Genomic DNA, 57,671 nt, shown 5'->3' with positions numbered 1-57,671 from the left:
GGCCGCGCACCGGCCAGCGCATCTTGCCGATGCCCGTTGCGTCCGGCGCCACCGCATCGTCGTCCTCGGCCTGCTGGATGACTTTCGCGTCCTTCTTTGGCGGCGTGTAGGAGGCGAGCGTCTGCGTCGGCGTGGCCTTGGCAGGCGGCTGGGTGGTGGCCGTCGTCACCGGATCGACCTTTGCCGGCTTCGCGCCGGCGACGACAGCGGTTCCGCCTGCCGGCACTTTCAGGGTCTGGCCGATCTTGAGCAGTCCATCCTGCATGCCGTTCGCCTGCTTCAACGCGACGACGCCGACGCCGGTCTTTCTGGCGATGGCCGACAGCGTATCGCCTTGCTGAACCGTGTAGGTGCCGCCGGCACCGGCTGGCTTGGCCGTCGCCGAAGCCACTTTGGGCGCGGTCTTTCCATCCTTCGGCTGGCTCGCCGCAGCCGAGGCGTCCACCTGCGCGGCAGACTTGCCTTCCCTGAGCTTCGGTTGCTGCGGCAGCACGGCCACCTTCTCCGGCGCGTCGGCCGGCTGGTCGTGCCTGGTGCCGTTCGCGGGCTTGGCGTCGGCGACTTTCGGCGCGGCTCCGTTGCTCGAGTAAGCATAGGCCGGGATGACGAGCTTCTGGCCGGTCTTCAGCCCTTTGGTTGCGCTCAGCCCGTTGACTTTCATGATGGCATCCGCCGGCACGCCGTAGCGCCGCGACAGGCCGGAAATGGTCTCGCCATCCTTGACGATGATCTCGGTTGCATGCGGTGCGCCGGCGGCCGTCGCCATGCGCGGCGCGTCGGGCTCGGCGTTCTTGAACGGCCTTGCCGCCGGAGCAACGGTGCCGGTTGCCGTCCTGTCGACATGAGGAGCGGCAGGCGCCAGGGCCGGCGCGGCAGCGGTACGCACCGGGCGGGCGGCAGGGGCCAGGGCGGGAGCCGGCGGCGGCAGTTGCTGTGCCGTAACCGGTTCGAGGCTTGAGCGGCTGACCGACTGGGTGTGGCTGCCGTCGATCGGGGCGGCCGCAACATCGCCCGGATAAGGCTGGGCAGCATCCTGCTTGTCGATGATGGCGCGCTGGTTGTTGGTCGAGGCGGTGAACACGTCGTCGACGCTGTTGAACCGCGCCACTTGGGAACTACACCCCGTCGCAGCGCCTGCGATCATGAGGACGGCGCAGCCACGCGCCAGATTGCGTCCGTTTGCCTTCAAAACACTGAATTGCATCGCACTAACCCGCACAGACCCGGTACAACTGAGTGTGATTAAAGCGCGTTAATGTTACCGGTCGGTTAAACCTGTAGAATCAGACGCAAATTTTCTTAAAATATTCGAGGATCGAGCGCCGGGTGTGTCGAGATTCAGGTCAGGCGGAGCCGAAAATGGTGGGTTCCGAGAACCGGAGCGGAGCGTACTTTTGGGTACGTGAGCACCGGCCTACCCCGGCCATAGCTTTAACTGCCGCGACCTCTTATGAATGCTTCGGCCGGCGAAGGCCGGAAGCGGAGGAAGCCGCCATTTTGCAGGCCGGCCTCACCTGAATATCGACACAGTCTAGATCACCGCGGCGACACCGTGCAGGATCGGCTGCAGGCGCACCAGGCCGATATCCTCGCGTTCGAAGCGGCTGCCGACCTTGGTCAGCTTGGCCAGCACCTGCTCGCCTTCGTCGGGTCCGATCGGCGCGATGACGATGCCGCCGCTCGACAATTGGTCGAGCAGGAAGCGCGGTAGGCTGTCGAAGGCCGCCCAGGCGACGATGCGGTCGAACGGCGCTTCGTTGGCCAGCCCGTTGGAACCGTCCGCCTGGCGCACGATGACATTGCCGATGGCGAGCGCCTCGAGCCGCTGCCGGGCCTGTTCGGCCAGCGTCTTGTAACGGTCGATAGTGACGATCCGCGCGGCAAGCCGCGACATCACCGCCGCCGTGTAGCCGGATCCGGTGCCGATCTCGAGCACCCGGTTGCCCGGCTCGATGGCAAGTGCCGCGATCACCGCCGCCTGCAGGTCGGCGCCTTCGATGGCCTCGCCGCATTCGATCGGCAGCATACGGTCCGACCAGGCTATCGAGTGGAAATGCGGAGACAGAAAGCCGCGCCGCGGCGTCGCCTCGAAGGCGGCGATAAGCGCCTTCGGCACCGTCCCCCTGCCGCGCAGGCGAAGCAGGAAGGCAGCGAAACCTTCGCGCTCGTCGACCGTTGCAGCGTGGTTCAAGTTCATGCGAGCGCCTTGGCCAGTTGATCGCGGATTTCATGCGCGGTGAGATCGAGCTGCAGCGGCGTCACCGACACCAGCCGATTGCGCAAGGCATGGAGGTCGGTGCCTTGCTTGCCCTCGACTGGCTCGCGGCCGAAGCGCAGCCAGTAGTAAGGCAGGCCGCGCCCGTCGCGCCGCTCGTCGACCCACAGGCTGTGGACCAGCTTGCCCTGCGAAGTGACTACAGTTCCGGCGATCTCTTCCGGCGCACAGTTCGGAAAATTGACATTGAGCAGCACGTCATCCCGCAACGGCACGGCGACGAGCTTTGCGAGCAGGGCCGGCGCCAGCGCTTCGGTGGTCTCGTAAGGAACGACGCGGTCCTCGCCGACATAGGAATAGGCCTGGCTGATGGCGATCGATCGCACGCCGAGCAGCGCGCCTTCCATGGCGCCGGCGACCGTGCCCGAATAGGTGACGTCGTCGGCGATGTTGGCGCCGGAATTGACGCCTGACAGGATCAGGTCAGGGGCTTCGGGCAGGATCTTCTTCACGCCCATGATGACACAGTCGGTCGGCGTTCCGCGCACCGCAAAGTGCTTTTCGCCGATTTTCCTGAGCCGCAGCGGCTCCGAGATCGACAGCGAATGCGCATAGCCGGACTGATCCTGTTCCGGTGCCACCACCCAGACGTCGTCCGACAGCGTACGCGCGATGCGTTCGAGTGATGCAAGGCCCTCGGCATGGATGCCGTCGTCGTTGGTCAGAAGGATGCGCATTATTTCGATTCGATCTTTTCCAGACCGCCCATGTAAGGCCGAAGCGCTTCAGGAATGGTTACGCTGCCGTCCTCGTTCTGATAATTTTCGATGACGGCAATGAGCGCACGGCCGACGGCGGTGCCGGAGCCGTTCAGCGTGTGGACGAAGCGGTTGCCCTTGCCGTCCTTGTCCTTGTAGCGGGCGTCCATGCGCCGCGCCTGGAAATCGCCGCATACCGAGCACGACGAGATCTCGCGATAGGCGTTCTGGCCGGGCAGCCAGACCTCGATATCGTAGGTCTTGCGCGCGCCAAAGCCCATATCGCCTGTGCACAGCGTCATGGTGCGGAACGGCAGGCCGAGCCGTTTCAGCACCTCCTCGGCGCAGGCGGTCATCCGCTCGTGCTCGGCAACCGAAGTCTCCTGGTCGGTGATCGAGACCAGCTCGACCTTGTAGAACTGGTGCTGGCGCAGCATGCCGCGCGTATCGCGCCCGGCCGAGCCCGCCTCGGAGCGGAAGCACGGCGTCAGCGCCGTATAGCGCAGCGGCAGTTTTTCGTGCGGCGTGATCTCGTCGCGAACGAGATTGGTGAGCGGCACTTCGGCGGTTGGGATTAGGCCAAGCCTGCCGTCCCCGTGCCGAACGAAGAATAAATCCTCCTCGAATTTCGGCAGTTGCCCGGTCCCGAAAAGCACCTCGTCGCGCACCATCAACGGCGGCTGGATCTCTCCATAGCCGTGCTCGGTGGTGTGCAGATCCAGCATGAACTGGCCGAGCGCGCGTTCCATCCGCGCTAGGCCGCTTTTGAGCACGGTGAAGCGCGAGCCGGAAAGCCGTGCTGCCCGCTCGAAATCCATCATGCCGAGCGCTTCGCCGATCGCGAAATGCTCCTTCACCCAGTTCGGCCGCGTCGGCACCTTGCCGACGACGCGTTTGACGACGTTGTCGTGCTCGTCCTTGCCGACCGGCACGTCGTCGAACGGCACGTTTGGCAGCACTGCCAACGCATCGTTCAGCGCCTTGTCGAGCTCGCGCTCGCGCGCCTCGCCATTCTGGATGAAGGCCTTGATCTCGCCGACCTCGGCCTTCAGCCTTTCGGCAAGAGCTGCATCGCCCGAGCGCATGGCATTGCCGATCTCCTTCGATGCGGCGTTGCGGCGTTCCTGCCTGGTCTGCAGCTCGGTCAGATGCTCGCGCCGCGCCTCATCCGCGGCGATCAGGTCGTCGACCGTGGACTGCGCATCCCCGGCCGACCACGAGCGCTTCTGGAGCGCCTCGACAAGGGCCTTCGGGTTGTCGCGAATCCATTTGATGTCAAGCATGGTCTGTTCGTCCTCGGCACGGCGGTTTCGGGGCAAGGAAATGCCCAAAACAAAGACCAGAGGGCGTAAACCGCATCCCTGATCGATGCAAGATGTCAAGCCGAGTTCCTTCGCGCCCCCCTCTGTCCTGCCGACATTGATGTCGGCAGCACTCGCAACATTTGGTCGAAAGGAATCTGAACCAAAAAAACCCGCCTCAGTGGGCGGGTCGTCGGCGCCGAATCAGCACCATACCCAAATTAATAGCATAGCTGCCGGCACAAAGCAAGAACAAAGTTGCTATGGCCGGCAAAAAATGCTGCCCGTTTCAACCGAACCTACGTCGAAGACGCGTCCGCCGGCTTTTCGGCCACCTCTTCGGTGGCGTCCTGCTTTTCGCGGGCCACACGGTCGCGCTCCTTGCTGCGTTCGATCAGCCGGGCCGACCAGATCGAGACCTCGTAGAGCAGGATCGTCGGAATGGCGAGGCCGATCTGGCTCATCGGGTCGGGCGGCGTCAGCACCGCCGCCACCACAAAGGCGATGACGATCGCCCATTTGCGCTTCTCGGCCAGGGCCGTTGACGACAGCATGCCGACCCGCGTCATCAGGCTTGTCACCACCGGCAGCTGGAACACCAGGCCGAAGGAGAAGATCAGCGTCATGATCAGACTGAGATATTCGGACACTTTCGGCAGCAGCGAAATCTGCACCTGGTCGTTGGTGCCGGTCTGCTGCATGGCGAGGAAGAACCACATCACCATCGGCGTGAAGAAGAAATAGACCAGCGATGCGCCCATCAGGAACAGGATCGGCGAGGCGATCAGGAACGGCAGGAAGGCGTTGCGCTCGTTTTTGTAGAGGCCGGGCGCGATGAATTTGTAGATCTGCGTGGCGATCAGCGGAAAGGCGATGACCATGCCGCCGAACATGGCGAGCTTGACCTGGGTAAAGAAGAACTCCTGTGGCGCCGTATAGATCAGCTCGACCTTGTGCGGGTCGAGCCCGGCCCACTGGGTCGCCCATCTGAACGGAATGACCAGAAGGTTGAACAGCCGCTTGGCGAAAAAGAAGCAGACCAGGAAGGCAACAAAAAAACCGCCGATCGACCAGATCAGCCGCCGGCGCAACTCGATCAGGTGCTCCATCAGCGGAGCCGACGATTTCTCGATTTCGTCCTTATCCTTATCCGAAGTGCTCACTTTGCGGCTCCCGCCGTTTTCCTGGCGGCCGGCTTCTTCGTTGCTGACGCCGGCTTCTTCGCTGCTGACGACTGCGCTTTTTGCTCAGCTTTTGCGGCAGCCTTTGGCGCAGCAGTCTTTGCCGGCTTGGCCGGGACGGCGGCCGCGGCTTTCGCGGGCGCTGGCTTCTTCTTTGCCGCAGGTGCTTTTTTCGGCACGGCCGCTGCAGCCGTTTGCGCCTGCACTGCCGGCGCTACGACGGACTCGTCCGTCATCGCCGGAAAGATCGGCGTGGCCGGCGTCGGCTCCGGCGGGCTGACGCCCGGCATCGTCGTTGCGCCGTTCTTAAGCGGCTCGGCCGCCTGCTCCGTCGAAGCGGCGGCATCGACGGCCGGCTTGGGTTTCATCACTGCGTCGACGCCGGAACGGACGTCGGCGGCGGCCTGCTCGAATGGATTGAGCTGCTTCCTGATCTCGGCGGCCGGATTGAGGCTTCTCAGCGAATCGACCGACTTCTTGACGTCGTCGAGCTCGGCTTCCTTCAACGCATCGTTGAACTGCCGCTGGAAATCGGACGCCATGGCGCGCAGCTTCGCCGTCGTGCGGCCGAAGGTGCGCAGCATGTTGGGCAAATCCTTGGGCCCGACGACCACGATCATGACGATCGCGATCACCAGCATCTCGGTCCAGCCGACTTCGAACATGGCTATACGTTCCGACTAAAGTTTGGGCTCAGCTTTTGCTGGCCTTTTCCTTCGGTACCGAAACGGTTTCGTCGGCACGGTGTTCAACGGTACGCTTGTCCTCGGCAGTCTCGTCGTCCGCCATGCCCTTCTTGAAGCTCTTGATGCCCTTGGCCATGTCGCCCATCAACTCGGGGATCTTGCCGCGGCCGAACACCAGCAGCACGATCACCAGAACGATCATCCAGTGCCAAATCGAAAATGAACCCATAGCAAATCTCTCTCGAACGGTTTCCCAGACGCTGATCTATGCGCTTTCGGGTTCGGATTCAAACAGAACTGCGACAGAGTTCATGAATGAGTCGCCGAAGTCACGCACTTTCGGAACGGCGGCCCGCTACCAATCGGCGCAGTTCCATCCTGCCTGTGGCTTTAAGATGGCGCTCGGCTCAATCTTCCGTGACGCGCGGCGTCAAAAGGCCGAGTTCTTCGAGGTCGATGTCGGTCAGCGGATCCTCGTCGTCGGTGAGCGCATCGGCGTCGGCCGGCGGCAGCGGCACCGAGAAATTCGACGGCATGCGGCCGGACAGCAGCCCGGCACCCTTCAATTCCTCCATGCCGGGGAGATCACGTATCTCCTCCAGTGCGAAATGGTCGAGGAAAATGTCGGTCGTGCCATAAGTGACGGGACGGCCGGGCGTGCGGCGCCGGCCGCGCATCCTCACCCATTCGGTCTCCATCAGCGTGTCGAGCGTCCCCTTTGACGTCTCGACACCGCGGATGTCCTCGATCTCGGCGCGCGTTACCGGCTGGTGGTAGGCGATGATCGCCAGCACTTCGAGGGCGGCGCGGGACAGCTTGCGCTGCTGCACCGTGTCACGGCTCATCAGGAAGGCGAGGTCGCCGGCGGTGCGAAACGCCCAGGCATCGCCGACGCGCACCAGATTGACGCCGCGCCGCGCATAGATCTGCTGCAGTTCGGCCATTGCCGCGGCAATGTTGATGCCGTCGGGCAGTCGCGAAGTGAGCTGTTTTTCGCTGACCGGCTCGGCGCTGGCGAATACGATCGCCTCGGCCATCCGTACGGCCTCCGCCATATGCAGCCGCTCGCCAGGATTCCGCGACAAATTCTGCCCCTGATTTTGTGCCGGGTTTTCGGCGACCGCGCCTTGCTCGGCGTCGTCGTCGACCTTGAACGGAATGACCGAAGCGTTGGCGCGTTCGTTCATGGTGTTACCTCGACTATCTTGATGGCCTGGGCGCGGCCGCGCAGATAAAGCGGCGCGAACACCTGGTCCTGCCGCATTTCCATCTTGCCTTCGCGCACCAGTTCCAGCGTCGCCGCAAACGAGCTGGCAACCGCGGTGCGCCGCTCTTCCGGGCCGGCCAGATATTCGACCAGGAAACTGTCGAGCGCCGTCCAGTCGCGCAGCGACCCGATCAGCCTGGTCAGCACGTCGCGCGCATCCTTGAGCGACCACACGCCGCGCCTGGCGATCGTCACATTGGTGATCGCCTGCTTCTGGCGCTGCTGGGCATAGGCGGTCAACAGGTCGTAGAGCGAGGCCGAATAGGCATTGCGCTTCTCGACGATAACCATTTCCGGCATGCCGCGTGCAAACACGTCGCGTCCGAGCCGGTTGCGGTTGACCAGCCGTGCCGCCGCGTCGCGCATCGCCTCCAGCCGCTTCAGCCGGAACTGCAGCACCGCCGCCAGTTCCTCGCCGCTTTCGCCTTCGTCGCCGGGCTGCTTGGGGATCAGGAGCTTCGACTTGAGAAACGCCAGCCACGCCGCCATCACCAGATAGTCGGCGGCAAGCTCCAGTCTCAGCGCCCTCACCTTCTCGACGAAGGCCAGATACTGTTCGGCCAGCGCCAGGATCGAGATGCGCGACAGGTCGACCTTCTGATTGCGGGCAAGATGCAGCAGAAGATCGAGAGGACCTTCGAAGCCGGCCACATCGACGACCAACGCCGGATCGCCGGTCAGCCGGGAATCGTCGTTCTCGGCCCACAAGCGGTCCATCGGTGCGGCCTTGCCGGCCTTCAGGTCCAATGTTTCCGCCACTTCGCTTCCTTTGATGCTAGGCCACCGCGTCGAAATAACTGGCAAATTCGGTCCGAATCTCGGTCTCGTCCGCCACGTCACGGTTCCTGATATAGGTCAGCGCCCGCTCCGCGCGTTCAAACGACTTGCCTTCCAGCCCGGTCGTGCGCGATGCAATGCCGGCCATCTCCTCGAACACGCCGTTGCAGTGAAGGACCAGATCGCAGCCCGCCGCAAGGATAGCGGCCGCCTTTGACGGGAAATCCCCAGAAAGTGCCTTCATCGAGGTGTCGTCGCTCATCAACAGCCCGTCGAAGCCGATTTCGTCGCGGATGATCTTTTCGATGACCTTGCCGGATGTGGTGGCCGGGTTCTTCGGGTCGATCGCGCTATAGACGACATGCGCCGTCATCGCCATCGGCAAATGGTTGAGCTCCCTGAACGGGGCAAAATCATGCCGCTGCAAGTCGCCGATCGAGGCGTCGACGGTCGGCAGTTCGAAATGCGTATCGGCGAAGGCCCTTCCATGACCGGGAATATGCTTCATCACCGGCAGCACGCCGCCCGCCATCAGGCCTTCCGCCGCGGCGCGACCCAATTCGATGACGGCGCGCGGCTCCTTTCCATAGGCGCGCGCGCCGATGACGTCGCTGGCGCCCTCGATCGGCACGTCGAGCACCGGCAGGCAATCCGCCGTGATTCCGTAGCGCAGCAGGTCGAAGGCATGCAGCCGCGCCATCAGCCATGCGGCACGGGTGCCGGCGTCATGGTCGTCGCGCCACAAGGCGCCGAGTGCACCGGCAGCCGGATAGTTCGGCGCCAGCGGCGGCCGCAGGCGCTGCACCCGGCCGCCCTCCTGGTCGATGAACACCGGCGCATCCGCACGCCCGACGCAGTCGCGCATCGCGGCGACCAGATCGCGGATCTGCTCGGTCTCGCCGATATTGCGCGCAAACAGGATGAAGCCCCACGGGCATTCGTTGCGATAGAAACGGATCTCGTCGCGGGTCAGTGATTTCCCGGCGCAGCCGAGGATCATGGATTTTGATTCGGTCATGCGGAACAGTTTAGAGCTTCGCGCCGACAAAGGGAATCGCCCGCAATTGCCTTCAGAGGTTTCCGTTCACGCAAAAAAGCCGGCGCGGACGCCGGCTTTTCGAGAGGTTTTGGTGCCTAGTGGGACACGAAGCAATTGCCGCCGGCAGCCTTGTAGCTGGTGCACAGTTTGATCGCCTCGTTGCGAGACTGCGCCGGAACGCGGACGCGGTAGAAGGTGCCCTTGCCGGCGATCTCGGCCTTGACGATGTTGGCGGTGCGGCCGGAAAGCACGCTGCCGTAGCGGCGCTGCAGATCCTGGTAAGTCGCCTGGGCGCTTTCGACTGTCGGCTGCGAAGCGATCTGTATCGACCACGAACCAGCCCCGGCCGCGGCCGGATCGATGGAAGCGACCTGATCGGGCTTGACCTCGCCAACCACATCGACCGGCTGGTCGGACGGGCGCTGCGGCGCCACCGGAACCGTGGCCGGGGTGCTGGCGGACTGCTTGCTGGCTGACGCCTGGGCCTTGGCTTCAGCCTTTGTGTCGGGCTTGGGCGCCGGCTGCAGCTTGGAGGTTTCGGCCTGATCGCCGCTCGCCTGGTCGCCACTCGGCTGGTCATCAATCTTCGGATCGCTTGTTATTTGGTCGATCAGGGGCACGGTGCCGGTCTGCGCGGCGGCGTCGGCCTGGGCCGACGGAGCCACGTGCTGCGGCGCCGGATCGGCCGGCTCGGCAGCAGCCATCTGCGGGGCGGCAGGCGCCGGATCCTCGCGCGCCACCAGCGAGCCGTCAGGTTTCACGACCATCGTCCGTACCTTGCGCGGCGCAACGGCGACGATCTCGGGGGTTGCACCCTTCTCGGCCTCCTGCAGAACCTGCGCGATGCGATCCTCGGACTTGGGCGCCGGTGCGGCGGCGGTTTCGGCAGCGCCAGCCGCACTGGCGCCAAGCGTGCTGGAGTCAGACGCGCTGGTGCCGGGCGCATTGGTGCCAGACCCGCCGGTGTCGGACGCCGCGGTGCCGGGCGCGTCGATATCGTCCGCGGCATCGGGGTCATTGGGCGAAAGATCGACGACGCGGCTCTCCGGTTCGTTGGCCTTCAGGTCCACAGGCTCTTCGGTGTTGGTGACCAGCTTCTGCTGAACCGGCTCGGCGGGCTTGGTGCCCTTGACCACAGCGTCATAAACCTTGTTGTCCTGGTTCGGCACGACGGTGCCGCCTGGATTTTCCGGCTTGATCTTGATCGGCCTGTTGTCGGCCTTGACGATAACCGGCGCATCGCCGCCGCTCTTGCCGCCGAGGGTCAACGCAAAGGCGCCAAGGCCTCCGGCGATCGCCACGGCGCCGACCACCGCACCTATCAGCAGCCCACGCCGGCGCGGCTGCCTTTCGGCCCCGCGTTCGGCAAGGCCCGGAACCGACATCTCCTCGTCCAGTTCGGGATCGTAGTCGAGCTCATCGAAGGTGAAATCGTCGGCCTGCGAAACCGGCTGGCCACCGGGCAATGGGCCCAGATCGAAACCGTCCGCTGCATCGGCATAGGAAGCGGCTGCCGCGCTGACGGGCGCTTCCGCAGGCTTGGCGCCATAGGCGCGCGTCTCGCTACGATCTTGCTTATACCCAGACACGAAGCCGGCATCGTATTCATCGTCATAGCCAGCACTGCGCACCGGGGCAGGCGCTATATCCGTTGCATTCATTTCGGTGAGAAGGCTGGCAAAATCGGCATCGAGATCGTCGTAGGCGGGCGCCACCGGCTCGTCATCGTCGAAGTTGAGCTCCGGAATGTCGAGATCGTCCGCCAGCGCCACGACGCGCTCGGGTACGTCGACCGTCTCGACATCGGGCATCTCGTCATAGGCGGAAGGCTGTTGATGCGAGGTTGGTGCAGCTTCCACGTAGGCGGGCCGATCTTCATAGGATGACCTATCTTCACGGGATGCCTGGCCTTCATAGGACGGCCTCTCTTCGACCGGTGCGGCCCGATAGGACGGCGTTGCAGCCGGCTGCGGCGGTGGTGCCGGACGCGCCGAAGCCACCGGCTGGCTTGCAAAAGCGGGTTGAGGCTGTGCGACCGGTGTCACGCGGCTCCACGAGCGGGCCGGCTCGGGCGGTGTGGCGCGTGTCGTCAGCCAGTTCAGCGCATCGAGCGGGTCTTCCTCGGCAGCAGCTGCCGCACTCTTGTCGGCCGAGTCGTGATCCAGGCCGATATTCCTGGCGAAGTCGGCATCGAGCGCATCGCTGTCGAGATCATCCGCGGGTCCGGCAGCGGCTTCAACACCGAAATCCTCGCCTTCAAGCTCATCGAGGAGGACACTGCCGAGATCGGCGTCATCGGCGGCACTGGACTGCTGCGGCTCAGCGGGCTCGTGCTCGTCGAGTTCCCAATCCAGCTCGTCGACAGCATGCACCGGCTCGTTGGCGACGTCTTTGACCGCCGCCATTGGCTGTTCAGCGGCCACTGCTGGCTTCTGAATTACCGGCGCGATAGGCTGCTGAACAGCCATCACGGGCTTCTGGGCAGTCTGCGGGCTTGTCTGAGGTTCGTTGACCACTTGTGCCGGCCGTGTGCTCATCGCACCGAGCAGCGCGTTCAGTTCGTCTTCCAGGCTGCGTTCCTCAGCCACTGGGGCCGTCGGGACGACAGCGGCCGGCGCCGCTGGTTCGGCCGCAACCTGCGCCACGGGCTCTTCGGCTTCCTCGGCAGGCGCATCGTCGAAGCTCAGATCGAAATCGTCGTCGAACGCCGCTTCAGCGGCCGTGCCGGAAAGCCGGGCGGCCTCTGGCTCTTCGATCGACTGCTCTTCGATAAACTCTGGTTCTTCGATTTCGGCAGGCCCGTCCGAGCGAACGTCGAAGTCCATCTCGACATCGGCCATGGCATCATCGAAATGGCCGGCAAGATCCTCATCGGCCGAAACCGCATCAACCGGCGATGCCGGGGCGGCGACGTTTTCCGCCGGCTCATGCTCGTCGAACATCAGCTCGTCTTCGAGCGAGCTTGCAACGGCATCGTCGAACTCGTCATCGAACGCAGGCGCGGCCCCATGCGCGGCGGTTTCAACGGCGACGGTCTGCTCCATCGGCTCATGCTCTTCGAGCATCAGCTCGTCTTCGAGCGAACTTGCCACGGCGCTGTCGAACTCATCGTCGAAGGCGGGCTCGTCGACCGGCTCGATCGCCTCGGCTGCGGCCCTGGGTTCATCCTCGCCGGTCACCGCGATCTTGGCCGTCACATCGTCGTGCCGAAAATCCTGGTCGAGCGAGGCGGCAAGTTCGTCGTCACTCGAAAGGTCGTCCTCGAACGGCGACACGTCTTCGAGCGAGCCGGCGATGCCGTTATCGAACTCGTCGTCGAGCTCCGGCTCGACGGAGGGAGCGAACGCCCTTTCGGGGGCGGAGGCAATTTCGTCGGCGGCAACAGGAGCGGCCGCAACAGGAGCAGCATCATCCGCCGCACTGTCGTCGAACGCGAAATCCTGTTCGAACGAGGCAGCAAGCGCGTCCTCCATTTCGTCGGCGGCGGCCGGTTCGGGTGTCGGCTCGCGAAGCTTGGCAGGGGAAGCATTGTCATTGGCGTCGGCGCCGAATTCGCCCATCAACTCCTTCTCGAGATCGATCTCGAAATCGCCCTCGTCCACCGACGGTTCGGCGGCAGCGGTTTTCGGCTGTGCCGGCGTTTGCGGTTTGACCGGCTGGCGCGGGTCGAACCCCATGATCCTGGTCAGTTCCGCGAACGGATCATCGTTGGCGATGTCGTTGTGGTCGGCTGCTCTCAGCTGGGTTCTGTCTGCCATTATTGTTCCCGAACTCGCACTCATTCGGACGCCATGGACGTCGCGTAGGGTTGGCCCTTACCAGCGCAATGTGGGCAAAAGGTGACAGGTTTTTTACTCAAACCTAACGCATTTCGGTGGGCGCATTGGCTCCGATCAGCGTCAGGCCGGACGTCAAAACGTCCGAAACAGCCTGCACCAGCCCTAGTCTGGCATGCGTCAATTGTCGGTCGTTAACCTTAACAAAACGTAAGTCGGGATTATCGGTGCCCCGGTTCCAGTGTCCGTGGAAGCTGGAAGCGAGTTCGTAGAGGTAGAATGCCAGCCGGTGGGGCTCGAGCGCGAGCGCCGCGGCTTCGATCAGCCGAGGATATTCGGCGAGCTTCCTGATCAGGCCGATCTCCCCCTCATCGGCCAGCAAAGCCACTTGGGCGGCCAGCTGGCTGCGGTCGAACATGGCCTCGCCCAATTGCTCGCTCGCCTGCCGGAACACCGAATGGCAGCGCGCCGAGGCGTACTGCACGTAGAACACCGGATTGTCCTTCGACTGCTCGGTCACCTTGGCGAAGTCGAAGTCGAGCGGCGCGTCGTTCTTGCGGTAGAGCATCATGAAGCGAACTGCATCTCGTCCAACTTCTTCGATGACCTCCCGAAGAGTGACGAAATTCCCAGTTCGCTTTCCCATCCGCACCGGCTCGCCGGCGCGAAACAGCCTCACCAGCTGGCAAAGCAGCACGGTAAGCTTGACCTCGTCGCCGGCAATCGCCCGGGCAAGCGCTTCCAGCCGTTTCACGTAGCCGCCGTGATCGGCGCCAAGCACATAGATCAGGTTGACGAAGCCGCGATCGACCTTGTCCTTGAGGTAGGCGACATCGGCGGCGAAATAGGTGAAGGTGCCGTCCGACTTGACCAGCGCCCGGTCCATGTCGTCGCCGACCGCGGTCGAGCGAAACAGCGTCTGCTCGCGGTCCTCCCAGTCCTCCGGCTTCTCGCCCTTGGGCGGCGGCAGCTTGCCCTTGTAGATATGGCCCTTCAGCGTCAGGTCGCTGATCGCCGAGCGAATCTTCTTGGCATTGTTGGCATGCAATGTGCGCTCTGAGAAAAAGACGTCGTGATGCACGTTGAGCAGCGCCAGATCCTCACGGATCATCGCCATCATCGCATCGATCGTCCTGTCCTTGACGATGGCAAGCGCCTCTTCGTCCGGCATCTGCAGCAGGGAGCGGCCGAATTCGCTGGCCAGCGCCTGACCAACGGGGATCAGATAGTCGCCTGGATAAAGCCCGGCCGGAATGTCGCCGATCTCATCGCCGAGCGCTTCGCGGTAGCGCAGCATGACTGAGCGTCCGAGCACGTCGATCTGCGAACCGGCATCGTTGATGACGTATTCCTTGGTCACGTCGTAACCGGCGAAGGCCATCAGATTGGCCAGCGCGTCGCCGACCACAGCACCCCGGCAATGGCCGACATGCATCGGGCCGGTCGGGTTGGCCGAGACATATTCGACATTGGTTTTCTTGCCGCCGCCGACAGTCGAGCGGCCGTAGTTGCGGCCTTCGCCGAGCAGCGCCGTCAGATGCGCCTGCCAGAAACCGTCCTTGAGCCTGAGATTGACGAAGCCCGGGCCGGCGATCTCGGCGGCCGCGATATCCTCGTCGGCGCGCAGCGCCTCGGCCAGCCTTTCGGCCAGCGCACGCGGGCTCTGGCCGGTCGGCTTGGCCAACACCATGGCAGCGTTGGTCGCGAGGTCGCCATGGCTGGCATCGCGCGGCGGCTCGACGGCGATGCGCGACAGGTCCGGCGACGCGCCATCCTTGTCTTTCAAATCAAGCGCTTCGACGGCCTTTATGATTCGCGCGTTGAAATCGGCGAAGATGTTCATTGCTATGGCTCTGACGGTTTTGCATGGATCCGGCGCGTTGGCCGGCAAAATCGCGCCCGCCCTAGCTCAAATCCGGCGTATGGTCAAACAAACGCCTGTGTTCCTTGAGCGCATAAGTGTCCGTCATGCCGGCCAGGAAATCGGCAACACTGCGCGCCTTGACGCGGTCCTCTGCCCGGTCGAGCCCTTCGCGCCAGCCATCCGGCATGGCGCGCGGATCGGCGAAATAGACGTCGAACAGGTCCCTGACGATCTGGTCGGCATCGGCGCGCACCCGCATGACCTCCGCATGCCGGTAGAGGTGCTTGTAGAGAAAGGCCTTCAGCTCCTTTTCCGATACGGCCGTCTCGGCGGAGAAGCTCACCATCGTCTCGCCGGCCGCCCTTACCGCTTCGGCGCTGTCGGGCTGGATGCGCGCCAGATTGGCCGTCGTCGAGACGATCACGTCCTCGACCATGATGGTGATCTGCCGGCGCATCAGCTCGTGGCCGGTGCGTACGTCATCGAGCGCCGGATAGCGCTGACGCACGCCCTTGAGGATCGACCCCGGCAGCGAGACGCCCTCCAGCATATCGAGCGTCAACAGCCCTGCCCTCAAGCCGTCATCGATGTCGTGGGTGTTGTAGGCGATGTCGTCGGCAATCGCCGCGCACTGCGCCTCGATACCAGCGAAGCGGTCGAGCTCGAGGTCGTGCAGTTCGGAATAGTCGCGGATGGCCTGCGGCACCGGCCCCTTCAGCCCTTTCCCCTTGGCATCGGTCAGCGGGCCATTGTGCTTGACCAGCCCCTCCAGCGTTTCCCAGGTGAGGTTCAGCCCATCGAACTCGGCATAGCGCCGCTCCAGCCGCGTCACCACACGCAGCGACTGTGCATTGTGGTCGAAGCCGCCCCAGGCGGCCATCTTGTCGTTCAGCGCGTCCTCGCCGGTATGGCCGAAGGGCGTGTGGCCGAAGTCGTGCACCAGGGCCACCGCCTCGGCCAGGTCCTCGTCGCCGCGCAGCGCCCGCGCCAGAGCGCGTGCGATTTGCGCCACCTCGATCGAATGCGTCAGCCTCGTCCGGTAATGGTCGCCTTCGTGCGCGACGAACACTTGCGTCTTGTGCTTCAGCCGGCGGAACGCCGTCGAATGGATGATGCGGTCGCGGTCGCGCTGGAACGGCGTGCGCGTCGGGCTTTCCACCTCGTCGAACAGCCGCCCGCGCGACTTCGCCGGGTCGCTGGCATAGGCCGCGCGCGGCCGATAGCCGAATCCGATGTCGCCCAACTCGTTGGTCATAGCGTATGCCGCAGTTGACTTGCCCCGTCGCGCTTCATACCTATCATACGAAACCGAATGCAAGGTGACGCCCATGGGCGCTGATGCCAAGACCGCCATGAAAGTCGAGATGACCGACGCCGCCGCCAGGCGGATCGCCAAGATTGTGGCGAGCGAAGCCGGCAAGACGGCGCTGCGCGTTTCGGTCGAGGGCGGCGGCTGTTCCGGCTTCTCCTACAAGTTCGACCTGGTCGATGGGCGCAATGACGACGACGTCGCCATCGAGAAGGACGGCGCCATCGTGCTGATCGACGACCTGTCGCTGGTCTATATGGGCGGCTCGGTGATCGATTTCGTCGACGATCTGATGGGCCAGTCGTTCCAGATCAGAAACCCCAATGCGGTCGCCTCCTGCGGCTGCGGCACCAGCTTCTCGATCTAGAAATGCCCGACATCGGCGCGGTCCGTCAGGTCGCGCTTTCCGCCGGGCGCGACCTCGATGCGACGCTGGCGTTCTGGCGCGAGGTGCTCGGCATGAACCTGCATGCGCGTTTCGATCCGCCGGGCATCGCCTTTATCATGGCCGGTGACGTGCGCCTGCTTTTCACCGACGGCCTGCCTGCCGGCACCGTCTATCTCGACATATCGGGCCTCGACGAGTTCCACGCTTCGGCAAGGGCCGCCGGTGTTCCCTTCACTGCGCCGCCGGCGCTCGTCCATCGCGACACCGAAGGCCTGTTCGGCCAGGCGGGGGAAAGCGAATGGATGGCCTTCCTAAAGGACCCGGCAGGCAATACGATCGGCCTTGTCGAACGTCATCCACCGGATCGCTAGTCTCCGGACCACCAGCCTATCGAGGCCGCCATGAAAATCGTCACCTGGAACATCAACGGCGTTCGTGCCCGCATCGGCAATTTGACCCATTGGCTGACGGAAAGCGCGCCCGACATCGCCTGCCTGCAGGAGATCAAGACGGTCGACGAGCAGTTTCCCCGCGCCGAGATCGAGGTGCTCGGCTACAATGTCGAGACTTACGGCCAAAAAGGCTTCAACGGCGTCGCCATCCTGTCGAAGCTGCGTTTCGACGAGGTCAATCGCGGTTTGCCGGGCGACGATGCCGACGAGCAGGCGCGTTTCATCGAGGGCGTGTTCTCGACCGACAAGGGCGCCTTGCGCGTTGCCTCGATCTATCTGCCGAACGGCAACCCGATCGACGACGAGAAGAAGTTCTCCTACAAGCTTTCCTGGATGGCGCGACTTGAGCGCTGGGCCGAGGAGCGGCTTGCTCTGGAAGAGCCGCTGGTCCTGGCCGGCGACTACAATGTCATTCCCGAGCCGATCGACGCGAAGTATCCGGAAAACTGGCTAAGCGATGCACTGTTCCAGCCCGCGACGCGGCAAGCGTTCCGGCGGCTGAAGAATCTCGGCTTCACCGAAGCCGTGCGTGCCGTCACCGACGCCCCGGACATTTTTACGTTCTGGGACTATCAGGCCGGCGCCTGGCAGAAGAACAACGGCATCCGCATCGACCACCTGCTTCTGTCGCCCGAAGCCGCCAACTGGTTTTCCTCGGCTTCGATCGAAAAACAGGTGCGCGCCTGGGAAAAACCCTCCGACCACGTGCCGGTGGCGATCGATCTGGCGCTGCAGCCGGCCTGACCGGAGCTGCTGCCCGGCGGCACATTGATAAGTTGACCTCTTATCGCCACAAATCGCGCGCTTAATGAGAAATCATCATGGTGGCTGGGGTTCCCATGACTACTCGATTTGCACTCTGCCCGATCGGCTGCGCGCTTGCGATGGCGGTGGCGACGCCGGCTTTTGCCGATGCAGAGTGCCTGGCTAACGGCAAATCATTCCAGATCGGCCGGGTCGCCTGCCTGACGCTTGCCGGCCAAAGCTACCTCGCACGTTGCGAGATGGTGCTCAACAACACGTCCTGGACAAAGCAGCGGGATGGCTGCCCGGAGAACAAGCTGGCCCCACATCTGCAGGGCACGCCGATCTCAACACCGGCGCCCAGCGGCATGCCGGCGGAACCGACCGACAATTGATCTAAAAACGGAAATTCTGCCGACCTATTGGTCGCCGCCACCCTTGGTGAGGATGTCGTCGGCCAGCGAGATCGCGGTGCGGCGGTCGGCTTCGCCGGCGGCTGCAAACGCTTCTTCCTGCATGCCGCGGATCCATGGCTGGTCGGCGGGTGAGGCCCGTTCGAGCGCCGCGGTCATCATCGCCAGCCCCCGCACGATCTTGCCGCTTTGGAAAAGCAGGTTGCCGAGCGTCGCCTGCGCGCCCGCATGGCCCTTTTCGGCCGCCAGCTGGAACCAGCGTCCGGCCTGCTTGACGCTGGCCTTGACGCCGCCCTCACCCTTGAGGAACATCTGGCCCATCTCGAACTGGGCGTTCGGGTTGCGGTAGTTGGCGGCGGCGCGCATGTAATATTCCTGGGCCGCCACCTCGTTCTCCTCGACGGGGCTGCCGGGAATGCCCTTCCTCAGATAGTCGCCAAGCGCCACCAGCGCGTCCGAAACATAGCTTTCCTCGGGCGAACCGGGCTCGACATCCTGGTCGACGATCTCGCTGAAGAACTTGAACGCCGCGTAGTCGTCTCGCGCCACGCCATCGCCTTCGGCATACATGCGCGCAAGCTTCCAGGTGGCGCCGATCTGGCCGTTCTCGGCGGCATATTTATAGGCTTCCGCAGCCTGCTCCTTATGGCCGTTCTTGTAGGCGGAAAAGCCGAACTGGAACACCGCCCACGGGCTCGACTGCGGCTTCACGCCGGTCTTGTCGTCGAACACCTTGTCGTCGAAGGCCATGGCCTGGCCGACGGCGCCCAAGGTCGCGCCAAACGTGGCGAGCGCAACCAGTGCCGAAAGGACAGACGACCTCAACAACTCAGATGTCCGCATAGCAGTGTGTTTCTTTGGCACCGCCGGGATGGGTGACTGCGCCGTCGCGGGCAGATCCGACAGTCTGTGCGTATTTCCAGATCGCGCCCGACTGATAGTCGGTCGTGCGCGCCTTCCATGCCTTTGCCCTCGCTGCCAGTTCGGCTTTGGACAATGCAACCTCGATCGTGCCGTTCACCGCATCGATCGAGATCAAGTCGCCATCCCTAAGCAGCCCGATCGGGCCGCCGACAGCCGCTTCCGGCCCGACATGGCCGATGCAGAAACCGCGCGTTGCGCCCGAAAAACGCCCGTCGGTGATGAGCGCCACCTTGCCGCCCATGCCCTGGCCGTAGAGAGCCGCCGTCGTCGACAGCATTTCGCGCATGCCCGGGCCGCCGCGCGGACCCTCGTAACGGATGACGAGAACCTCGCCTTCGCTATAGTTACGGTGCGTAACAGCCTCGAAACATTCCTCTTCCGAATCGAAGCAGCGTGCCGGACCCGAGAATTTGAGTTCCGCCATGCCTGCGACCTTCACGATCGCGCCTTCGGGGGCAAGGTTACCCTTCAAGCCCACGACCCCGCCGGTCTGGGTAATCGGCCTATTGGCGGGACGGACCACATCCTGGCTGTCATTCCAGGAAACATGTTCCATATTTTCGGCCAAAGTGCGGCCGGTCACCGTCAGGCAATCGCCGTGAAGATAGCCATGGTCGAGCAGCGTCTTCATCAACAGCGGAATGCCGCCGGCCTCGAACATGTCCTTGGCGACGTATTTGCCGCCCGGCTTGAGGTCGGCGATGTAGGGTGTTTTCTCGAATATCTTGGCCACGTCGAAAAGATCGAACTTTATCCCGGCCTCGTGCGCGATCGCCGGCAGATGCAGCGCCGCGTTGGTCGAGCCGCCGGTGGCCGAGACCACAGTCGCGGCATTTTCCAACGCTTCTATAGTAACGATGTCGCGCGGGCGGATGTTCCTTGCGATCAGCTCCATGATCTTTTCGCCGGAAGCGAAATTGAAGCGGTCTCGCATCTCGTAGGGTGCCGGCGCGCCGCAGGAATAGGGCAGCGCCAGGCCGATCGCCTCAGCGACGGTGGCCATGGTATTGGCGGTGAACTGGGCGCCGCAGGAGCCGGCCGACGGACAGGCGGCTTGCTCGATCTCGAGCAGCTCGGCGTCGCCGATCGTGCCGACCGAATGCTGGCCGACCGCCTCGAACACGTCCTGCACGGTGATCTGCCGGCCACGGTAGCTGCCGGGCAGTATCGAGCCGCCATAGATGAAGATCGACGGTACGTTGAGGCGCACCATGGCCATCATCATGCCGGGCAGCGACTTGTCGCAACCGGCCAATCCAACCAGCGCATCGTAGCAATGGCCGCGCATGGTGAGCTCGACCGAGTCGGCGATGACCTCGCGCGACACCAGCGACGACTTCATGCCCTGATGACCCATGGCGATGCCGTCGGTGACGGTGATGGTGCAGAATTCGCGTGGCGTGCCGTTGGCGGCCGCCACGCCCTTCTTGACCACTTGCGCCTGGCGCATCAGCGAGATGTTGCAGGGCGCGGCCTCGTTCCAGCAGCTGGCGACACCGACCAGAGGCTGCGCGATCTCGGCCGCCGACAGCCCCATAGCATAAAGGTAGGAGCGATGCGGCGCCCGCTCGGGACCAACGGTCACGTGGCGGCTCGGCAGCTTGGCCTTGGAGATCGCTCTGGCGTCCATACTCGTCCTTGCCGCGGGCGGTGCGGCCTGCCTCTTCGCCTAGCCTTTTGGCGCATGTCCCGAGACAGGTTCGAGGTGCGCCGGGTTTATGGCGGGAAATAGGCAATGTTCCCGGGCGGCCGGGCGACGCGAGGGTTGTTCAGAAACTGTTGCCAAAACGTCACAATTACAGAAGCGAACATCATGGGGACAATTGTTGCGCCAGCCGAATGCCGGACGCCATGCATCCAACCGACGGCCGGGCAGTGCCCGGCCGTTTTTGTCGTTTAAAATTTAATAGTTAGAACTTGATCTTGACGGAAGCCGAACCGGCGAGAAGCAGGTCGTTGCCGTAGGTATAGGTAACGGCATTTGCCACGTCGCCGACACCGCTGAAAGTCGATGACCCGCTCGTCAGCACACCGATCGAGCCGCCGAGCCTGACCTCGACCTGGTCGTTCGGCGAATAGGAGACGCCGCTGGCAACGGCCCAGGTATCCGACTGATAGCCGGAGGTCGTCGAGGTGCCGCGATCCCAGGTCAGCGAAACCACGCCCGACAATTGATCGGTGAACTTGTGCCCGATACCGCCCGTGACCGTCCAGCCGTCGCGATAAAGCAGGTCGAATGAAACGGGCGAAGGCAAACCGGTTACCGGACTGCGCACGCCATTGATGGCAATAACGCCAAGCTTGCTCCACTCCTGCCAGCGGATGGAACCAAAGGCCAGCCAGCCAGGAGCTATGCCGCTCTGCAGCTTGAATTCCAGAGCCTGAGGTATCTCAGCCGACGCCGAGACTGGGTACACGCCGGTAGAGCCGGGAATCAGATCCGCTGGAAAGGCGCCCCTGAAGCCGGTCGTGTCGACGGTTCCCGACAGCCCGTCATATTTGTAGCTCGAAGAGTACATCAGGCTGGCGCGCAGAGCGATCTCGGGGATCTCATAGGCTGCGCCCGCACGCCAACCCCATGCCTCGTCGGATAGCTTGAAGACACCGAGGCCGGTATTGCCGAAGGCGAGCAGTGTCTGACGGGAAAGAAACGCGTCTACCTGCTGGTAGGAGACACCGCCGATGAATCGTATGGCGCCCTTGCCGACGTTCACCTTATAGGAGCAGGTGAGACCGAAATCGTCTGTGTCGACGGCGTATTTGACCGCTGTCGGCGAATAGGCGTTGTTCATGCCGAAATTCGCGTCCGCACCATACGGTCTCGTATAGGTGGCAAGACAGTCTACGGGCTCAAAGATGTTGGCTTTGATGCCGACATGCGGCACCGCATAATCGCCACCAACGTCCACCGCCGATGTCGACAAACCCGAGCCATCGAGGCGCTGCACATTCTTGAGTTTGCGCTGTGGCGAAACATAGGTGACGCCTGCGTCGAACGAATATGGCGCCGGGTCGAACAGCTGGTCGATATTGACGCCGCCCCGGTCAAAGCCCCCGGCTTGCACCGTCCCAGCCAAAGCCAGCGAAAAAGCCCCCGCGCCCAGCAGCACTTTCAGACGCGAATAACACATGAATCTCCTCCCCGAAATGTCCTTGCATCAAGCTAGAACCAATTCAGGTTAACGGCGCAACAACGAATTCGCCATGCGTACATGTACAGCTTGGCTGAACGCATTTCCGACAAGATGTCGGCCTTGTTGCCGAGGCGGGAAGATGGCCGCCACAATACAGATCGACGAGAAAACTCGGGAAAAACCCCTAAATCACTGCAGAACAGGGCATTTTTGCGTGCCCAGTCAGCCATTGTTACATTATGGCAACAATGGGGCAAAAACATTCAGTTTGCCTCAAGATTTACGCTGCGGAATGCCCGTTTTCGTGGCAGGCGGCCTGTCTGGAAGGCAGATTCGTGACCGGCGAATCTATTGCGGCCAGCAGGCCCAATTTGTTTGATCAGCCGGCCCAATCTGTTCGATCAACTTGTTTGATCAGCCGGCCCAATCTGTTCGATCAACCGGCCCAATCTATTCGATCAACCGGCATCGCGCACCCGCGCCAATGCCACCGAAAGCTTCTCTTGCGCCTCGCGATATTCGGCGAGTTTTTCACGCTCGGCCTCCACCACCTCTTCCGGCGCGTTGGCGACGAATTTCTCGTTGGACAGCTTCTTGTAGAGCCGCGCTATTTCCTCGGTCACCTTCGCAAGCTCCTTGTGCAGGCGCGCTGCCTCGGCGGCAAGGTCGATCAGGCTGCCGAGCGGCAGGCAGATCGTCGCCTCGTTGACGACGATCTGGGCGGATCCCCTGGGTGGCGCCTCGGCGAGCGAGATGTCGCCGACCCGCGCCAGACGCTTGATAGCCGAGCCCTGACGCTCGAGCCTTTCGTGTGTCGCGTCGTTGGCGCCGATCACCACGAGCGGTGCGATAGCCGCCGGCGGCACGTTCATCTCCGAACGCACCGAGCGGATGCCGGAGACAAGGTCGATCAGCCAGTTGATATCGGCGGCGGCCGCCTCGTCCTCGAAGTCGGGCGACGGCCATGCCGCATGACAAAGCAGCGATTGCCGTTGCCTGCCCTCGCCGGCGGTTTCGGCCCACAGTTCCTCGGTCATGAACGGCATCATCGGATGCAGCAGCTTGTAGATCTCGTCGAGCACGAAGGCGACGCATGCCCTGCTCTCGGCCTTGGCCGCCTCGTCGGTGCCCATGAACACCGGCTTCAGCAGTTCCAGGTACCAGTCGCAGAACTGGTTCCAGACGAACCGGTAGGCGGCACCCGCCGCCTCGTTGAAGCGGTATGAGGTGATACCGTCCGTTATGTCGCGCGCGGCTCGCGTCAGCTCCGTCAGGATCCAGCGGTTGACCGCCAGCTTGGCGTCCCGCAGCCAGAAATCGTCGTCGCGCGCCACGTCGTTCATCTCGGCGAAGCGCGTCGCGTTCCACAGCTTGGTGCCGAAATTGCGATAACCGGCAATGCGGGCCGGATCGAGCTTAACGTCGCGCCCTTGCGCTGCCATCACCGTCAAGGTGAAGCGCAGCGCATCGGCGCCGTATTCGTCGATGAGCTCGAGCGGATCGATGACGTTGCCTTTCGACTTCGACATCTTCTGCCCGTTCTTGTCACGAACCAGCGCGTGGACATAGACCGTATGGAACGGCTCCTGGTCCATAAAATGCAGGCCCATCATCATCATGCGGGCGACCCAGAAGAAGATGATGTCGAAACCGGTCACCAGCACGTCGGTCGGGTAATAGGTCTTCAGCTCCGGCGTCTGGTCCGGCCAGCCAAGCGTCGAGAACGGCCACAGCGCCGACGAGAACCATGTATCGAGCACGTCCTCGTCGCGGGTCAGGATCTCGCCAGGCTGGAAATTCTCAAGCTTGTCCTCGACCCAGGCCTTCCACGGCCCTTCCAGCGCCAGATAGTATTCGACGGCGGCACCGAGCGCCTCTTCCTCGGTCTTTTCGACAAAGACATGCCCGTCCGGCCCGTACCAGGCCGGGATCTGGTGGCCCCACCAGAGCTGGCGCGAAATGCACCAGGGCTGGATGTTTTCCATCCAGTCGAAATAGGTCTTTTCCCAGTTTTTGGGCACGAAATTGGTACGGCCCTCGCGCACCGAGGCGATCGCCGGCTTGGCCAGTTCCGCCGCATTGACATACCACTGGTCGGTCAGAAACGGCTCGATCGGCACGCCGCCGCGGTCGCCGTGCGGCACCGTGTGGCGATGCGGCTCGACCTTCTCGAGAAAGCCGCCCGCCTGCATCAGCTCGACGATCTTCCTGCGCGCATCGAAACGGTCGAGGCCGTCGAGGCTGTCCCAGACGGCCTGGCGCTCCGGCGTCACATCCAGTCCGGCGAGAAAGTCCTCATTGTCCTTGAGGCTCACCGCCGCATTGACGGTGAGGATGTTGACCGCCGGCAGCCGGTGGCGCTTGCCGACCTCGAAATCATTGAAGTCATGCGCCGGCGTGATCTTGACCGCACCACTGCCTTTTTCGGGATCGGAATACTCGTCCGCCACCACCGGGATCCTGCGGCCGACGATCGGCAGGATGAGGTTCTTGCCGACAAGATGCCGGAAACGCTCGTCGTCGGGGTGGACGGCGACAGCCGTATCACCCAGCATCGTCTCCGGGCGGGTCGTCGCAACGGTAATGAAGGTCTTCGGATTTTCCGGATCGAAGGTCATGCCTTCGACCGGATAGCGGAAGTGCCAGAGGTTGCCGTTGACTTCCTGCTGCTCGACCTCGAGATCCGAGATGGCGGTCAACAGCTTCGGGTCCCAGTTCACAAGGCGCTTGTCCTTGTAGATCAGCCCTTCCTTGTAGAGCGTCACGAACACTTCGAGCACGGCCTTGGACAGGCCCTCGTCCATGGTGAAGCGCTCCCGGCTCCAGTCGGCCGAGGCCCCGAGCCGCTTCAGCTGGTTGAGGATGGCGCCGCCGGATTCGGCCTTCCATTCCCACACCTTGTCGATGAACTCATCTCGGGTCAGGTCGCGGCGGTGGATCTGCTTCTCCATCAGCTGGCGCTCGACCACCATCTGCGTGGCGATGCCGGCATGGTCCATTCCCGGCTGCCACAAGACGTTCTTGCCGCGCATGCGCTCGAAGCGCACCAGAATGTCCTGCAGCGTGTTATTGAGCGCGTGGCCCATATGCAGCGAGCCGGTGACATTCGGCGGCGGGATGACGATGGTGAAGGCTTCAGCCCCCTCCTCGGCCCCGGCACCGGCCCGAAACGCGTCGGCCTCTTCCCAGATCCTGGCAATCTTCGGCTCGACGGCTTTCGCGTCGTAGGTCTTTTCGAGCATGGGAAAACGGTCCGCGCTGTCCGGAATTTGTGGTCCGGTGTAAATCGGAAGGTTGTTGCCAAGTCAACCGCAAGGGCGGCATGGCCAATAGATAGCGCCGGGATGGTTCGGTGCAACTCGCGGGACTGAATGTTGCAAGGCAATCGCTTCAGGTTTGCGCTGCCCCTCATTGCCCTGCCGGGCATTTCTCCCCGTATAGTGACGGGGAGAAAAACGCCTGCACTGAAGCTTTCGCCAGTCACGAACGTTGCGGAAAAGGCGCCTAAATTGCGGTCAACCCCTTCTCCCCGTCACTATACGGGGAGAAGGTGCCGGCAGGCGGATGAGGGGCAGCGCCGACTTCGACAATTCGCCGGTCGAGCGCCGCCCATTGGCGGCTCTCCGAATTGCTACTGCGCGCCGCGCGCGACGCGCTCGATTTCCTCGCGCACCAGCCGCTCGACCAGCGTCGGCAGGTTGTTGTCCAGCCAGTCCTGCAGCATCGGCCGCAGCATCTCCTCGGCCATCTCGTCGAAGGTCTTCTTGCTGCGGCTGGCAAACGCGTCTGAAAGCTCACCGAAGGCGGCGGCAACCTGCCGGCCCGTATGCTCCGAAAGGATCGCCGGCCGAAGGGACGGCGCCTCGCTGGCCGCCGGACGCGCCAATCCGATTCTAGAAGATTCCGGGCCGATTTTAGAACGTTCCGGGCCGCTTTCCGAAGGCTCCGGCCCAATTTCCGAAGGCTCCGGCACAGGTTCAGCAGTCGCCTCGTTCTCGAAAACCTCGGCTTTCGGCTCGGCGTCCGGCGTCCGGCGTGGCTCGGCGCGCTCCGGCTTGGCCATCGCGTCGCCGACCGCCGCGATCTCGCGCCGCCAATCGGCGATGATGGTGTCGGTCGTCTCGGCAGCCTTGGCTGTCGCAGGCCGATCCGGCTTTGCGGGAGCGGTGTTCACCTCAGCCAGCGTCACCGCTGCCTTTTCCGGGCCGGCGCGCAGCGGCGTTTCCAGGGGCTCAATGACCGGCGCGGCCGTTGGCTGCACCTCGGCGCGCGTGGCCGGCTTGGCGATCTCCAGCCCGCCGCGCAGTTCGGAGCGGAACGCATCCCCCTCCGCTGCCCGTCCGGCTGCCGGCGCCGGTTGCAGATCCTGGCGCAGCTCGTCGGCGTCGCCCGGCTGCTTGCGGCCGGTATCGCTGTCCTCGATGATCCTTCTGATGGAAGCTAGTATTTCTTCCATGGAAGGTTCGCGCTGTACGCTGCTTGCCGTCGCCATCGTCACATCCGCCGCCCTTGTGACTCGTTCCCAGATTTCCTGTCCGGCAATGCCGGATTCGAATCATGGCAACAGCGTAACCGACGGAACGGCTTGCGAGAATCCCCAATCTGGCGACATCTCGGATTTCAACAGATTAGGGTCGGGAGTTGAAAGCCCGCGCGTCGTTCGAGCGCGGACTGAAAACACGGCCTGGCGATCAGCGGCCGTCCGGCGTGCGCAGACCGATCCACTTGTCCTTGACGGCGTTGTAATGCTCTTCGGGCCTGTACTTCGTCACGTTGAGCGCAAGGCGGTCTGCCGACAAATGGCCAACCGCCGAGAGGATGGCATAGCTCGCCACCACCACGTCGCGTTCGGCGCTGACAAGATTGATCTTGGCGGTGATGAGGGTCGCCTGCGCGTTGAGCACGTCGAGCGTGGTGCGCTGGCCGACATTGCGCTCTTCGATGACGCCGTTCAGGGCAAGCTGCGCGGCGGCGACCACCTGCCGGTTGGCCGTGACGCTTTGCTGCGCGGCGGTGTATTGCGACCATGCCGAGGTCACCGCCTGGCGCACGGTGTCGCGGCTGACATCGACCTCGATACGGGCCTGGCTAAGTGATTCCTTTGATTGGCGAACCAATGCCGAGGTCCGGCCGCCGGAATAGATCGGTATCGTCAATGTCGCACCGATGTTCGCCGAATTGGTTACGCCATCCTGTGTCGAGGAGAGCGAGCCGGGCGCGGTGCCGCGATAGGCGCTCGAAACACCCGCCGACGCCGAGAGTTGCGGCAGCAGCGCGCCTTCGGCAGACTTCACCGAAAACGCCGCCGCGTCGACCAGATGCGCGGTGGCGAGGATGGCCGGATGCTCGGCCGATGCGATCGCGATCGCTGCATCGAGGCTCGACGGCAACAGCTTCGACACCGGCGAAGCCGGCCTGAGCCTGCCCGGCTCGTCGCCGACGATCTGGCGATAGGTCGCGGCGCTTGCCAGCGCCGTGGCGCGGGCGGCGCTCAACTGCGCCACCGCGGAGGCACGCTGGGCGTCGGCTTGCGCGACGTCGGTGCGCGTACCTTCGCCGACCTCGAAGCGCGAACGCGCCGCACGCGCCTGCTCGGTCAGGAATTGCAGGTTCTGTTCGGTCAGCACGGCGACCTGACGGTCGCGGATGACGTCCATATAGGCGCTTGCCGCGTTGAAAAGAGTGTTTTCTTCGGCGTTGCGCAGGCTTTCGAACGAAGCGCGGACCCGCGATTCGGCGGCCGCCACATTGTTCCTGGTCTGAAAACCGTCAAACAGCGTCTGGTCGATCTCGACGCCAAAGTTGCCGGTGGTCAACGAGATGTTTCGGTGCAACAGGTTGCTGTGGCTGGCGGTATAATCAATACTTCCGGAACCGGTGATGGTCGGGCGCCAGCCGGACTTGGCGATGGCAACGCCCTCGTCGGTGACGCGAACGCCGGCGCGTGAAGAATTGAGAGAGGAATTGTTCTGATAGGCCTTTGAAAGTGCCCCGAGAATGGTTTCGGCCGAGGCGGCCATTGGAGAAAGCGCGGTCGCCGAAACGAGGACAGCGGTAAAAAGCAACTTGCGTACAGACGGCACGTTATATTCCCTCATTCGTTTTGCACGGGAACTGCGCCACGCTGGCTTCTCCTTCTGATCAGCCGGCGCCGCGTTTTTTATCGTTCCCCCGCTGAAAGCCCCCAAGAAACACCCGGTTATGCAGATCAGCAACGATTGTTCAAACGCAAGCGATCATGACAGCGCCTTCGCTGCAAGGCAAAATCACTCAGAATTCGAAGGCGGGAATGCGTTCGAATCCCGGTAGTGGCTTAATTGCCGCATTAAATGCGCGTCTTCCCGTTACAACCCCTCCAGTCTTAAAAAAAAGCCGGGCTACGCCCGAATTGCCCTGCCCTTCAACGGCGACGAGTCGGCCGCCTTCGGCAAGCTGGTCGAACAGCGCCGCCGGCACCTCGCCGACGCTGCCGCCGATCAGGATGACGTCGTAAGGCGACTTCTCTGCGTGGCCTTGCGGCAGCGGCCCGTGGACCACCGTGACATTGCCGCAACCCAGCGCCGCAAGCGTCGAAGTGGCGGTCTCGGCCAGCGCCGGATCGCTTTCCAGCGCCACCACGGACCTTGCCAGCCGCGACAGGATCGCCGCCGCATAGCCGGTGCCGCAGCCGACATCGAGTGCCGAATCGCTTGGGCCGATATCGGCCAGCTGCATCAGCTTGGCCAATGGCGACGGTTCCATCAGATAGCGCGGGCCATCGGCCGTATCGGCAATGCGGATGTCCTCGTCGATATAGGCAAGATCGCGCTGGCCGGGGGCAACAAAGGCCTCGCGCGGCACCACAAGCATCGCCTCGAGCAACGGCGCGCTGGTCACGTCGGTGGTGCGGATCTGGCCGTCGACCATCTTCACCCGGCGTTCGGCAAAATCAGCGCTCATGTTCCAACCATCCGCTTGCCGCGCAAAGGCCGCGGCTGTTTCGACCGGAACTGAAGCCCCCTGGCGCTGACGCGCGGGAGCTCGGGCATTGGAGGCCTCGCCCGGAATCGAACCGGGGTGCAAGGATTTGCAGTCCTCTGCGTAACCACTCCGCCACGAGGCCTCATTGCTCCCAGCGTTCCACCCGGCTCCAATAGGTTGCGGCGAAAATGCCGTCAAGCGGCCACCATGCATTCCCAACGGTTCCTCGACCTTCCATGCCCTGCCTTATCAACGCAATGCCCATCTTAGCAATAACATATTAGCTTATCGTTAAGCATGATTCTGGGCGACGGGAACCCGAAACCGGCGGCCACGTTGGGCAAAGAGGAGGCTCCGCCATGCGTCGAGCAGCTACGAAGGACGGCACGTCGCGCGGATTGTCGCAGTCTGCAGAGCTTGTGCGCTATGCCATCGACCGCCTCAGCATAGAAGGCGCAAACACCCTGCCGCCGCGCGACCGGGCGCGGCTGGCATCGGCTACCGCCGTTCTCAAGGAGCTTTGCGAACGTCTGGAGAGCTGCTTCGACCAACCTCGGTAAACGTATGGGCGGACGACGCCGCTCGCCGACATATGGCAGGCTGGCGGCCGTCAGCGGGGCAATCTCAGTCAGGCCGGCGCCGTCGCTCCCACCAGACGACGAAGCGGCGCCGATGACGACGCACCAGGGCAAATTCGTAGGAGAGCACCAGCAGTCCGATCGGTACCATCCAGAAACCCAGGATCGGCAGGAAGCCGAGAATGCCGCCGATGATCAGCACGACGCCGATCGCAATCCTGAGGCCGCGCGAGCGCGGCATGGTGAACTGGCGGCCGAAGACCGAGATTTTCCGGGCCGGTGGCTGTTCGTCGCTCGTTGCCGTCATGTGAAATGTCGATCCGTTTGCATCAGTAGCACCGTCAGCCGGAGAAAGCCGCAACGGCCTTTTCTGTTCCGTGACATGCGAGAGATAGCTCATATGAGGGCGCTCGCCGGCCATTGCCAGCAAGCCCTGCGCCAAAAAGCATCGAAAAAATGCGAAATGCTTCTTTGCAAAGCCGAAACGGGTTTGCTATAGGCTGCCCCACTCACGCAAGAGCCTCTGTTCCCCGGTAGCTCAGTGGTAGAGCAACCGGCTGTTAACCGGTTGGTCGCTGGTTCGAATCCGGCCCGGGGAGCCAATCTTTTCAAGGCTTTGAGAATTTCGGTGGATCGTCAGAAAATCGCCGATCTACAGCATGTCTACAGACTCGCCGAGCGCTATCAAACTCACGCCTTTCCATCTAGGCCTGCAATCCATGAGTTCGTCGATCGTCAAATCGCATTGCAACAAGTGCGGAGGCGAGCGGAATCACCTGGTTCTGCATCGCGAACACTCGAGTTGGGTGGAAGATGTGGATGGAGGTCGGAATTCAATTTCCGGCAGCGACACTTACTACATGCTGAAGTGTGCTGGCTGCGACGAGGTCCAGCTGCGCCACGAGAGCTGGTTCTCGGAAAATTACCCAGATGACGAGCCAACGGTTCGGCTCTATCCGCCTGCATTGTCTCGTCGACGGCCTCAGTGGATGCTCGATCTCGCTTTTAAATCAGGCGTGTCCACCGTTGTGGAGGAGCTGTTGACCGAGATCTACGTCGCGCTGCAGAACGATGCGCGTCGGTCTGCGGCCATGGCAATCCGAAGCTTGATTGAAACGATCATGATCGACAAAGTCCAGGATCAAGGAACGCTTGGCAAGAACGTCGATGCCTTCATCGCCGCCGGCTTCATCCCTTCGGCTTCTGAAGCGTTTTTCCGTGGAACATTGATAGAAGCCGGAAACGCGGCGATGCATCGAGCATGGAAACCGACGGTTTCTCAGTTGAACGCGATGATGGACCTTACCGAGTGGCTGGTGTCGTCAATCTATATCCATCCCGAACAGGCTGCGGCTGTCCAGGGAAAGCTGCCGGCCCGAAATAGGTAAGGGGATTGCGTGAAGCAAACGCCAGACATCGGACTGAAAAAGATTTCAGAGCATTTGTGGGAAATGCCCCAGCATTGGGAAATCTTGCAGGCTAACTGCTGAAGCGGGGAAAATCCTACTACCAGGCGTTCCAGATTGTAGCTGGGCATAATGAGCCCGACCTGAGCTATCCGACCTACTTCCTGCTTGCGCATGCCGTTGAGGTCGTCCTGAAATCATATCTGGTCGCGAAGGGAGCGCCGAAGAAGGCCTTGGGGAGAGAGCCGCTCCGCCATGACGTCGGACTTATCTTTTCCGAGTGTGAGAAGAGAGGCCTTACCGCTGCGCATCAACTGACAAAACCGCTGGCAAATCAGCTTGCGCACGTCAACAAAGATTACGATCTTCGCTACCCCACTGATTACATCCTAACGATCCCTAGCCCCTCGCTTTGTATTCCCGCCATCGACGCTCTGATCGCCAGAGTGGCGCCGGTCGTCGAGGCAAGTTCGCTCGCGGCAACGCTACAGTTCGCGGCCGACACTCAGCACCTACACGGGAGCAAAATTCAGTGGAGTGATTAAGACTGCGGGGGCCGCCGCCTCCTTTCGACGGCGAGGCTCGTCGTCAGGCAGCAAGCGACTCCCCCCGCCAGGGGAGAGAACTGTGCCTATATATCGACGTGATTGGAATCAAATATGCATGAAGCCAGCCTGACCGTTTGCCCAATTTCCCTTGTTAGGATGGGCGACGAGATCGAAGTGGGTCGAGCCGTTGGCACCGGATTTCTCTGGAAATGTGACGACGCTTGGTTCCTAATCACGAACTGGCACAACGTGACCGGCCTTCATCCCGACACCGGGCAGCCTATCGGAAGGTTCTCTCCAACCCACATTGAAATCGGGTTCAAGATCATTGACCGCCCAATGGCGGGAGGGAAGATCATCGCGCATGTGGTGAAAACATTCCCACTCTATCACAATAACAAGCCGGTTTGGTTAGAACACCCAAATCGTCATTTGGTAGATTGCGTGGCGATCGCTTTGCCGGTTCTCCCGCCAGATATGGCGAACAAGTCCCTGAACTCAATTGATTTCGTCCAAGGCTATACGGCGACAGTGGGAGACGATTGCTTTGTACTCGGCTATCCCTTCGGTCTGTCAGGCCGAGGGAAAACTCCGGTCTGGAAAAGGGCCTCTATCGCGACAGAGCCTGAACTTGATCACGATCAGCGCCCCCTTCTATTAATCGACACTGCCACCCGGCTAGGCATGTCGGGCTCACCCGTCATTCTTCGTCACAGTGGAATCTATATGCACGACGGCCCCACACTGCAGGACAATGATATTTTCGGCACTTTCGAAATCTTCTTGGGAGTATACTCCGGTCGCGTCGGGGACGATCCACTAGGGGTCCAGCTGGGCCGCGTGTGGAAGGCGACAGTTGTAGACGAGATACTTGAAGCAAAAACGCCTGGCATAGATCCCCAAGATCTCCGCTTCTGAGGCGAGCATTTTTGGTCGAGATCGTCGGGCCACTCCGGCCGGCCTTTCGAAATCGGTCCTTTGCCGCCAGGCCCCTCTTCAGGCGGTCGAGATCGGATAATTGGTATGCCATCGCGCGATCAAAGCCGATGCCGGCTGGCGCTTCCATCGCGAAGAACGGCGCTTCCCGTTTTCCACAGATCAGGTTTAACGATCTGCAAACGCAGCCACTTGGTTGTTATGCGCTGTTTGCTCGTCGCTACGGCGGGACGTGTAGTGCCGAGCGATGTCGGCTCTACCCGGCAACAGCAATCGGGCAAACGAGCGTGGTGAAATAGCCATCCTCGCCAGCCAGCAGGATTTCTATTTCAGGCTGGGAACGGCTGCCAGCTTGCCCCGGGCGAGCTCGCCTTAAGCCGCGTTGACGCCCTTTGCTGTCAATTCGATTGTGTCGCCGTCGTTTGGAGTTCGGCGCTTCGAGCCTTTTTCCCGCCATGAAGCCCGGATGAGTCCTTCGCTAGCCAGGTCAACACAGACCTGTCCCGCATCTGTCTTTCGCAACATGAACGTCTCGATCATCGGCGGCCAAACTTCCTCAAAGCAAAACGCTCGCTTGTTGGACCTAAGTTCAGCCAAGAGCCACTGGCGAGCATCGGCCTTGATGAGCGGGATCTGTGTTTCAACCGCTGTCGGGCCGCTAAAGCCGGCTGCAGCTAGCATATCCATCTGCCCGGTCTTTGCAGTTTCAATTGCCTGTCGCGCACCAATCCTTCGCAGTCCGTGGTCCTTGAGGGCTGCGAACTCCACCTCTCGATAGGTCGCCAACCCTTCGACCTTGCGAGTCCCGTATGCGATGCAGAAAAAGGGACGATCTGCCAACTTTTCGATAGGCGTTAGCAGGACGTGATGGAATTGGCCTGCTTTGCGGAACTCCGGACTAAAGAGCGATTGGACGGCAATGTCTCGAGGTAAAAGGAGGTCTAACCGGGCCTTCCAACCGGCGCCCAGGATGCCGTCGAATGATGCCTCGATCTTGGGGTCGTCCCAAGCTGTAAACCGGTTGACGTGGTCGAACATAAAGTTGAGCAAGACCTCACCAGGTTTGTAACCTACTATCCGCCTGACCTTGTCGAATTCGTACCCGGTCCATCCGGTCGGGTCGATAAAAGTCAGAGCAAAAGACGTTCCTATGACTTTGCTGACCGCATCGACCGAGTCTTCAAAGCGGCCGCAAAAAGTGTGAACGTGAAAGCTGCCAACCGGATTATGGTAAGCCCCGACGGCCTTATCAAGCTCCGCGAAAGCAACCGGGTCAGCTTCCACAAAGAAGCAGCGGATGTTTTTTTGTTGCCCAGTCTGCTCCCGGATGCGCTTCTGCGCATCCTTCAGCATTTAAATAGCGATCATGAATGATGTGTCGGAATAGTCGGTAGTCCGGGCTTCCCATGGTCCAGAAAAACCGTCGACATACGTCAACGTTGGATAACCACCAAGAAGCACCTTAAAGGCCAGGGACTGTAAGTATTTTCGCAGGATAAAGTGCTTCGCCGCGGTTTGCTCACGGCCTGCATATATTGCTTCCATTTGTTGCTGCCCCCGCACCGATGGGCCAATAATCAGCGGATCGAGTGGCAAACGATAGGTCGCAACAAATTATTTTTCTAGTGCGGTATTCAAATCTGCGCGCAGTATCCCGACCCTGGCATTTCGTCATAGGTTCGACCGTTGAGCGTCCTGCCTGTCGCCTTCTTGTTACGACCTCCCCACTGCTTGAAGAAAAACGCGGTTCCGCTACGCCGGCACATAACCTCGATCTCATCGACCCAGCGTGGATCCATGTCGCGAGCGCCCGGCCCTGACTCGCCACCGACGATCGCCCAATGGATGTCAGTCAGGTTGGCGCCAGCAACCGAACCGATCAGCGGTTCGAGCGAGACGAAACGAATAGCCGCCGGAACGCGGCGCAACTCGTCGAGGCGATCCAGCACACGGCTATCCTCGACGCTGGCTCCAAGCCACACATTCGGCAAAATCGGAAAGTCGCCACGCGTGAGGACATCGGCCATGATCTCAGGTCGCTTTGTGAGGATTTGATAAGTGTGCCGTGGGGTTGCTTCCATCGCGGCCCAAACATCGCGGATGAAGTCGGCCGGCACGTCGATGTGGAACAGATCTGACATAGAATTGACGAAGACGCGGCGGGGCTTCGACCACGTGGCAGGGACAGCCAGCGATTTCGGGTCGGTGACGACCTTGCCAGTCCATTTCGCCCGCGCGCCCGTTTTGCGGGTCAGGCCTTGGTATTTCTCCATGCCCATGGCTTCCAGCCGGGCGGCCATGCGCATCGCATAGCAATTCGTGCAACCAGCAGTCAGGATCGTGCAGCCCGCGACTGGGTTCCACGTCGCGTCGGTCCATTCGATAGAAGTCTCGGCCATAGGATCGTCCTTCTATTGTTGGCAAACACAGATATACCTTGTGGCTTGCGCGAATATTGAGGCGCTCTATGTGTTTGTATCGCTTGCTGCATCGGCATGATACGCTCCAGCCTTGGGAACATCCACAGCGCCTGATCCTCTTCCGCTTTGATCGTTCGCCTGGCCCGCCGGAGCTCTATTCAGCCGATCAACATCTGCCAATGCCATCGCCGATCCGCCGAACGATAACGTCTGGCGCAGGGCCGCCTAGTTCCGCGGCAATTTGTGGATCTCCAACCTTACGGGTCCGCCCCGATCGCAGTAGGTGCAGAACAAGGCTCTCTCGACCGAACTGAAAAGCGCGCCCTTGCCATATCGTCGGATGAGCCCAGCAGGCTTCACCTCGGCATGATGCGAGCATTTTGTGCACCAGGCACGCAGCACATGCCATTCCCGCAGATCGCCAAGGGAAACGTCAAGGCCGGCGTGCACGCTGCCCTCTACGATGGTCTGCGGCTCCACAGTCGGCTCGCCGGGCGTCAGCATTTTCTCCATGATGTGCCGGCTGTTGTAGTGGATAAGCAGCATCCCAGGACGGCGCCGTAGCGCCGCGTGCCATGCGGCTTGGCTGACGGTAAAGTCCGGCGATCGGCAGATGGTTTCAATCAAGGTCTTCTCGTCGCGGTCCCATACCTCAATCCGAAAATTGTCGTCTGCCGTTTTTGCCATAGCTTCGCCGGCCAGCGCGGTGAACGCTTCGCCATGGTCCTTTTCTTGATCAGATCGAGCATAGGAATGCTTTATACGTCCGAAGGACGGCAAGACGAGCTGACCGCCAACATCATACGCGACCGCCCGGAAATCGAGAAAGCGGTCAAGAAGGCGTGCAAGCTCTTAAACAAGCTTACGCCGGACGGTGCCCTGTATGCGAGCGCCTGGGTTCTTGCTGATCTGATCGTCAGCCTCATGCCCGACGAGGAGAAAGCATTGGAATTGTCCAGGATCGTTCAGGGCCAGATAGAGCGCGAATTTAAGATAGCTTACCCCGAAGTCGCGCCGGCGGCGATGAATTAGCGCGGCTTGGCTGAGAACCTAGGGGCAAAAGCATGTGCGGCCGCTATACGAGATATCTGTCGTGGTCGGAAATCCACCGGCTATACAGGCTGACGGCGCCGGCAGAGACTGGTCGCAATGATGAGCCGCGCTACAACATCGCGCCGACACAGGATGTGCCGTTCGTCACCGCCGGTGAGGATGGCAACCACAGGCTCCGCGAAGGGCGCTGGTGGTTGGTCCCCTTCTGGGCGAAAGAATTGCCCAAAGCGGCGATGTTCAATGCGAGAATTGAGGGCATCGATACGGCGCCGGCCTTCCGCGACGCCTTCAAGTCGAAGCGCTGCCTGATACCCGCAGATGGTTTTTATGAGTGGACGATATCGCCGGCCGACGGCAAGAAAGACCCTTGGCACATCTACCAGCCGGGCCACGCGCCATTCTCGTTCGCCGGTCTCTGGGCCTACAATTCGAATCTCGACATCACCAGTTGCACCATCATCACTGAGCCCGCAGGCGATCCTATGAAGCAACTGCATGATCGACAGCCTCTCATCCTCGACCAGGCATACTATGACGCGTGGCTCGACCCTTCGACGCCCAAGGACAGCCTTAAGGACATTCTCAGTCACGATATCGACGGCCAGCTTCAATTCAACCGAGTTGGTCGTGAGGTGAATACGAGCGCCGTCAATAAGTTGCCCAATGACCATCGTGGCCTGGTTGGGCCGATCAACCCGTTATGAGCGACGAACCGAGCCGGCTTGTCGAAGGGATGACAGCGGTTCCGCGCGAGGGACGGCGAGTCGAAAACCATGATTGCGAGCATCCTGGCTGCGGCAAGTTGGGTGGGTTCGGCTTTGCACGGGCGCGGCAGCCGTCGCACTGGTTCTGTCTGGCGCATCGCGGTGATGGCGAACGGTTTCTATAGGAGTTGATATGTCCGACCACGTCCTGCCCGAGCAAAAGAAACCCAAATTAATCGTGGTCGTTGCGTTTGATCGTGGTCGACGGCGAGCTGTTCGCAGCCTATGGTCCGACAGATCAACAGAGCGAGGACCGCGCCATCCGGACAGCCAAAGGTCTGGCTTCTGGCCACGTTGGAGTTATTGCCTGGAGCCGCGAGGCAGACCCTGCCCTTGGCGACTACGGACCGCCAAGCTTGCTCTTTACCGCTGGCGACGTTCCCGACATGGAATAAGATTTAGTTTGCCAAGCTGCCGGCGCGGTTTTGCATCGCCTCAAGGATGACCTCGAACGCGCTGCCGACCTCGTCGCTGATTTCGTTGGCGCTGATGCCTTCCTTCTCAGCTGCCTTCATTGCTTGGTCGGCAAGGTCGGTGATGGCGCCAGGATCGTCGGTGATGGCATTCGGCAGATGCTGCGCCATCCATTTGTCGAGAAAGTTGATTCCGCGTGTGCTCATAAACGCTTAAGCGCGGCAACCATGTTATGTTCCAGCATCAGGCGCTTTGCTCACCGCCGCTTCATCAAGCTCGGCTTCCAACTGTTCATTAACCGGCTTCGTGGCGCCGCCGACAACGTTGCCGTCAAGCCCTGCAGCCACGCCTCAGCGTATTCTTCCCAATAGGCGGGCACTTGTCGTTCTTTGCCGTCCTTTCGAGCCTGCGCACCATACATCCAGGCGTAGGTCACCCGCTCCTGGTCCTTCTTAGCTACGGCCATCATCTTCCTCACGAAAGTCGTGGAGCGAAGCATGGCGCAAGTCTTCCTCGCCCCGCAAGTGCTTCACGCGCCCGACGATGCCCGGCTTCACCCATTGCGTCGCCGGCCGCTTCATGCCCTTGGGCGCTGGCCCGGCGTGCTCCTGGACCCGCTTCCAAAGCCGTTCGCGCATATCTCGGTTGAGGGTGATGAAAGCGGAGCCGACGTAGCGACCAGTGCCGCGTTCGGCCAGCAAAGCGAACGCCGGTTTGCCGGCCTCCCGCTCAACTCCCAACAGATCGAACTCGCCGATCGCATGGCACTTCGCCTTGAGCCAATTGGTTGACGTCCCGCTGCGATATTTGCTGTCCTTGCGTTTCGACACGACGCCTTCGAGCCCAGCTTGGTCGACAAGGTGGAAGATGCTCTGCGCGTCTCCCGGCAGCGCCTGGCTGAATTGAATGCGGATGTCGGCAGGGATCATGCTTTCAAGAATCTCCCGCCGCTCCTCCAGCGCCATGTCGCGCAGATCGTGGCCGTTCAGGTGCAGCAGGTCGAAGGCGACGAAATAGAGGTCGTGCTGCCGGCGGGTGATTGCCTTGCGCAAAGCCGCGAAGTCGGACAGTCCCTTGTCGTTGAGCACGATGATCTCACCGTCGATGATGGCGCTTTCGGTGCCAAGCTCAGCGCTGGCAGAGGCCAGGTCGCGATATTTCGACGTCCAGTCTAGCCCGCGGCGGCGAAGATGCGCGTGCCCTCTTCATCGACCACGATCTGCGATCGATAGCCGTCGAACTTGACCTCGTGAATCCAGTCGTCGCCCTCGGGAGGCTTCTCCACCAGGGTCGGCATCAACGGCTCGACGAACTTCAAACGCATGCACTGACCCACGCCCGGCGGATTCAATTAGCATGCGCTGAGATAGTTCCGGAACATTTTAATCGACTGGAAATTGTTCGATAGCGATGACGAGGCTATCAGACCCCGGCCCGCCCGTTCCGGGCAAGCGACACGGCGCCGAGCCGATGGAGCGGTTTGCCAAAAAACTCACTCTTCGCGCGAAGGAACAAGCGATCGCACAAGCGAACGAGCGGGAAACCCTGCGAAACCAAATCGCCGAAGCGTACAAAAGCCTGGCTGAGATGTCCGAACGACTAAAGGCTGCAGAACTTGCGGACGGGCGCCTGAAAATGTACCGGCCGCACTACGGAGGCAATTTCTCTTGCCCAATCTGTTGGGTGGAACGCGGCACTGTCAGGATGATCCGTCCCGAAGAGGAGCCGAACCATGCGTACCGCTGCAAAGCATGCGGTTTCGACGAACTGAATGATCAATGACAGAAAAAACACGTCAGCGAGCATTACCGCGGCTTCATCGAGATAAAAAGCCCGCTGCCGAACCTTGAGGGGTTAAACGGCAGCGGGACTCCGATCGTCCACGGAGGTCCGATCTGCAGTGGACGTGAAAGCCGTTCCATGCCACTGCATGAATCCAACCCCGCTGATCCTTCGGCGGTTCCGTCAGGCACAAGAAAATGCCCGCCGGCCGGAGCCAGCGGGCGTAAAATGTCATCAAAGGCTGACGAGGGGTTTGTATTCTCGTCGCAGGATAAATTAGCTGAAGCTCACATTGGGGCAACTAGTCCTTACGGCTTATCGGCCTGCTCAGCTAATTGGCCCACGCCCCTCGACATAGACGAGGGCCTATGGATTTGCCTCTCGGTCACGGCAGGAATTCTGAGATACCGCCCCCTGCCGTGACGCCTAGAACTGTCTAGAGGAGTGGCCCGCGCGTTCGGTCAAGGCGGCGCGGGCCGACCATGATTTGCCATCCTGGTCACCGTAACGCGCTGAGGGAGCACGTGGCGGGTATCGCACAACAGTCTCAGCGGCAGGACGTTCCGCACCACAAAGCAAAAAAGCCCGCCGGCGCGAGTCAGCTGGCAATTTGGTTTGGAGTGGACGAGACCACCCCAGCACCGATGAACCAGCGGCCAGATTGTTAGTTTGCAGCGAGCACCTTCGCAGCATCGGATGCAAACTCCCAGCAAAGCGGGAAACAAACCTCTGGACTCTTAAGTCGGATTCGCCCCAGTATTTGCCTGGGGGGAATTCAAATGAAAATCGGAGCACTCATCGCAAGTGCAGCGCTGTGCGTTAGCGGCTGCTCTACGAGCCCTGTCGTCTCCGACAGCGACCTCACGGGAATGAATACCGTAGCGCTATGTCATGTCCTCGCCAGCAGCACGGATGAACAGTACCGAAGCCGAGTAGCGGCGCTTCTGGTACGGCGGGGCGCAACGGCTGAGAAGTGCACCAGGCTTGTACAGGCCGACAATGCTGTAGCAACGGGTATAGCGGTCGCGGCTGTAGGTGGCGTAGCCGTCGGAGTAGCGGCTAACAACGGTGGTGGCGGGTACTATGTACCTCGGCCCCAGGCCTACGGCGTGGCGTGGGACCAATTCTACGGCCAGAACTACAGTGTGATTTGGCGATGCCGAGACCGGTCTACAGGGCGGTTCGTTGACGACGGCTACTGCGCTGGCATGCCAATGGTCGACACCGCATGGCCGGGCTGGTCGGCGTAGCAGATGGGCACGCCCAACCGGAAGAATCGATCCAATCGGTGGCGGAGGTCTCCCGGCGCCAAGCTGTGGCGGCCCCAACTTGCGAGCGTCCCTGCAATGCTCGGGCTGTTGGCGGTGGCGGCAGTGGCTGCCTTCCTGGCGCCGACGGGGGCGCACCGCAGCGACGATGCATCAGTGGTCAGCCCACCAAAGGCAGCGTTAGCGGAAGCAGCGTCGCTTACCGGTGTCGCCTCCGTCATCGACGGCGATACGATCGAGATCCACGGCCAGCGCATACGCTTCAACGGCATAGACGCGCCCGAGAGCCGACAGCTGTGTGAAAACGCGAGCGGCGCCGACTATCCCTGTGGCCGGCGTTCGGCCCAAGCGCTGGATGCCTTCATGGCCGCCTCGAGGCCGATCGACTGCACATTCGTGACTTGGGACCGCTATCACCGCTTTGTAGGCGATTGCAGGCGCGCCGACGGCACCGGCGTGGCCGGCTGGATGGTCGAACACGGCCAGGCGCTGGATTGGCCGCGCTACAGCCACGGCGCCTATGCAGGGCAGCAGGCGCAAGCCAAAGCCGCCAAGGTAGGTTTGTGGGCCGGAACGTTTCAGGCGCCTTGGGAGTGGCGTGCGGCGCATGCAGACAAGTCGCCAGCGATCAGCCAGCCTCTCGGGATCATCAACAACCAAGTGGCGCAAAGCTATTCCTGTCAGCCGCGGCGGACCTGCCGTCAAATCAGTTCGTGCGATGAGGCAAACTGGTATCTGGCCAACTGCCCCGGGGGCGGCAAGCTGGACCGCGACAAGGACGGTATCCCTTGCGAGAGCTTATGCTGAGCGTCGTTGGAACGAGTGCAATGCCAGCTATTTCTATGCGCCGGAAGTTGCGCGGCGGCTACCCGACACCTAAGCGTGTAAACCTTCAGCGACCGCTCTTGGCCCATCTGATCGAGGCGCGGTGGCATCCACCCCCACACACACCACCTCGATAGCGCCACTGCTGTTTTCAGTGGTGCCTATGGCCGTTCCGGCGAGTATCGAAACCAACCTCTCAAAACCGTGCCGTTCATTCGTTTGCGGGTCGATCCAAATGCGCGATGAGTGATTGGTGACGACTAGGATCCCATGACGACGTGTGGCCGGCTTGAGGTAGTCCTCGGCGAGTTGAACACGCAGGGCATGATCGAGCTGGCGCATCGTCCAGCCCATACCGCCATGCTTGACTTCGATGGCGACTTCGCATTGCGCGGACGCTGAAGCGATGACGATATCCGGCCGGTCGCTTAGGGCGACCTGCGCCTCTCGATAGGCATGAAACCGTCCCTTCGCCCGCAACATCAGTTGTTCGGTCAGCCAGTTGCGTGCTTCGTCTTCGTCCTTTGCCCGCTCCAGCAAAGGCCGCGAGCTGACATCCCCTTTTTTCAATTGGAAGCAGATCTCACCGAGAACCGACATTACGACGCGCATTAGGTCGGCACCCGTCTTAACGGGAGCTGTGTGCGCTCGCTCAAATTGCCGGACTTCAACAGTGTCCCAAGCAGGCGGCTCACAGTCCTTTTCCGCCTTTGCGTGTGCCAATTCACGAAATCGCTCGGTGCGATCCGCGAAAGCCGGATCCTCCTCAGGAAGACGTCGAACGCGCCAAAAGGCATCAGGTCCCGGGCGGTCCAGCAATTTCGACAGGATAGTGTTGCGGGCGCTCTCCGCACTATCGCGCAGGTCCGGCGAGAATGTCCCAACATGATGGACGTCATCCTTCGGCTGGATATGCAGATAGGAAAACCTCAACAGCCAGCCGAGCGTGGAAACGTCGGCGCGATCGAGTGCCCAAACGGCTAGTCCTCGATGGTGACCGTCAAACAAGGCTGCGAGAACGCGCGCGACGCGTGTTTCGCCTGAGCCAGGTTGATCCGACCCAATCCAAGCGCTGAGGCGGCCAGCGGCGCAGTCCGGATCGATGGCAAACAAGAGACCAAGATTGGCCGTAGCGAGATCATCATTCGCAACGGAGACGCTCAGAACGAACCTTGCCTTAGCCGACTTTACCAAGCCGAGACGCGATCGGTCATCTAGGGTGAACTTGCGAACTATGGCTATCGCCCTCTCGACAGTGTCGATGCGGCCAGCCTCGCGTTGCGAGATGATTGTGAGCAACAACGATTGGAGTGGCTGGGAGATTAGCGTCTCAGCCGAACCAAGGTGATGGAAAAAGTCGGTATTGCCTTGCTCGGTCGAGCGCCATTCACGGGCGAGCTGACGCGCCATGACAGGCAGCACAATCTTCGGATGGGCGAAAATCAACTTGTCGAGCCACTCCGGATATCCCTGTTCAGCAAAGCACGCATGCCGGGCAAGGCGCTTGACGTCCTCATAGCTAGCCGCCAATGGCCAATCGGGCTGCTCTCGCGCGGCAACGCCAATGCCTGCGAAAGCAAGAATCTGCGTCCATTTGTGCGTAACGGCGCCTCCCGGTTTCCGTCGGGGACGTTTCGGATCGACGATGCGCGAGAGCTCCATCATCCCATCGCGATACGCTTCCGCGACCTCACGGCCAAACCCTTCTACCAAAAGGCGCCACTCACGCGGCGCATTGTGGCCGGCAAGTCCGGTCTTTCGTTGCAGCCAATGGGTCAAGCGCTTGAGCCGGTGTATGCCAGCCTGCCAAGATACCAAATTCTTCGGCTCGGAGAGCTCGCCCGGATCGGCTCGCAAGGCAGCCGCAAATTCCACCCAAGAAGCCTTTGCATCTTCCTGTTGTTGGTTTCGCTTCTGTTTGTACGCTTCATGCTCCTCGCGGTATTTTCGTTCTTCGTCCCGTTCCACCGGTGGCGTATTGTAGGCGGATAGGTCCTCTGCAAGCTCAGATGCCGTCGCTGCTATCGCTCGCAGACGCACCTGTTCTGCCGTTGCCGGTCCGGCATCCTTGAGCAGCGAGACGATGAGGCTCAACGCAACGCGTCGGTCATCGATGTCGGGTAATGTCAGGGCGTCATCGAACAGCCAATCGAGTGCCCGTTCCGATGCACCCCACAATTGATTGCCCGATCCAAAATAGATGTGCCAGTAGCGGTTAACCGGACGCTCGGCAGGCAACGAGCGGGTGTCGGCTACATCTGCCCACAAGAGAGCACGATTCAGCCTCGCGTTCGCTTGCACTAGCTCCCGGAGCGGCGGCTCGTCTTTTTCGAAGGAATAACTCCGCTCGGCCCGCTCGATCGCCATAAGCAGCCGGACAAGAGCCTGGCTGGGTGTATGATCGCCGAGTGCTTTGATTTCGGCAGCGGCGATCGGCCGAAGGTGGTCAGCAAGGTAGCCGTACTTGGCGGATACACGATGATAGGAATCGACAAGCGGCGCCGCCAGGCAGAGGTCACCGATCCCCTCCACAATTTTCGCTCGGTCCTGCGGAGTTGCCGCCAAGTTGTAGAGTCCAGAGATTACATAGGCGAACCCTTCGGTCGAACTTGGGCGCGGTGGTCTTGATCCCTTGACGAGCCGCAGCAAATCCATCGTGGAGAGAAATTCTGGATAAAGTGCCTGCGCGATGCCGGCGGCGATATAGGCACTGAGCCCGCTAGGATTGGCCAGCGAGTCATGCGCTGCCTCCCGGCATCCGTCGCGATCGCCGCAGGCCTTCATCGCCTCGATGGCGACGATGCGATGATAACTTCTCGACCCCTCACTGCTCGCTACTTCGCGCAGCAGCATCTCGCACCCCGGGATCGCCCCCTCGCCTATCAAGCGCAGCAGAATAAAGCGAAAGTCGTCATGGCTGTTTACCTCCCAAGCCTTGATGATGTCTGCAGCCAGACGCGCATCGGCGAACATGGCGAAGTTGCGGGAATCCAAACTGGTGTCGGGAATCTCCCCTTCGGTGTGCAGCTTCGCAAGAGTCCCCAGGATCTTACGACGGGAGCCGATATCGAGTGAGCGCGGGTCGCCATGTTGCATTAGAACAATCGGCTCGCGGCGAATGATCTCATCGAGGAAGTCGGCATGCCACAATGCTAACCAAGCGGCGGCCGGCCGCAGCGATGGCACAACTGTCGCAACGCCATAACGCGTGGCAAAAATCACATCCCAAATCTCAGCGCGAGGACACCCTTCCTGCAGTAGACGGTCTAGCCATCGCGCGGTGAGATACTCCTGTGTTCCCCTGTGGTGAAAACGTACCCGTCCGAAAGTTGAAGGCGCAAAAATCCCCCGCCGTAGGAGCGCATTACGCTCCGCATCGCTCCACTCGTCGAGCATTCGCGCGGGTTCTATGGCGCCGGTTGTCAGGCTTGGGTCGGTTTCCCCGCCCGGTGCGCGCAAGGTGAAGGTTTTGCCAAGGGCCAGCGCCGCAGCCAAACTCTCGGTCCCCTGCCGTGCCTTGGCCGGCGCCAGTGCATCGTTATCGGGGCGGTGCGGATCGCGCTCTGCCAGCTTCCTTTCGATACCATAGTCAACCATCGCAGCCAGGCTGCCAAACGCTTTGTGTTCATTCCAATAAGAGGCGAGATCGAGAACGTCGCCGGGGCGCTGACGGAAAGCTTCGAGCCCAGCTCTTACAATTCCGGTAGCAAACTTCCCAGAATCTGCAACGCCGGCCGCAGACGCGAGCACCGCCGATTGTTTTGCATCAAGGGGCACGATCTGCACTACAAGCAGCTCATGCGGCGCAGTTTCCCGCTTCTGCCATTGCTCAGTCGTTTTGCGCTCATCGAAAAGCGGTTCGAGCAGCTTGGCTTCGTCGTCCTTATCGACCGCAGCCTCTGCCTTCCGGTGCGCCGGCAGCCACTCCCGGATTGCGCGGCGGTCGTCATTGTTCCGCCAATCGGTCACCCTGCATGAGATGAAGATATTGGCGCGCTCAAGGGCGGGACCGCTTTCCCGTGCGAACCGCTTGAGAGCACTTTCGAAACTCTTCCGATTGAGCCGCGCCTCGTCAATTGAATCAAGAAAGAACCAGCCCTCCATAGAGCCGGTCCGCCATGCCTCATATGCTTGAGCCTCGCCTGAGCCAAGGGCAGCTTCAAAACCTTGATCAGCGAGCTCCTCGATACGCAGATAAAATGATGGCTTGCGCAGGAGAGATAGCTGGCGCGTTTGGTGTCGAAACTCCTCCGATTTGCCGCTGGCAGCTTCAGCGAGGACAACGACACGGCGCCGTTGCAGCAGACCCGACCAATCCAGCCAGCCGGATAGCCGCGCGCCCCAATGCGCCCCATATTCAGGGTTGAGTTCCTGATCTTTGCTGATCGGAGCAAACCAACGATTAAGTTCGACAAAATCTATGGACATCTGGTCGTCACCAACAGTTCGGTGGGCTAATTTAGCCAAATCACCGGCTCCCTCATGCAGCTTCTATGGTAGCTACCGATTGAAATCATTTGCGCGCAATTCACCGAGCCGCCTACGGAACGTAACCCAGTTCGTCTTGACGGGAGATTGACCGTGACCTCGGGAGGTTCGAACAACTATGTGGGTCATAACCCGCAAAGCTTCATGTTAGAAACAGCTGGCCAGGCAGGCATAAGGCCCTTGCACAAGCGGACATCGCGCAACACCAACTGAAAATGATGAAATGACTGGGCTAATGCGGCGGCGGTCATACCCAGCGACCCCTCGCTCGTCGACGTGAATCGCCTCGCCCATAGGGCGCCGACCCGTTCGAGCGGAAGTCTTCGAGCCACTTTCGGAAGTATGCGCGACACGAGGCGGCATACGGGTTCATCCAATGGAGGTAGTCCCGGACGATTTGGTTCAGCGCCTGTCTTCCATTCTCCTTGAGCCTGTCCTTTTTTGCTTGGTGACCCTCGTCATCCGCTAGGCTGTAGAGTAATTCGACGTTGTCGATCGCGCTTTTCATCCGCTCGATCGTCCGCTTTCTCGAATATGCAAGCCGTGGCCTGTTCAGTCCGTAGATTTCGATCGAAGCACGGCCCCTTGGGTCCTCCGTCCCGTGCGCACCGATGGTCGGCTCGACGACGCTCTCGCTGCGCCCCGCCGGCGACTGCTTGTAGACGTGGTTCAGATGCGCGGAGGGATCTTCGGCGGCGGGATCGATTAGTAGGGGTTCCTCAGTGGCGACAGCGGCCGGTGTGGTCGCCGGCATCGCACCTCCCTTCAACGGGAACAGGCTTTCCTTGCCATACTTATAGCGCGAACCGTCCAATTGGTGCCATCGCCCTCGGTTGCAGTCGATACAAGATGGCAGGAGATTCGCCCATGTCGACGCGAGCCACCAATAGCCTGGAAATAGCAGGTTACCAGCCGGTCCGACTACACGTCCCTTCGGGCGAAAATGCTCTACATCGACAGGCATCCCTGGGCCGAAGTCTGTTTCACAGTATGCGCACTTGTAATTGAACAGCTCGTTGAGACGGTGCTTCACCTCGTCGTCGCCATATACGTTGAACGTCATGCTGGCGGTCGGCAAAGGTAAGGCGTTGTAGTATTCGTCTGCCGCTTGCCGTTCTCCGGCCGCCGGCGAGCCGACGTCTGCGAGGACGTCCGGCGCGTTCACAAGGTGACGCGGTCGCCTGATCATGTCTCGCGCTCTGCATCCTGCTCGATTGCATCCCTCTCGGCGAGCTCGAAGAGGTTTACGAGTTCGTCGATGGTCTGGACGCTCATCTTTTCGACCCGCGAGCCCTCATGGCGGGCGAGATAGGTGTCGATGATCCTGTACATGAGCCTCTCGCGCGGGTTGTCGCCGAGCGGGACTTCCGACGGAAGTGCAGCCTCAGCAGCGACGAGCGCCTGGTCTTCAGCTTCCGAACGGACCGGTCGCGCAAGGAGGGAATAGTACCGGGCCAGCCGGTCGGCCGTGGCAATGTCGAACGTCGTGGTCAGGCCGAACAGGTCGGACGTCAGGATCTGGTCGACGCTCATCCCGTCCAATCCGAGGACAGCAGGTCGCTCGATAGTGGTTCCGTTCTCGCCGCGGTCGAGGATGACGACCTCGCCTTCGATCAACCCGCGCAGCGGAAGCGGGTCGTGGGTTGTCATCAGAAATTGTGCAAGTGGGAATGTCTCACGCAAGGCTTCCACCACTGCCAGCCGCCACGACGGGTGGAGGTGGGCATCGATCTCGTCGATCAGGATGAACGCCTGCGCGGAGGTCATCCCGTTCCACACCTCATACATGACATCCATAATATCGGTCGTGATCGCAACGATGCTCTTGAACCCGGAACTAAGCTCATCGAGCGGCTGGGCTCGTCCATTCTCGTCCACGATTAGCCGGTTGCCCGCGCCCAAGCTTGCCTTCGCCCTGCCTCGGAGCACAGCGTTGAGGGCGCGAGTCGCGTCGTTTAATCGCTCCACGTCGGGTTCGCCGTTAGGTCGTCTGAGGTGCTGGCGAAGTCCAAAGGCGCCGTTCACGAGCGCACGCTCCGAGAAGAGGCTCTGGATGCGGAACTCGTACTCGCTGCCGCGATGGGTCAGCTCGCGCCGCGCCGCCATGCGGTATGCACCGTATCCAAGCACCATCACGGGCACCTGCGCGTGGCCGCCGAAGGCCGGCGACGAGGAGTTGAACGAAACGCGGTTTGTACGCTCTGTTCCCCAGAACTCGACGACGATCTCGCCCTCCTCCTCCCCTTCGGTGAGGCACCAGTTCGGCGTGACATTGGCATCCAACGCATGTTCCGGACCGAGACAACCGAGTGCGGCGGCCTGCAGCAGGGACGTCTTTCCCACGCCGTTGTCGCCGAGCACTACCACCGACCCGGCCGCTTTGACCTGCTCTTTGCCGCGCGGAGGAAACTCTAGGACGGCATGGACAAGGCCTCGAAAATGCCTGACCGATACACGGCGCACGTAGCGGCGCCGTCGGCGTCCTTCATCAGGCCGCCATCCGTCGTCGACCAAGTCTGGATCTTCAGGGCTGAAGGCGTTGGTGATTAGGTTGCCGAGAGTCCGCCTGTTCGTCGGCCGCCGCCGCATCCTCTCGCGTGCCAAGTAGGGCGGAAACCTTTCTAGGAGAGCGAGCCAGGCAGCACCGGAGTACGGGGCACGAGGCAGGAGCGTGTCGATCCGCGCCGATATTGGTTGGCGTGGCGATAGAAAGACCCGTAGCACCCCGCTACGCGCCTCGACAAGCGTGGGCCGGTTTAGGTCGAGGATGTCGATCGTCATCTCCGCGCGCGACGTCTTGCCGATTAGGTTGCCCCGGCGATCGATGGAGAAGTGGTCTGCAGGCAGATCGGCACACGGGTCGATCAAGGTCTCGCGTTCGATGCTGCGGAGTTGTGCGACGGAGCTTCGGATGGGTCCGCGGGGGTCCGCGGGGAAGCGGTTGCGCTTCTCCCGCAAACAGTCCGGACATGCAAGATAGAGGTTCGCCCAGTCGAGCGCGAGCCAACAGTAGTGCTGGTAGTGCACCTCCCCATCGCCACCTTCCGCACCCTGCTGTGGTCGGAAATGGTCGATCTCGCCCCCCGTGGTCACTGGCGTCTCGCAGTATGCGCAGGCTCCTTCAAACAGGCGATCAAGCGATCGACGAAGTTCTCGGTCTTCCAGCACCTCGAACGGCAGCTTGGGCGGTCGCTCGCCTCGATTCCCCTGACCGAGGTATCGATCTACCCGGACACGATAGTCCTGCGCCATAGTCGATCGCAGGGCGGCAGGACCCGCGACACGGCGTCTCTCGATGTAGCGCAATCACCCCTCCCTTTTCTGTCCGACCAATATCGCCCGCTAAAGTCTCTGTCTGATGCGACCGCGGTCATGGACTGGAGCATGGCCGTCCCATCGGGGCGGCGGTTCCTGACAGCCGAAAACTGATTGAGCATGCGACACAGCTGTTGGTTAGAGCAGCATCACTGATATGGCGAATTAACTCTTCGTCGGATGGCGGAGTGCCGGCACGCAACTCGGGCAACTCGATGACAGCCGCATGCGTGCAGGAAGCAGCATCGCCAACCTGAGCCGATATCATCCGCTGCGTCGCATTGGCTAGCTGCCATGTGAGCGGCAGGGACAATGCGGCATTCAGTTTGACGAGGGGAGACGGCGAGGAAAAATCGCCTGTGGTTCCCGCCGTCGATCCGTGCTGAGGGTTGAGAAGCGTCCTTATGCGATGGGTGGCCATGTCGGCCCTCGTGATCCTCGAGGCAAGGAGCGTGCGCACTGGCGAAAGCACATCGCCAAATCCCTCGACTGCTCCCGGCCGCAGAACGCCTTCCGACGTGAGCGTGATCAAATGGACTTCGAAAAGAGGCACCTGCCCAATCGTGAGCTTTCCGCCCAGCTGCTGAACCTGACGAAGTTCCATGATAAGGTCAAACGCCGTTTCATCGCCGGAGTTGTCAAGATAACCACCGTCGACCAGCCGGAACTCGGTTCTGCTGGTGGTGAAGCGGCCCGCCGGCATGACCCACGGAAAACGGGCGCTCAGTCCCAGTGCGGTGCTGAACTTAATGTCCTCGCCTGCACCCAACGCCTCCCATCCGTCATCGACGAGCTCGCCGTTAAAATAGCGCGTGTAGCGCGCTCTCTGATGGAGTGTGCCTGCCTCCAGCGGGCCGTCGATTGACATAAACGGCGCCACCACCACTCGCATACCGTTTTCGACCTGAGTCGTGTTCGCCAAGATTGCCGGCGCAGCACCATCTGGCCTCCAGAAACCCAAATAGGGCGCAGATAGCGGATTCTGGATGGCCGGCAGTACATCGCTCCATGCGCGCTCGAGTCCGGTGTCGAAGACGTCAGCCCTATCGTGGCGCGAAATCAACGCTGGAACTAACGTCCCCGGCAGATCGCTGAAGAGCATCGACGCCATCACTGGTGCGAGGAAATCGCGATCGAGAATCTGGCGCGTGGTTCGCTCGAACATGCCCGGGGCCAGCGTGCCAACGGCGCATTCGGCCCAGGGCCTATTGGCGGCAAACGACTTCGCCAGCGCCGCAAAGACTCCCGCGCCGATTGAACCGCCGGAAACCGAACTTATCGCGAAGATGTGCTGGGAGAAGCTTGGGCAGCGGTCCTGAACGCGAGCAAGGAATGTGGCGGCAAAGTCTGCGGCGTAGTGACCACCGCCTGCCGCGGAGATAATGAATACGGGATATGGACGTCCTGAACTCAGGAAATGATCGCGGTCACCGCGAGCCGAAAGCCAAGCATAGAGCGCTGCGGCAGTCGGTTGAACACCGGCGACACCCTCGGGACGTCGCACCTTCGGCGGAATATGGTTGTCGCTGACGTTCAACCAAGACAGGCAGACAGTGACGATCAGCAGGATGGAGAAAGCGGGAATGTTCCAACGGTCGCGTAACCGAAACAGGACGCTCAGGAGCCCTCCTGTAACCAGGAAAAAGAAAAGCACTATGGCAGCACTGCCCAGCAATACGGGGAGCTGGTGTGGGGCAAGGGCAAATGCAATCCAGCCTAGGGCGCCTAGGGCGCATATCGGACCAACGATCCGAACAAGGGGGGGACGGAACGATCGCCCGATCCGGAGGAAAAAGGCTCCGACGAGCACGCCCACAAATGCTACAACGAGCGCGGCTAACCTGAGGGTCGAGGGAAGGTCGGACATTGATTCGAAGAGCGCGGCAAAGGCTTCGTCGAGTGCACCGGCGGGCTGTCCCCCGGCTATGATCCTTGTCCTCGCACCGGCTAAGAATAGCCCGGACGAGGCGCCGAGAATTGGCAACAAAGCAATCACAGCCACCAACACTGCTCTAAAGCGACTTCCAGATTGCGTCAGTGCCAAAGCGAGTAGCGACAGCCCAGCCGCAAGACCCAGCAGCGCCATAGCTGCGAAAATCAACGGTCCAACCTGGCTTCGCGTGTCCAAAGCTAGGACCCGGTAAATTTCATGAACCTGCTCAGGAAAAGTCAGCGCCGCGGCAGAAACGGCGGCAACCACCACCGGTGCTCTGGCTTCGCGAACAAGCCTCAGGCGGCTAGTGAGGCCGTTTTTCCATTGTATAAACTTCGCTCTAAGTTGAGCACCAATTCTGTAACTCAACTCTCTCCGTCCACTCATCCGCCTGTTGTTCACACAGGGACCTACATTGTGTCTGCGTTGGCAATTGCCTCGTCGTACTGGTCGATGGCGATCAGTTCGGACAGGTCGATCCAACCACGCATCTCGTCCTGGATGGCGCTGATGCGCTCAAGCTCGCCCCTCCAGTTGGGCGTGATCTTGAACTCATCCTCCGTGAACGGGACGATATCCTGCTTGAGGACGAAGCCGTAGGCACCGGCGGCGCTGCCTTGCTTGTTGACCACGATCTTCCAGTAGGCGCGCGGTATCTGGACGCGGATCGCGCCGTCATCGTCGCGTCCGTTGAACCAACGATCCTTGGCGCCGAATATCGGACCCGCATAGATTACGACTTTCTCCTTGTCGAGACCGGTCTGCTTCTCGACCAACACCTCGAGATCGCCCCAGTTATCCTGGCCCTTGGGCGCCTGATTGAAGGCGCCGATCTGCGGTGAGCAATTGGTGACGTGAAAAGTGTCGCCGTTGCCCATCTGGATGTCGTCGAAAGTGTCGCCCCAGCACACATCGTCGCGCCGCACGATATGGCCCTTGTCGAATGCGCCTGCCTCCGACCCGGGCTTGTAGTAGTCCTTGGTGAAGAAAATGTCGGGGAGCTGGTGTCTGGCAGCAATCCGCGGATCAGTTACCCATTGCTCGTAGATCCTCTTGTCCGGAGGGAAACCGCAGAGCGTGTCTCGGTCAGTAGACTTGCCGTCGACAGTTTTCGGCCGGTCGCGCCAGTCGACGTTGGACGCGGTAAAGAGCGCTATACGCCGCTCGGCGTGCATCCAGACTGAGAACTTGTTGTACTTCAGCTCGGTCCCACCACCATCGAGAAGCGGTGCCGCGATTGCTTCGCCCTGAGGCGTCAACTTGGGCATGGGGGCGCTCTTGCCCAGAAACTTGCGCTTGAAGCCCTGCCGGCTCGGCAGGTCGTCGAAGATCACCGGAATTTGGAATGTCGCCGCCTCGGTAGAGTCGACGGGCGGCTCGGCCTTGACGGTCGATCTTTCTGGCGCCGTCGCGACAGGCGCAACGTCACTTGGCGCGCCGACCAGACTCACCCTGAGGGCCAGTGGCAGGATAAGCCCGCCCAAACCATCGCTCGCCGATCCGGCTGCGGAGACTGCACGCTTTTGCGTCACCTCCTCGACCAATTTGCCTTCCCTCCCATCCGAAATCGGCGCACTGCTGTTGCCCTTTCTAGCGATCGCAGCGCTAAGCACGTCGCCGCTCGCCATTGCCGCCTCGACGACCGGTCGCCAGCTCCCCGGTTGCGCCGCTGCCATCTCGGGCAGAATTGCACAGATGCGGCTGATGCGAATGCCGACGTTGAACTCCCAGACCACATCTGATTCATCGCGATCGTCGACGCTCGCGACATATTCACCGCTCTTGAGCAGGAATTGGCCTGCCTCGTTGCGCTTGATCCGGCCGCCAGAGTGAAGCGCCGCGATCTGAAAGCTGTCGTTGAACACTGGCGCACCTGACGAGCCATGAGCGGTATCGGCGGTGTAGCGGATGACGAACTCCTCCTGGGACGCCGTGACGACCTTGTTCTCGCGGAGCGCTATTTGCATATAGTCGCCGTCGGGGTGCTGCACGATGGTGACGAACTTACCCTCATACGTCTTGCCAGTGCCAGGGCTGAGCTTGAGGTAACCGCGCTCGCTCAGCGCAGCCCCGTTGGTCGCCGTGGGAGAGAGAGCCACCACCGCAAAGTCGAGCTCCTTGTCGTTGACGAAGAAACGGTCGGCTTCCATCGCAAAGGTCACGGTCGGATTGTCCCCGCCGGCTATGTCGTGCCAGTAGCCAAACTGTGCAAGGCCGCCAATCGCCGCTTCTGCGTTTGGAAGCACATGGTGATTGGTCATCAATAGGCCAGGCGCGACAAGGAATCCGGTTGCTTGCTCTCGGCCCCGCTCAGTGTCGATCTGCAACCGGGCAATACAGTTCATGATCAGATTGCAGCGAGGAATGAAGTTGGCATCGACAAGATCGAAATCCTCGATCATCGCCTCCATCTCGATCCGCGTGGGACGCTGTCCTTCGGACGATAGATTGCGGATGGCGACGATGGCCGGATCCGCTGCGGCCAGCCGCGCTCGCGCCGACTTGCCCACGGCAGCGACCGATTGTCGGCTGGAGATGGCCGGCGCACCGCTTTCCCAGCGCGCCTCGTTGACTTCGCGGATTTTCACAATACCCCCCGTCCAGAAAAATACTTGCGCCGCCAAGTATTCAATGTCGCAGCTGTTGCTGTAACAAACAAGCGGCAGATTCTTCAAGAGGTTGTCGGCTCACCTGACATTGTAGGCTGCCCATGACCGCCAGAAGACGGACGGCTATTGCCGAGATACCGCCACCAACTGTTTGTGGAACTCATCAGCTTTGCCCAATCGGCCCTCTGTCGCAGTGAATATCGAGTCAGCCGATTAACAGTCTGGTTTATGCCATCACTTCGTCGAGGCCGGATCATCCCTGCAGCATCGAGTGCAATATTGCCTGCATTTGCCCTTCCAAGTCGAGCTCGCCCCGTGCCTCAACAGTCAACAGGTACTCAGCCTTGGCCCGGCGATCGCCTCAGCTAGTCGCAGGATAGGAACAGACGGCCAGCAATGCTTGCTGTTCAATTCGGTCTGCCCGTTGGCGGTCGTGCCACCTGCTGCTCACTTGATGAACAACCGTATGGAGCGCGTTGTAGGTGACCTCGTGGGTTGCGATCAGCGCCTGCAATTCGCGTGAGATGCCCTCCCCTTCAGCAAACGTCGGTTCAACGACATATGCAACGGCGGTGAGCGCAAGAAGCGTACGGCGGTTGACTGCGGGGATGCCTTACATCCTTGCTGTCTGATCACGCCGGTACACCATAGCACCGGCGCACCGGTTCGGTGAGGTGCTCTTGGGCGCGGGCGCATTGTCTGCTGACAATAAACGGATCCGCTCTGCAGCTGCTCCTCGCGCCTGTGGCTGGCTGGTTGAGCCTCGTGAAATGCAATCGCCGGACATTACAACCTTATGCGTGTTTGACTGCGTAATATGGGACAGTCTAACTCTAGATAACTGGAGCGTGGAGAGACATGAACGAGAGCGGCTTTCGAGAATGGCTTAGAACGAATTACAAGCCGAACACGGTCAATACGAAGCTATCCGAATGCCGGAACCTCTCGGCTGCCTACGGCGATTTGGATGAACACTACGATGCCGATCGACTGGACGGCATCATGCAAGCTCTTGCTTACACTGCTCAGGATCGAGCAGCGGACCGGCCCAACCCCTCCAAATTGAGCATACCTTCGGATCTCTATCGCGACCTCAGCAACTACCGCACCGCCATCAACTACTACCGAAACTTTCGGGAGGGTGCCTCGCGACGGAGTGGCAGTCGACGTCTTGACACCGATGCCGTCAACAAAGCGATGGATGAATACGATGCGCTGGGTTTCGACGCGTTCATGGAGGCCTACAATTTTGGTTCGGTTATCAGCTACTGGGTTTTACGAGACGGTAAGCGCTACCCATCAAAGGCCATTTTCGGTGTCGCCCATCAATTCATGCCCAATGGCGCGCCCCTTGACAACGAAGGGTGTAGTGGCACCGACGCACGTAAACATCTCGAGAGATTGGGATTCGAGATCCAAACTGACGACGGTCAGAGTACGTCGCCCGATCGCGCTCGCCGCTATTGGATCGAAAAGACTCTGGTCACTGGCCGGTTAGATCGTGAGCAGGGCGAGCACAGCCTCGGACGCGCCTTGTGGTCGCCCCAGCGATCGAAGAGCGGCGGCGACATATATTCCAACATGCGTGCCGTGCAGCCCGGAGACGTTGTATTCCACCTTACCGACAATGAAGCCATAACTGGGATCTCGATCGCATTGGACGGTGTCGACGACAGTTTTCAAGGTCTGGCTGGCACGGATTGGGAAGGTGCTGCGTACAGGGTTGCTTTGCGCGACTATGAGGCGCTTGTTCCCAAGCTCGAGCGGTCAGCATTTCTTGCAACCGAACCTTTTTCGACCGAACTGTCGGAGCTCGCAAAAAGCGGAGCCAAGGGACTCTTTTATAATGCGCACCGCGGGCTCAATCAAGGCGCTTACCTAACCGAAGCTACCCCGACACTTCTTTCGATCCTTAACCGTGCGTATCAGGCCTTCGCAGGGCAGTCTCTTCCTCGTGTCGACGAGGATGTAGTCGTATCTTCGGCACCCGCTGCCACGGGGAATTCCTACACACTCGACGATGCGCTTGAAGAGCTCTTCTTAGATCGCGCCGAAGCCGAACAGATTATGCTGCTCTGGCAGGCGAAGCGGAACATTATCCTGCAAGGTCCGCCAGGTGTAGGTAAGTCCTTCGCGGCACAGCGACTGGCCTTTGCTCTCATGGGCGCCACGGATCGCGATCGACTGGGGTTTGTTCAGTTCCATCAGTCATACTCGTACGAAGATTTTGTAGAGGGCTATCGCCCCACCGCAGACGGCTTCGAGCTTCGACCGGGTAAGTTTGTCGAGTTTTGTCGCCGAGCCGAAGCCGATCCCAAAAACAGTTATGCCTTCGTGATCGATGAGATCAACCGAGGTAACCTGAGCAAGATACTAGGCGAGCTTATGCTTCTCATCGAAGCTGACAAGCGGTCGCCTGATTGGGCAATGGCACTGGCTTCGGGTAAGGTGCCATTTCACGTTCCAGGTAATGTCTATCTTCTCGGTTTGATGAACACTGCCGATCGATCTCTTGCGGTTGTAGACTACGCCCTGCGCCGCCGCTTCGCGTTTGTCGACCTTGTGCCGAAGTTAAGTTCGCCGAAGTTTCGTTCGCAGCTGGATCAAGCTGGCGTGTCGCATGCCGTCATCAACGCGCTGATCATGCGCGTTGGGGCACTCAACGACGAAATCGCATTAGACACCGCCAACCTCGGACGCGGATTTGAGATCGGGCACAGTTTCTTCTGCTCCAATCCGTTGAAGCTCGAAGATGGCTGGATTTGGTATGAGCGCGTTATCCGAACTGAGATCCTACACCTTCTTCGGGAATATTGGTTTGACGCCCCGGGCAAGGTTGCACATTGGGAAAGCGAGCTGCTTACGCCGCTATGACATTGCCAGCTCCATCAATCCCTATCGAGAACATCTACTATCTGTTCTGCTACGCCTGGGATCGATTCGAAGAGGCGAAAGCAATCTCGGTTGAAGGCATCTCCAGTCCCGATTTGCCGAACTTGCTAGCAAAGGTTTTGTTGGTAGGCACGCGCAATCTTCTGAGGCGCGGCCTCGATCGCGGTTACGAGCCGCATGAGGAAGACATTGCTACTCTACGTGGTCAGATAGATCTTGGCGGAACGGTGCGGCTGTGGTCGCGTCGGGCGCGACGGCTCCATTGTCTATTTGATGAGCTCAGCCACGACGTTCTGCACAACCAGATTCTTAAGGCTTCCCTTCGCCGGCTTGCCAAAGCACCGACTTTAGATCGCAATCTGGCGCGTGACCTACAGCAGGTTTCTCGTTACTTTGTAGATGTGACCGACATAAGGCTCGATCGCGGAGTTTTTTCGCGTGTACAGCTCCATCGGAACATTTCGGGATACGGCCTCGTTTTGCGTGTAGCCGAGCTCGCTTTCGACTTGTTGCTGCCAGCTGTAGGTCGTTCCGGCTACCAATTCCATGACGTCCTGCGCGATGAGCGAAAGATGGCCGCGGTGTTCGAAGCCTTCGTCCGCAACTTCTACCGCAACGAGCAACGGACGTATTCCGTTGAGCCTCTGCATATAAGATGGGATGCGGAGCTGATATCCGATGACGGCGCCGGCCAACTTCCAAACATGCGAGTAGACGTGTTTCTGCGCTCGCCTCATAGGCAATTGATCATCGACACCAAGTACTATTCCGACGCTCTTCAGACTTACCGAGGAGCTTCGACCTTCCACTCAAGCCACCTCTACCAATTATTTGCGTATCTTCGCAATGCGCAAGGTGTTGGCGAACATACTAGGTGTGATGGACTGCTTCTCTACCCCGAGGCTAGGAGCCGCCCTGACGCGGTATACCGGGTACATGGCCACGTTGTAAAAATCGCGACCGTGAACCTGGCCCAACCGTGGCAATTCATCGCCCGCCGGCTGCATGAACTTGTCCGGGAACCACCAATCGGCGGCTATGAGGGCGCGGAACCTGATCTAGGGGCCAGGCGCGTCTGATAGGGGCCCCACAAGCCAACCCCACCCCTGCCGACGACAAGCCCGGGCGAGGCTGGTGCGTTCTTACCCGCCCAGGTGTGGCCTTAAGGTACGCATCCGGTGAAGACCGCAGACGTGCGCATCCGGCAGCCAGGAGAACCTGAGCACCGGAGTGCTGGGGTCAAGCTTTCTTT

General features: G+C 61.0%; 45 protein-coding genes, 2 tRNA genes and 2 pseudogenes (1 of these 49 running past the window's edge). 16 read left to right on the top strand and 33 right to left on the bottom strand.

The genetic code is table 11. The annotated features are described in order from the left end of the window. From NKH04_RS21730 to NKH04_RS21670, 13 genes are all read right to left on the bottom strand, one after another. Nucleotides 1–1,204: the 5' portion of a peptidoglycan DD-metalloendopeptidase family protein gene (locus tag NKH04_RS21730; RefSeq protein ID WP_352919060.1), read on the bottom strand. Its footprint begins 329 nt before the window's first position; 1,204 of the gene's 1,533 nt are visible here — the first part of the coding sequence; it begins with the start codon at nt 1,202–1,204; the stop codon falls past the left edge of the window. A gap of 327 nt (nt 1,205–1,531) precedes the next feature. Further along, the gene (locus tag NKH04_RS21725) at nt 1,532–2,197 is read right to left on the bottom strand and encodes a protein-L-isoaspartate(D-aspartate) O-methyltransferase (RefSeq protein WP_352500868.1); all 666 of its coding nucleotides are present in this window, start codon (nt 2,195–2,197) and stop codon (nt 1,532–1,534) included. Beyond that, nucleotides 2,194–2,952: a 5'/3'-nucleotidase SurE gene (gene surE / locus NKH04_RS21720; protein WP_352919058.1), complete on the bottom strand. Its 759-nt coding sequence runs from the start codon at nt 2,950–2,952 to the stop codon at nt 2,194–2,196. Before surE ends, NKH04_RS21725 begins: the two co-directional genes overlap by 4 nt. Beyond that, nucleotides 2,952–4,256, bottom strand: coding sequence for a serine--tRNA ligase (gene serS, locus NKH04_RS21715; protein WP_353044933.1), 1,305 nt, complete (start codon nt 4,254–4,256; stop codon nt 2,952–2,954). Before serS ends, surE begins: the two co-directional genes overlap by 1 nt. Before the next feature lie 317 nt (nt 4,257–4,573). Beyond that, entirely contained in the window at nt 4,574–5,437 is an 864-nt protein-coding gene (gene tatC, locus NKH04_RS21710; protein ID WP_352919054.1) for a twin-arginine translocase subunit TatC, read from the bottom strand. Beyond that, nucleotides 5,434–6,120, bottom strand: a complete 687-nt coding sequence (gene tatB, locus NKH04_RS21705; protein ID WP_352470423.1) for a Sec-independent protein translocase protein TatB — start codon at nt 6,118–6,120, stop codon at nt 5,434–5,436. Before tatB ends, tatC begins: the two co-directional genes overlap by 4 nt. 28 nt (nt 6,121–6,148) lie before the next feature. Next, nucleotides 6,149–6,370: a twin-arginine translocase TatA/TatE family subunit gene (locus NKH04_RS21700; RefSeq protein WP_352490594.1), complete on the bottom strand. Its 222-nt coding sequence runs from the start codon at nt 6,368–6,370 to the stop codon at nt 6,149–6,151. A gap of 178 nt (nt 6,371–6,548) precedes the next feature. Then, on the bottom strand, nt 6,549–7,328 hold the full coding sequence (gene scpB, locus NKH04_RS21695; RefSeq protein WP_352500872.1) for an SMC-Scp complex subunit ScpB: 780 nt from the start codon (nt 7,326–7,328) through the stop codon (nt 6,549–6,551). Then, nucleotides 7,325–8,125, bottom strand: a complete 801-nt coding sequence (locus NKH04_RS21690) for a segregation and condensation protein A (RefSeq protein WP_023678931.1) — start codon at nt 8,123–8,125, stop codon at nt 7,325–7,327. The genes scpB and NKH04_RS21690 overlap by 4 nt, the downstream gene beginning before the upstream one ends. 58 nt (nt 8,126–8,183) lie before the next feature. Beyond that, complete coding sequence (gene nagZ, locus NKH04_RS21685) at nt 8,184–9,203, bottom strand: beta-N-acetylhexosaminidase (protein WP_352539739.1); 1,020 nt, start codon at nt 9,201–9,203, stop codon at nt 8,184–8,186. 116 nt (nt 9,204–9,319) lie between these two features. Beyond that, nucleotides 9,320–12,982: an SPOR domain-containing protein gene (locus NKH04_RS21680; protein WP_353044932.1), complete on the bottom strand. Its 3,663-nt coding sequence runs from the start codon at nt 12,980–12,982 to the stop codon at nt 9,320–9,322. Between the two features lie 103 nt (nt 12,983–13,085). Continuing rightward, nucleotides 13,086–14,843 carry an arginine--tRNA ligase gene (gene argS, locus NKH04_RS21675; RefSeq protein ID WP_352919052.1) on the bottom strand — a complete coding sequence of 586 codons (1,758 nt, stop codon included), beginning with the start codon at nt 14,841–14,843 and terminating at the stop codon, nt 13,086–13,088. 61 nt (nt 14,844–14,904) lie between these two features. Continuing rightward, nucleotides 14,905–16,119, bottom strand: coding sequence for a deoxyguanosinetriphosphate triphosphohydrolase (locus tag NKH04_RS21670; RefSeq protein ID WP_352919050.1), 1,215 nt, complete (start codon nt 16,117–16,119; stop codon nt 14,905–14,907). A 73-nt stretch (nt 16,120–16,192) separates the two neighbouring features. Here NKH04_RS21670 and erpA point away from each other — a divergent pair, with 73 nt between their 5' ends. The 4 genes from erpA (at nt 16,193) to NKH04_RS21650 (ending at nt 18,152) form a co-directional block, all read left to right on the top strand. Then, the gene (gene erpA / locus NKH04_RS21665; RefSeq protein WP_352919048.1) at nt 16,193–16,540 is read left to right on the top strand and encodes an iron-sulfur cluster insertion protein ErpA; all 348 of its coding nucleotides are present in this window, start codon (nt 16,193–16,195) and stop codon (nt 16,538–16,540) included. Nucleotides 16,541–16,542: 2 nt separating this feature from the next. Beyond that, nucleotides 16,543–16,932: a VOC family protein gene (locus NKH04_RS21660; RefSeq protein WP_352470415.1), complete on the top strand. Its 390-nt coding sequence runs from the start codon at nt 16,543–16,545 to the stop codon at nt 16,930–16,932. Between the two features lie 30 nt (nt 16,933–16,962). Then, entirely contained in the window at nt 16,963–17,757 is a 795-nt protein-coding gene (xth, locus tag NKH04_RS21655) for an exodeoxyribonuclease III (RefSeq protein ID WP_352919047.1), read from the top strand. 77 nt (nt 17,758–17,834) lie between these two features. Then, nucleotides 17,835–18,152 carry a hypothetical protein gene (locus NKH04_RS21650; protein WP_353044931.1) on the top strand — a complete coding sequence of 106 codons (318 nt, stop codon included), beginning with the start codon at nt 17,835–17,837 and terminating at the stop codon, nt 18,150–18,152. A gap of 24 nt (nt 18,153–18,176) precedes the next feature. Here the strand turns inward: NKH04_RS21650 and NKH04_RS21645 are convergent, their stop codons facing one another. The 3 genes from NKH04_RS21645 to NKH04_RS21635 form a co-directional block, all read right to left on the bottom strand. Beyond that, complete coding sequence (locus NKH04_RS21645) at nt 18,177–19,013, bottom strand: tetratricopeptide repeat protein (RefSeq protein WP_023678939.1); 837 nt, start codon at nt 19,011–19,013, stop codon at nt 18,177–18,179. Continuing rightward, entirely contained in the window at nt 19,000–20,724 is a 1,725-nt protein-coding gene (ilvD, locus tag NKH04_RS21640; protein ID WP_352577585.1) for a dihydroxy-acid dehydratase, read from the bottom strand. The genes NKH04_RS21645 and ilvD overlap by 14 nt, the downstream gene beginning before the upstream one ends. 280 nt (nt 20,725–21,004) lie before the next feature. After that, nucleotides 21,005–22,225 (bottom strand): OmpP1/FadL family transporter, encoded by a 1,221-nt coding sequence (locus NKH04_RS21635; protein ID WP_352919044.1) that lies wholly within the window; start codon nt 22,223–22,225, stop codon nt 21,005–21,007. Nucleotides 22,226–22,315: 90 nt separating this feature from the next. Between NKH04_RS21635 and NKH04_RS21630 the strand changes: the two genes are divergently transcribed. After that, the gene (locus NKH04_RS21630) at nt 22,316–22,567 is read left to right on the top strand and encodes a hypothetical protein (RefSeq protein ID WP_353044930.1); all 252 of its coding nucleotides are present in this window, start codon (nt 22,316–22,318) and stop codon (nt 22,565–22,567) included. A 119-nt stretch (nt 22,568–22,686) separates the two neighbouring features. Here the strand turns inward: NKH04_RS21630 and NKH04_RS21625 are convergent, their stop codons facing one another. The 5 genes from NKH04_RS21625 to NKH04_RS21605 all read right to left on the bottom strand — a co-directional run bounded on the left by NKH04_RS21625 (nt 22,687) and on the right by NKH04_RS21605 (nt 29,330). Further along, entirely contained in the window at nt 22,687–25,470 is a 2,784-nt protein-coding gene (locus tag NKH04_RS21625; protein ID WP_353044929.1) for a valine--tRNA ligase, read from the bottom strand. Between the two features lie 389 nt (nt 25,471–25,859). After that, on the bottom strand, nt 25,860–26,720 hold the full coding sequence (locus NKH04_RS21620) for a DUF2497 domain-containing protein (protein ID WP_352685024.1): 861 nt from the start codon (nt 26,718–26,720) through the stop codon (nt 25,860–25,862). A gap of 199 nt (nt 26,721–26,919) precedes the next feature. Then, nucleotides 26,920–28,311: a TolC family outer membrane protein gene (locus tag NKH04_RS21615; RefSeq protein WP_352470406.1), complete on the bottom strand. Its 1,392-nt coding sequence runs from the start codon at nt 28,309–28,311 to the stop codon at nt 26,920–26,922. Nucleotides 28,312–28,498: 187 nt separating this feature from the next. Next, nucleotides 28,499–29,167, bottom strand: coding sequence for a protein-L-isoaspartate O-methyltransferase family protein (locus NKH04_RS21610; protein WP_352771452.1), 669 nt, complete (start codon nt 29,165–29,167; stop codon nt 28,499–28,501). Nucleotides 29,168–29,256: 89 nt separating this feature from the next. Beyond that, nucleotides 29,257–29,330 (bottom strand) — tRNA-Cys (locus tag NKH04_RS21605). Between the two features lie 217 nt (nt 29,331–29,547). On the opposite strand from NKH04_RS21605, the gene NKH04_RS21600 reads away from it, so the two are divergent. Further along, nucleotides 29,548–29,748: a hypothetical protein gene (locus NKH04_RS21600; RefSeq protein ID WP_352451402.1), complete on the top strand. Its 201-nt coding sequence runs from the start codon at nt 29,548–29,550 to the stop codon at nt 29,746–29,748. A gap of 64 nt (nt 29,749–29,812) precedes the next feature. Here NKH04_RS21600 and NKH04_RS21595 read toward each other — a convergent pair whose 3' ends face one another. Next, entirely contained in the window at nt 29,813–30,073 is a 261-nt protein-coding gene (locus tag NKH04_RS21595; protein ID WP_352919039.1) for a hypothetical protein, read from the bottom strand. Nucleotides 30,074–30,293: 220 nt separating this feature from the next. On the opposite strand from NKH04_RS21595, the gene NKH04_RS21590 reads away from it, so the two are divergent. The 3 genes from NKH04_RS21590 (at nt 30,294) to NKH04_RS21580 (ending at nt 32,638) form a co-directional block, all read left to right on the top strand. Next, nucleotides 30,294–30,368, top strand: a tRNA-Asn gene (locus tag NKH04_RS21590). 117 nt (nt 30,369–30,485) lie between these two features. Further along, nucleotides 30,486–31,154, top strand: coding sequence for a DUF4145 domain-containing protein (locus tag NKH04_RS21585; protein ID WP_353044928.1), 669 nt, complete (start codon nt 30,486–30,488; stop codon nt 31,152–31,154). A gap of 677 nt (nt 31,155–31,831) precedes the next feature. Continuing rightward, nucleotides 31,832–32,638 (top strand): trypsin-like peptidase domain-containing protein, encoded by an 807-nt coding sequence (locus NKH04_RS21580; RefSeq protein ID WP_353044927.1) that lies wholly within the window; start codon nt 31,832–31,834, stop codon nt 32,636–32,638. Nucleotides 32,639–33,028: 390 nt separating this feature from the next. Here the strand turns inward: NKH04_RS21580 and tcmP are convergent, their stop codons facing one another. From tcmP to NKH04_RS21560, 4 genes are all read right to left on the bottom strand, one after another. Continuing rightward, nucleotides 33,029–34,009, bottom strand: coding sequence for a three-Cys-motif partner protein TcmP (gene tcmP, locus NKH04_RS21575; protein ID WP_353044926.1), 981 nt, complete (start codon nt 34,007–34,009; stop codon nt 33,029–33,031). Next, nucleotides 34,010–34,252 carry a class I SAM-dependent methyltransferase gene (locus NKH04_RS21570; protein ID WP_353044925.1) on the bottom strand — a complete coding sequence of 81 codons (243 nt, stop codon included), beginning with the start codon at nt 34,250–34,252 and terminating at the stop codon, nt 34,010–34,012. It lies immediately after the preceding gene. 38 nt (nt 34,253–34,290) lie between these two features. Beyond that, nucleotides 34,291–35,055 (bottom strand): DUF5131 family protein, encoded by a 765-nt coding sequence (locus tag NKH04_RS21565; RefSeq protein ID WP_353044924.1) that lies wholly within the window; start codon nt 35,053–35,055, stop codon nt 34,291–34,293. A 246-nt stretch (nt 35,056–35,301) separates the two neighbouring features. Then, nucleotides 35,302–35,856 carry a hypothetical protein gene (locus tag NKH04_RS21560; RefSeq protein ID WP_353044923.1) on the bottom strand — a complete coding sequence of 185 codons (555 nt, stop codon included), beginning with the start codon at nt 35,854–35,856 and terminating at the stop codon, nt 35,302–35,304. Between NKH04_RS21560 and NKH04_RS21555 the strand changes: the two genes are divergently transcribed. The 3 genes and pseudogenes from NKH04_RS21555 (at nt 35,830) to NKH04_RS21545 (ending at nt 37,288) form a co-directional block, all read left to right on the top strand. After that, nucleotides 35,830–36,108 carry a hypothetical protein gene (locus NKH04_RS21555; RefSeq protein WP_353044922.1) on the top strand — a complete coding sequence of 93 codons (279 nt, stop codon included), beginning with the start codon at nt 35,830–35,832 and terminating at the stop codon, nt 36,106–36,108. The two genes, NKH04_RS21560 and NKH04_RS21555, sit on opposite strands and share 27 nt — an antisense overlap. A 32-nt stretch (nt 36,109–36,140) precedes the next feature. Beyond that, the gene (locus NKH04_RS21550) at nt 36,141–36,833 is read left to right on the top strand and encodes an SOS response-associated peptidase (RefSeq protein ID WP_353044921.1); all 693 of its coding nucleotides are present in this window, start codon (nt 36,141–36,143) and stop codon (nt 36,831–36,833) included. Between the two features lie 193 nt (nt 36,834–37,026). After that, nucleotides 37,027–37,288: pseudogene (locus NKH04_RS21545) on the top strand (hypothetical protein). Between the two features lie 3 nt (nt 37,289–37,291). Here NKH04_RS21545 and NKH04_RS21540 read toward each other — a convergent pair. Next, nucleotides 37,292–37,513 (bottom strand): hypothetical protein, encoded by a 222-nt coding sequence (locus NKH04_RS21540; RefSeq protein ID WP_353044920.1) that lies wholly within the window; start codon nt 37,511–37,513, stop codon nt 37,292–37,294. A 246-nt stretch (nt 37,514–37,759) separates the two neighbouring features. Then, a pseudogene (locus NKH04_RS21535) lies at nt 37,760–38,631 on the bottom strand (ATP-dependent DNA ligase). Nucleotides 38,632–38,777: 146 nt separating this feature from the next. Here NKH04_RS21535 and NKH04_RS21530 point away from each other — a divergent pair. Next, nucleotides 38,778–39,089 carry a hypothetical protein gene (locus NKH04_RS21530; protein WP_353044919.1) on the top strand — a complete coding sequence of 104 codons (312 nt, stop codon included), beginning with the start codon at nt 38,778–38,780 and terminating at the stop codon, nt 39,087–39,089. Nucleotides 39,090–40,435: 1,346 nt separating this feature from the next. After that, a complete protein-coding gene (locus NKH04_RS21525; RefSeq protein WP_353044918.1) occupies nt 40,436–41,164 on the top strand; it encodes an excalibur calcium-binding domain-containing protein in 729 nt (242 codons plus the stop codon). A 69-nt stretch (nt 41,165–41,233) separates the two neighbouring features. Here NKH04_RS21525 and NKH04_RS21520 read toward each other — a convergent pair whose 3' ends face one another. The 5 genes from NKH04_RS21520 to NKH04_RS21500 all read right to left on the bottom strand — a co-directional run bounded on the left by NKH04_RS21520 (nt 41,234) and on the right by NKH04_RS21500 (nt 53,506). Continuing rightward, a complete protein-coding gene (locus NKH04_RS21520; protein WP_353044917.1) occupies nt 41,234–45,649 on the bottom strand; it encodes an NACHT domain-containing protein in 4,416 nt (1,471 codons plus the stop codon). 268 nt (nt 45,650–45,917) lie between these two features. Then, nucleotides 45,918–46,835, bottom strand: a complete 918-nt coding sequence (locus NKH04_RS21515; RefSeq protein WP_353044916.1) for an HNH endonuclease family protein — start codon at nt 46,833–46,835, stop codon at nt 45,918–45,920. Between the two features lie 20 nt (nt 46,836–46,855). Then, nucleotides 46,856–48,976, bottom strand: a complete 2,121-nt coding sequence (locus tag NKH04_RS21510) for an AAA family ATPase (protein WP_353044915.1) — start codon at nt 48,974–48,976, stop codon at nt 46,856–46,858. Between the two features lie 64 nt (nt 48,977–49,040). Further along, nucleotides 49,041–51,287: a hypothetical protein gene (locus NKH04_RS21505; protein ID WP_353044914.1), complete on the bottom strand. Its 2,247-nt coding sequence runs from the start codon at nt 51,285–51,287 to the stop codon at nt 49,041–49,043. A gap of 41 nt (nt 51,288–51,328) precedes the next feature. Next, a complete protein-coding gene (locus tag NKH04_RS21500; RefSeq protein ID WP_353044913.1) occupies nt 51,329–53,506 on the bottom strand; it encodes a DNA/RNA non-specific endonuclease in 2,178 nt (725 codons plus the stop codon). An 879-nt stretch (nt 53,507–54,385) separates the two neighbouring features. Between NKH04_RS21500 and NKH04_RS21495 the strand changes: the two genes are divergently transcribed. Both NKH04_RS21495 and NKH04_RS21490 read left to right on the top strand, forming a co-directional pair. Then, nucleotides 54,386–56,401, top strand: a complete 2,016-nt coding sequence (locus NKH04_RS21495) for an AAA family ATPase (protein WP_353044912.1) — start codon at nt 54,386–54,388, stop codon at nt 56,399–56,401. Further along, nucleotides 56,398–57,498, top strand: coding sequence for a 5-methylcytosine restriction system specificity protein McrC (locus NKH04_RS21490; protein WP_353044911.1), 1,101 nt, complete (start codon nt 56,398–56,400; stop codon nt 57,496–57,498). The genes NKH04_RS21495 and NKH04_RS21490 overlap by 4 nt, the downstream gene beginning before the upstream one ends. The last annotated feature ends 173 nt before the right edge of the window (nt 57,499–57,671 follow it).

Source organism: Mesorhizobium sp. M1365 (assembly GCF_040317865.1).
In the GTDB taxonomy this organism is placed as follows: domain Bacteria; phylum Pseudomonadota; class Alphaproteobacteria; order Rhizobiales; family Rhizobiaceae; genus Mesorhizobium.
This window is presented reverse-complemented; position numbering and strand designations above follow the sequence as displayed.

Bases quoted from the DNA above. Each gene is read 5' to 3' on its own strand.
- NKH04_RS21725 (WP_352500868.1), bottom strand. From the start codon at position 2,197: ATGAACTTGAACCACGCTGCAACGGTCGACGAGCGCGAAGGTTTCGCT.
- surE (WP_352919058.1), bottom strand. From the start codon at position 2,952: ATGCGCATCCTTCTGACCAACGACGACGGCATCCATGCCGAGGGCCTT.
- serS (WP_353044933.1), bottom strand. From the start codon at position 4,256: ATGCTTGACATCAAATGGATTCGCGACAACCCGAAGGCCCTTGTCGAG.
- tatB (WP_352470423.1), bottom strand. From the start codon at position 6,120: ATGTTCGAAGTCGGCTGGACCGAGATGCTGGTGATCGCGATCGTCATG.
- NKH04_RS21700 (WP_352490594.1), bottom strand. From the start codon at position 6,370: ATGGGTTCATTTTCGATTTGGCACTGGATGATCGTTCTGGTGATCGTG.
- scpB (WP_352500872.1), bottom strand. From the start codon at position 7,328: ATGAACGAACGCGCCAACGCTTCGGTCATTCCGTTCAAGGTCGACGAC.
- NKH04_RS21690 (WP_023678931.1), bottom strand. From the start codon at position 8,125: ATGGACCGCTTGTGGGCCGAGAACGACGATTCCCGGCTGACCGGCGAT.
- nagZ (WP_352539739.1), bottom strand. From the start codon at position 9,203: ATGACCGAATCAAAATCCATGATCCTCGGCTGCGCCGGGAAATCACTG.
- NKH04_RS21680 (WP_353044932.1), bottom strand. From the start codon at position 12,982: ATGGCAGACAGAACCCAGCTGAGAGCAGCCGACCACAACGACATCGCC.
- argS (WP_352919052.1), bottom strand. From the start codon at position 14,843: ATGAACATCTTCGCCGATTTCAACGCGCGAATCATAAAGGCCGTCGAA.
- NKH04_RS21670 (WP_352919050.1), bottom strand. From the start codon at position 16,119: ATGACCAACGAGTTGGGCGACATCGGATTCGGCTATCGGCCGCGCGCG.
- erpA (WP_352919048.1), top strand. From the start codon at position 16,193: ATGGGCGCTGATGCCAAGACCGCCATGAAAGTCGAGATGACCGACGCC.
- NKH04_RS21660 (WP_352470415.1), top strand. From the start codon at position 16,543: ATGCCCGACATCGGCGCGGTCCGTCAGGTCGCGCTTTCCGCCGGGCGC.
- xth (WP_352919047.1), top strand. From the start codon at position 16,963: ATGAAAATCGTCACCTGGAACATCAACGGCGTTCGTGCCCGCATCGGC.
- NKH04_RS21650 (WP_353044931.1), top strand. From the start codon at position 17,835: ATGGTGGCTGGGGTTCCCATGACTACTCGATTTGCACTCTGCCCGATC.
- NKH04_RS21645 (WP_023678939.1), bottom strand. From the start codon at position 19,013: ATGCGGACATCTGAGTTGTTGAGGTCGTCTGTCCTTTCGGCACTGGTT.
- ilvD (WP_352577585.1), bottom strand. From the start codon at position 20,724: ATGGACGCCAGAGCGATCTCCAAGGCCAAGCTGCCGAGCCGCCACGTG.
- NKH04_RS21635 (WP_352919044.1), bottom strand. From the start codon at position 22,225: ATGTGTTATTCGCGTCTGAAAGTGCTGCTGGGCGCGGGGGCTTTTTCG.
- NKH04_RS21625 (WP_353044929.1), bottom strand. From the start codon at position 25,470: ATGCTCGAAAAGACCTACGACGCGAAAGCCGTCGAGCCGAAGATTGCC.
- NKH04_RS21620 (WP_352685024.1), bottom strand. From the start codon at position 26,720: ATGGCGACGGCAAGCAGCGTACAGCGCGAACCTTCCATGGAAGAAATA.
- NKH04_RS21610 (WP_352771452.1), bottom strand. From the start codon at position 29,167: ATGAGCGCTGATTTTGCCGAACGCCGGGTGAAGATGGTCGACGGCCAG.
- NKH04_RS21600 (WP_352451402.1), top strand. From the start codon at position 29,548: ATGCGTCGAGCAGCTACGAAGGACGGCACGTCGCGCGGATTGTCGCAG.
- NKH04_RS21595 (WP_352919039.1), bottom strand. From the start codon at position 30,073: ATGACGGCAACGAGCGACGAACAGCCACCGGCCCGGAAAATCTCGGTC.
- NKH04_RS21585 (WP_353044928.1), top strand. From the start codon at position 30,486: ATGAGTTCGTCGATCGTCAAATCGCATTGCAACAAGTGCGGAGGCGAG.
- NKH04_RS21580 (WP_353044927.1), top strand. From the start codon at position 31,832: ATGCATGAAGCCAGCCTGACCGTTTGCCCAATTTCCCTTGTTAGGATG.
- tcmP (WP_353044926.1), bottom strand. From the start codon at position 34,009: ATGCTGAAGGATGCGCAGAAGCGCATCCGGGAGCAGACTGGGCAACAA.
- NKH04_RS21565 (WP_353044924.1), bottom strand. From the start codon at position 35,055: ATGGCCGAGACTTCTATCGAATGGACCGACGCGACGTGGAACCCAGTC.
- NKH04_RS21555 (WP_353044922.1), top strand. From the start codon at position 35,830: ATGCTTTATACGTCCGAAGGACGGCAAGACGAGCTGACCGCCAACATC.
- NKH04_RS21550 (WP_353044921.1), top strand. From the start codon at position 36,141: ATGTGCGGCCGCTATACGAGATATCTGTCGTGGTCGGAAATCCACCGG.
- NKH04_RS21540 (WP_353044920.1), bottom strand. From the start codon at position 37,513: ATGAGCACACGCGGAATCAACTTTCTCGACAAATGGATGGCGCAGCAT.
- NKH04_RS21530 (WP_353044919.1), top strand. From the start codon at position 38,778: ATGGAGCGGTTTGCCAAAAAACTCACTCTTCGCGCGAAGGAACAAGCG.
- NKH04_RS21525 (WP_353044918.1), top strand. From the start codon at position 40,436: ATGCTCGGGCTGTTGGCGGTGGCGGCAGTGGCTGCCTTCCTGGCGCCG.
- NKH04_RS21495 (WP_353044912.1), top strand. From the start codon at position 54,386: ATGAACGAGAGCGGCTTTCGAGAATGGCTTAGAACGAATTACAAGCCG.
- NKH04_RS21490 (WP_353044911.1), top strand. From the start codon at position 56,398: ATGACATTGCCAGCTCCATCAATCCCTATCGAGAACATCTACTATCTG.